This is a genomic window from Salegentibacter sp. UBA1130, assembly GCF_002311535.1.
In the GTDB taxonomy this organism is placed as follows: domain Bacteria; phylum Bacteroidota; class Bacteroidia; order Flavobacteriales; family Flavobacteriaceae; genus Salegentibacter; species Salegentibacter agarivorans.
Map to the genome: position 1 here is coordinate 57,672 of NZ_DCAP01000020.1, position 57,671 is coordinate 115,342.

The 57,671-nt window shown below is 37.6% G+C and carries 52 protein-coding genes, 1 tRNA gene and 1 riboswitch (2 of these 54 cut by a window edge); of the genes, 11 read left to right on the forward strand and 42 right to left on the reverse strand.

Annotated features, from left to right (window positions below; genetic code table 11):
• Both traM and B4F31_RS05695 read left to right on the forward strand, forming a co-directional pair.
• Nucleotides 1-171, forward strand: the end of a protein-coding gene (gene traM / locus B4F31_RS05690; RefSeq protein WP_286760849.1) for a conjugative transposon protein TraM. 783 nt of this gene lie to the left of the window's left edge; the window shows 171 of its 954 coding nt (coding positions 784-954); its start codon lies beyond the left edge, outside the window; it ends in the stop codon at nt 169-171.
• A gap of 11 nt (nt 172-182) precedes the next feature.
• Entirely contained in the window at nt 183-1,016 is an 834-nt protein-coding gene (locus B4F31_RS05695; protein ID WP_286760850.1) for a DUF4138 domain-containing protein, read from the forward strand.
• Between the two features lie 124 nt (nt 1,017-1,140).
• Here the strand turns inward: B4F31_RS05695 and B4F31_RS05700 are convergent, their stop codons facing one another.
• From B4F31_RS05700 to B4F31_RS05740, 9 genes are all read right to left on the reverse strand, one after another.
• Nucleotides 1,141-2,394 (reverse strand): type II toxin-antitoxin system HipA family toxin, encoded by a 1,254-nt coding sequence (locus B4F31_RS05700; protein ID WP_286760851.1) that lies wholly within the window; start codon nt 2,392-2,394, stop codon nt 1,141-1,143.
• Between the two features lie 5 nt (nt 2,395-2,399).
• A complete protein-coding gene (locus tag B4F31_RS05705) occupies nt 2,400-2,699 on the reverse strand; it encodes a helix-turn-helix transcriptional regulator (protein WP_286760852.1) in 300 nt (99 codons plus the stop codon).
• 189 nt (nt 2,700-2,888) lie between these two features.
• Nucleotides 2,889-4,517: a dihydroxyacetone kinase subunit DhaK gene (locus B4F31_RS05710; protein ID WP_093304195.1), complete on the reverse strand. Its 1,629-nt coding sequence runs from the start codon at nt 4,515-4,517 to the stop codon at nt 2,889-2,891.
• A gap of 175 nt (nt 4,518-4,692) precedes the next feature.
• On the reverse strand, nt 4,693-6,276 hold the full coding sequence (locus tag B4F31_RS05715; RefSeq protein WP_286760853.1) for a type IV secretory system conjugative DNA transfer family protein: 1,584 nt from the start codon (nt 6,274-6,276) through the stop codon (nt 4,693-4,695).
• A gap of 9 nt (nt 6,277-6,285) precedes the next feature.
• Entirely contained in the window at nt 6,286-7,314 is a 1,029-nt protein-coding gene (gene mobB, locus B4F31_RS05720; protein WP_286760854.1) for a MobB family relaxase, read from the reverse strand.
• Between the two features lie 17 nt (nt 7,315-7,331).
• Nucleotides 7,332-7,706 (reverse strand): BfmA/BtgA family mobilization protein, encoded by a 375-nt coding sequence (locus B4F31_RS05725; protein ID WP_075324762.1) that lies wholly within the window; start codon nt 7,704-7,706, stop codon nt 7,332-7,334.
• Between the two features lie 711 nt (nt 7,707-8,417).
• Nucleotides 8,418-8,609: a PAS domain-containing protein gene (locus B4F31_RS05730; protein WP_286760855.1), complete on the reverse strand. Its 192-nt coding sequence runs from the start codon at nt 8,607-8,609 to the stop codon at nt 8,418-8,420.
• Between the two features lie 18 nt (nt 8,610-8,627).
• Nucleotides 8,628-8,756, reverse strand: a complete 129-nt coding sequence (locus B4F31_RS05735; RefSeq protein WP_286760856.1) for a hypothetical protein — start codon at nt 8,754-8,756, stop codon at nt 8,628-8,630.
• A 65-nt stretch (nt 8,757-8,821) separates the two neighbouring features.
• On the reverse strand, nt 8,822-9,235 hold the full coding sequence (locus tag B4F31_RS05740) for a response regulator (protein ID WP_286760857.1): 414 nt from the start codon (nt 9,233-9,235) through the stop codon (nt 8,822-8,824).
• Between B4F31_RS05740 and B4F31_RS05745 the strand changes: the two genes are divergently transcribed.
• Entirely contained in the window at nt 9,221-9,721 is a 501-nt protein-coding gene (locus B4F31_RS05745; RefSeq protein ID WP_286760858.1) for an outer membrane beta-barrel protein, read from the forward strand. The two genes, B4F31_RS05740 and B4F31_RS05745, sit on opposite strands and share 15 nt — an antisense overlap.
• A gap of 1,017 nt (nt 9,722-10,738) precedes the next feature.
• Here B4F31_RS05745 and B4F31_RS05750 read toward each other — a convergent pair.
• Both B4F31_RS05750 and B4F31_RS05755 read right to left on the reverse strand, forming a co-directional pair.
• Nucleotides 10,739-10,812: transfer RNA gene (locus B4F31_RS05750), tRNA-Arg, on the reverse strand.
• Nucleotides 10,813-10,857: 45 nt separating this feature from the next.
• A complete protein-coding gene (locus tag B4F31_RS05755) occupies nt 10,858-11,310 on the reverse strand; it encodes a GatB/YqeY domain-containing protein (protein ID WP_286760859.1) in 453 nt (150 codons plus the stop codon).
• Nucleotides 11,311-11,418: 108 nt separating this feature from the next.
• On the opposite strand from B4F31_RS05755, the gene B4F31_RS05760 reads away from it, so the two are divergent.
• Nucleotides 11,419-12,318 carry an alpha/beta hydrolase gene (locus B4F31_RS05760; protein ID WP_286760860.1) on the forward strand — a complete coding sequence of 300 codons (900 nt, stop codon included), beginning with the start codon at nt 11,419-11,421 and terminating at the stop codon, nt 12,316-12,318.
• A gap of 128 nt (nt 12,319-12,446) precedes the next feature.
• On the opposite strand, the gene bglX is transcribed toward B4F31_RS05760, so the two are convergent.
• The 10 genes from bglX to B4F31_RS05810 all read right to left on the reverse strand — a co-directional run bounded on the left by bglX (nt 12,447) and on the right by B4F31_RS05810 (nt 30,566).
• Nucleotides 12,447-14,699, reverse strand: a complete 2,253-nt coding sequence (gene bglX / locus B4F31_RS05765; RefSeq protein WP_286760861.1) for a beta-glucosidase BglX — start codon at nt 14,697-14,699, stop codon at nt 12,447-12,449.
• Nucleotides 14,700-14,757: 58 nt separating this feature from the next.
• Complete coding sequence (locus tag B4F31_RS05770) at nt 14,758-16,563, reverse strand: family 43 glycosylhydrolase (protein ID WP_286760862.1); 1,806 nt, start codon at nt 16,561-16,563, stop codon at nt 14,758-14,760.
• A gap of 7 nt (nt 16,564-16,570) precedes the next feature.
• Nucleotides 16,571-17,374: a prolyl oligopeptidase family serine peptidase gene (locus B4F31_RS05775; protein WP_349675918.1), complete on the reverse strand. Its 804-nt coding sequence runs from the start codon at nt 17,372-17,374 to the stop codon at nt 16,571-16,573.
• Nucleotides 17,375-17,399: 25 nt separating this feature from the next.
• Nucleotides 17,400-18,398: a metallophosphoesterase gene (locus B4F31_RS05780; protein ID WP_286760864.1), complete on the reverse strand. Its 999-nt coding sequence runs from the start codon at nt 18,396-18,398 to the stop codon at nt 17,400-17,402.
• Nucleotides 18,399-18,403: 5 nt separating this feature from the next.
• On the reverse strand, nt 18,404-19,780 hold the full coding sequence (locus tag B4F31_RS05785; RefSeq protein WP_286760865.1) for a glucoamylase family protein: 1,377 nt from the start codon (nt 19,778-19,780) through the stop codon (nt 18,404-18,406).
• Nucleotides 19,781-19,805: 25 nt separating this feature from the next.
• Nucleotides 19,806-21,140 (reverse strand): glucoamylase family protein, encoded by a 1,335-nt coding sequence (locus B4F31_RS05790; RefSeq protein ID WP_286760866.1) that lies wholly within the window; start codon nt 21,138-21,140, stop codon nt 19,806-19,808.
• 138 nt (nt 21,141-21,278) lie between these two features.
• Nucleotides 21,279-22,997: a LamG-like jellyroll fold domain-containing protein gene (locus tag B4F31_RS05795; RefSeq protein ID WP_286760867.1), complete on the reverse strand. Its 1,719-nt coding sequence runs from the start codon at nt 22,995-22,997 to the stop codon at nt 21,279-21,281.
• A 6-nt stretch (nt 22,998-23,003) separates the two neighbouring features.
• The gene (locus B4F31_RS05800; protein WP_286760868.1) at nt 23,004-24,578 is read right to left on the reverse strand and encodes a RagB/SusD family nutrient uptake outer membrane protein; all 1,575 of its coding nucleotides are present in this window, start codon (nt 24,576-24,578) and stop codon (nt 23,004-23,006) included.
• Nucleotides 24,579-24,588: 10 nt separating this feature from the next.
• Nucleotides 24,589-27,591 (reverse strand): SusC/RagA family TonB-linked outer membrane protein, encoded by a 3,003-nt coding sequence (locus B4F31_RS05805; RefSeq protein ID WP_286760869.1) that lies wholly within the window; start codon nt 27,589-27,591, stop codon nt 24,589-24,591.
• Nucleotides 27,592-27,815: 224 nt separating this feature from the next.
• Nucleotides 27,816-30,566 (reverse strand): helix-turn-helix and ligand-binding sensor domain-containing protein, encoded by a 2,751-nt coding sequence (locus B4F31_RS05810; RefSeq protein WP_286760870.1) that lies wholly within the window; start codon nt 30,564-30,566, stop codon nt 27,816-27,818.
• 93 nt (nt 30,567-30,659) lie between these two features.
• On the opposite strand from B4F31_RS05810, the gene B4F31_RS05815 reads away from it, so the two are divergent.
• The 5 genes from B4F31_RS05815 to B4F31_RS05835 all read left to right on the forward strand — a co-directional run bounded on the left by B4F31_RS05815 (nt 30,660) and on the right by B4F31_RS05835 (nt 35,033).
• Complete coding sequence (locus B4F31_RS05815) at nt 30,660-32,342, forward strand: sulfatase family protein (RefSeq protein ID WP_286760871.1); 1,683 nt, start codon at nt 30,660-30,662, stop codon at nt 32,340-32,342.
• Between the two features lie 55 nt (nt 32,343-32,397).
• A complete protein-coding gene (locus B4F31_RS05820) occupies nt 32,398-33,657 on the forward strand; it encodes a putative DNA modification/repair radical SAM protein (protein WP_075324779.1) in 1,260 nt (419 codons plus the stop codon).
• Nucleotides 33,658-34,440, forward strand: coding sequence for a TIGR03915 family putative DNA repair protein (locus B4F31_RS05825; protein ID WP_286760872.1), 783 nt, complete (start codon nt 33,658-33,660; stop codon nt 34,438-34,440).
• 45 nt (nt 34,441-34,485) lie between these two features.
• Nucleotides 34,486-34,722, forward strand: a complete 237-nt coding sequence (locus B4F31_RS05830) for a hypothetical protein (protein ID WP_075324781.1) — start codon at nt 34,486-34,488, stop codon at nt 34,720-34,722.
• A gap of 80 nt (nt 34,723-34,802) precedes the next feature.
• Entirely contained in the window at nt 34,803-35,033 is a 231-nt protein-coding gene (locus B4F31_RS05835; protein WP_286760873.1) for a hypothetical protein, read from the forward strand.
• A 64-nt stretch (nt 35,034-35,097) separates the two neighbouring features.
• On the opposite strand, the gene B4F31_RS05840 is transcribed toward B4F31_RS05835, so the two are convergent.
• The 12 genes from B4F31_RS05840 to B4F31_RS05895 all read right to left on the reverse strand — a co-directional run bounded on the left by B4F31_RS05840 (nt 35,098) and on the right by B4F31_RS05895 (nt 45,936).
• Nucleotides 35,098-36,075 (reverse strand): polyprenyl synthetase family protein, encoded by a 978-nt coding sequence (locus tag B4F31_RS05840; protein WP_079733861.1) that lies wholly within the window; start codon nt 36,073-36,075, stop codon nt 35,098-35,100.
• Nucleotides 36,076-36,156: 81 nt separating this feature from the next.
• Nucleotides 36,157-37,200 (reverse strand): 23S rRNA (adenine(2503)-C(2))-methyltransferase RlmN, encoded by a 1,044-nt coding sequence (rlmN, locus tag B4F31_RS05845; RefSeq protein WP_286760874.1) that lies wholly within the window; start codon nt 37,198-37,200, stop codon nt 36,157-36,159.
• Between the two features lie 200 nt (nt 37,201-37,400).
• On the reverse strand, nt 37,401-38,456 hold the full coding sequence (gene queA / locus B4F31_RS05850; protein WP_177195650.1) for a tRNA preQ1(34) S-adenosylmethionine ribosyltransferase-isomerase QueA: 1,056 nt from the start codon (nt 38,454-38,456) through the stop codon (nt 37,401-37,403).
• Nucleotides 38,457-38,537: 81 nt separating this feature from the next.
• On the reverse strand, nt 38,538-39,767 hold the full coding sequence (gene aroA / locus B4F31_RS05855; protein WP_286760875.1) for a 3-phosphoshikimate 1-carboxyvinyltransferase: 1,230 nt from the start codon (nt 39,765-39,767) through the stop codon (nt 38,538-38,540).
• Nucleotides 39,768-39,779: 12 nt separating this feature from the next.
• Complete coding sequence (locus tag B4F31_RS05860; protein WP_075324786.1) at nt 39,780-40,043, reverse strand: hypothetical protein; 264 nt, start codon at nt 40,041-40,043, stop codon at nt 39,780-39,782.
• The gene (locus tag B4F31_RS05865) at nt 40,043-40,369 is read right to left on the reverse strand and encodes a nucleotide pyrophosphohydrolase (protein WP_075324787.1); all 327 of its coding nucleotides are present in this window, start codon (nt 40,367-40,369) and stop codon (nt 40,043-40,045) included. Before B4F31_RS05865 ends, B4F31_RS05860 begins: the two co-directional genes overlap by 1 nt.
• Before the next feature lie 2 nt (nt 40,370-40,371).
• The gene (dtd, locus tag B4F31_RS05870; protein ID WP_286760876.1) at nt 40,372-40,824 is read right to left on the reverse strand and encodes a D-aminoacyl-tRNA deacylase; all 453 of its coding nucleotides are present in this window, start codon (nt 40,822-40,824) and stop codon (nt 40,372-40,374) included.
• Complete coding sequence (gene rsgA, locus B4F31_RS05875) at nt 40,821-41,771, reverse strand: ribosome small subunit-dependent GTPase A (RefSeq protein WP_075324789.1); 951 nt, start codon at nt 41,769-41,771, stop codon at nt 40,821-40,823. The genes dtd and rsgA overlap by 4 nt, the downstream gene beginning before the upstream one ends.
• Nucleotides 41,772-42,012: 241 nt before the next feature.
• The gene (locus tag B4F31_RS05880; RefSeq protein ID WP_057480513.1) at nt 42,013-43,095 is read right to left on the reverse strand and encodes a bifunctional 3-deoxy-7-phosphoheptulonate synthase/chorismate mutase type II; all 1,083 of its coding nucleotides are present in this window, start codon (nt 43,093-43,095) and stop codon (nt 42,013-42,015) included.
• Between the two features lie 23 nt (nt 43,096-43,118).
• The gene (locus tag B4F31_RS05885; RefSeq protein ID WP_286760877.1) at nt 43,119-43,967 is read right to left on the reverse strand and encodes a prephenate dehydrogenase; all 849 of its coding nucleotides are present in this window, start codon (nt 43,965-43,967) and stop codon (nt 43,119-43,121) included.
• Complete coding sequence (locus tag B4F31_RS05890; protein ID WP_075324790.1) at nt 43,964-45,112, reverse strand: pyridoxal phosphate-dependent aminotransferase; 1,149 nt, start codon at nt 45,110-45,112, stop codon at nt 43,964-43,966. Before B4F31_RS05890 ends, B4F31_RS05885 begins: the two co-directional genes overlap by 4 nt.
• Nucleotides 45,112-45,936, reverse strand: a complete 825-nt coding sequence (locus B4F31_RS05895; RefSeq protein ID WP_075324791.1) for a prephenate dehydratase — start codon at nt 45,934-45,936, stop codon at nt 45,112-45,114. The genes B4F31_RS05890 and B4F31_RS05895 overlap by 1 nt, the downstream gene beginning before the upstream one ends.
• 419 nt (nt 45,937-46,355) lie before the next feature.
• Between B4F31_RS05895 and gldA the strand changes: the two genes are divergently transcribed.
• A complete protein-coding gene (gene gldA / locus B4F31_RS05900; protein WP_075327839.1) occupies nt 46,356-47,282 on the forward strand; it encodes a gliding motility-associated ABC transporter ATP-binding subunit GldA in 927 nt (308 codons plus the stop codon).
• 93 nt (nt 47,283-47,375) lie between these two features.
• Here gldA and B4F31_RS05905 read toward each other — a convergent pair whose 3' ends face one another.
• The 9 genes from B4F31_RS05905 to B4F31_RS05945 all read right to left on the reverse strand — a co-directional run bounded on the left by B4F31_RS05905 (nt 47,376) and on the right by B4F31_RS05945 (nt 57,295).
• Nucleotides 47,376-48,107, reverse strand: a complete 732-nt coding sequence (locus tag B4F31_RS05905; protein ID WP_286760878.1) for a head GIN domain-containing protein — start codon at nt 48,105-48,107, stop codon at nt 47,376-47,378.
• 34 nt (nt 48,108-48,141) lie between these two features.
• The gene (locus tag B4F31_RS05910; RefSeq protein WP_075324792.1) at nt 48,142-48,705 is read right to left on the reverse strand and encodes a hypothetical protein; all 564 of its coding nucleotides are present in this window, start codon (nt 48,703-48,705) and stop codon (nt 48,142-48,144) included.
• A gap of 8 nt (nt 48,706-48,713) precedes the next feature.
• Nucleotides 48,714-49,907, reverse strand: coding sequence for an ImmA/IrrE family metallo-endopeptidase (locus tag B4F31_RS05915; RefSeq protein WP_286760879.1), 1,194 nt, complete (start codon nt 49,905-49,907; stop codon nt 48,714-48,716).
• Between the two features lie 165 nt (nt 49,908-50,072).
• Nucleotides 50,073-51,173, reverse strand: coding sequence for an acyloxyacyl hydrolase (locus B4F31_RS05920; RefSeq protein WP_286760880.1), 1,101 nt, complete (start codon nt 51,171-51,173; stop codon nt 50,073-50,075).
• A 24-nt stretch (nt 51,174-51,197) separates the two neighbouring features.
• Entirely contained in the window at nt 51,198-52,154 is a 957-nt protein-coding gene (gene metF, locus B4F31_RS05925; RefSeq protein WP_286760881.1) for a methylenetetrahydrofolate reductase [NAD(P)H], read from the reverse strand.
• A 107-nt stretch (nt 52,155-52,261) separates the two neighbouring features.
• Complete coding sequence (gene metH, locus B4F31_RS05930; RefSeq protein ID WP_414706122.1) at nt 52,262-54,997, reverse strand: methionine synthase; 2,736 nt, start codon at nt 54,995-54,997, stop codon at nt 52,262-52,264.
• On the reverse strand, nt 54,994-56,010 hold the full coding sequence (locus B4F31_RS05935; RefSeq protein ID WP_286760883.1) for a homocysteine S-methyltransferase family protein: 1,017 nt from the start codon (nt 56,008-56,010) through the stop codon (nt 54,994-54,996). The genes metH and B4F31_RS05935 overlap by 4 nt, the downstream gene beginning before the upstream one ends.
• A gap of 52 nt (nt 56,011-56,062) precedes the next feature.
• Nucleotides 56,063-56,173, reverse strand: a riboswitch (SAM riboswitch).
• Nucleotides 56,174-56,366: 193 nt separating this feature from the next.
• The gene (locus B4F31_RS05940; RefSeq protein WP_286760884.1) at nt 56,367-56,873 is read right to left on the reverse strand and encodes a hypothetical protein; all 507 of its coding nucleotides are present in this window, start codon (nt 56,871-56,873) and stop codon (nt 56,367-56,369) included.
• A complete protein-coding gene (locus tag B4F31_RS05945) occupies nt 56,873-57,295 on the reverse strand; it encodes an OsmC family protein (RefSeq protein WP_075324798.1) in 423 nt (140 codons plus the stop codon). Before B4F31_RS05945 ends, B4F31_RS05940 begins: the two co-directional genes overlap by 1 nt.
• 208 nt (nt 57,296-57,503) lie before the next feature.
• Here B4F31_RS05945 and B4F31_RS05950 point away from each other — a divergent pair, with 208 nt between their 5' ends.
• A protein-coding gene (locus B4F31_RS05950; RefSeq protein ID WP_286760885.1) for a hypothetical protein crosses the window boundary here: on the forward strand, nt 57,504-57,671 show its 5' end (the start). Its footprint extends 540 nt past the window's final position; the window shows 168 of its 708 coding nt (coding positions 1-168); it begins with the start codon at nt 57,504-57,506; its stop codon lies beyond the right edge, outside the window.

A 57,671-nucleotide genomic window follows, 5' to 3' on the forward strand; every position in this document is an offset into this window, starting at 1 on the left:
TTGGATGATATAATCAGTGATATCAATATCCCAAGCGTTCCCCAAGTAAGTGGCATCAGCAAAATATTCCGGCGCAACAACCGAAACGTAAAAGTAACCATCCTTAATAATTACAGATTGATTTTAAAAGCCGATAAACCTGAACCAAAATGGGAAATAGACAACCAATAAAAACAAGCATTATGAAAAATTATACTTTAACCACGGCTGCTCTACTTGCATTTCTTTTCACCTGTGCACAAACAGAGGAAAAGCTGGATACTATTTTTGCCAATGAACTAAAGAATGTTGCTTTATTCTTTCCGAGTCCAATTAGCCAGGGAATTACCGGAAACGACCATTTTGTTTTCACTTACAATAGGGAAAAACAACAGCATTTTGGGCTATTGCAGGCAAGACCCGGAGAAGAAAGTAATTTGCTCGTTATAGATGCAGCTGGCTCGGTTTATTCCTATATTATAAAATATAAAAAAGCACTGAGCAGGTTAAATTATTTTATCGGTAAGTCTGAAAGCATAGGTCCTGAAAAGGCTACTGCTATTGATACAGTAAAATCCGTTAAGTCAGAAAAAGAATTAAGAAATAATAGTCATTATTATCAAAGCTATAGTAGATATTTATTAAGTAAAAAAGAGCGGATTGGCAGGATTAGTAAAAAACAGCAGGGGATCGAGCTAAGCCTTGAGAACATTGGATTTAATAGAAAGGAATTGTATTTCGTAATCTTAATTGAAAACAAATCCAGCCTGGATTATGATTTGAATTACTTAAACCTATCGATCCACACCAGGCAGAAGGGAAAGAAAAAATCTTCACAGCGAATTTTGAAAGAACCTATATTTCAATTTGAAGTCCCGGCTAAAATAAGAAAAGGACGGGCCACCAAATTGGTTTATGTATTCCCGAAATTTTCCTTATCCAGGGATCGAAGGGCCGTATTGGAGCTAAAGGAAAAGGATGGAGAACGTGATTTAAAACTGAAAATATCGCACCGATTTATTAATAATCCTAATTGATAGATAAAGTTTCACTTGTAACAAGAAATGAATACCCATATTATATTTCACATTTTCCTTTATTCGATATGATTTTTTCTCACTTTTAGGTAAATTGGAAATGATAATTTCAATGACTTTTTTATCAGAGATATCTAAAGGCGGGACTCATAATCTCTATTTCCTTATTTGCAATTCCTAGTTTACTTGCCATAGATTTCCAGTCTTTAACCACGGTCAAAACTTCCTTTAGAATTGTTTCCATCCCCTCCTCATCCAATCTGCAAAACTTCCCTATACTTCTTGCCAAATCGAAGTCCAAAGCATTATCCTCCATATCAATATTCAAGGATAGGCCGTCTTTCTCAACGGATGGATTTAAATCATAGGCCGGCGACAATATCCAACCTTTTTCTTTTAATATAAAACCGTGATTCCTTAAATGGTCATCCGTATTTGAAACCGCAATATTAAACACAATTCGCCGCCATAATTGATGTAGGTTGGTTTCTACATCCATACCATAATTTTCAATGAATTCGATAATTTCCAAATAACTGGGTGAATCATCTTTGATTATTTCTTCCGTATTTCCTGTCATAGTCATTGCTGAAGCAAAATGAATGCGATTTCCATTATCCCTATCGAATCGTTTGGTCAAAAAAGTATGATATTGACCAGTTATTTTCTCTATTTTAGATTCTGCCATTTCAATACCTGATGCAAGGGCAAGTTTATAAGCTAAAAATTCCCAGGCAGCCTTATCAATTGTATCTGTCTTTGATGGAAATTTTGCAATCCATAGATTTTGCTGAGCATCTAATATATTGGCCTTTGGACGTGCACCCCCTAATGAAGAACCAGGAGCAATAAGTACAGCAATCCATCTTCTAATAGTATCACTTTGGTCGTCATTCTCTAATTGGTTTACCGCTTCTTGAAGTTCACCAAGTGAGGACCAGGGTGGTGTTGGGTTTTGGTTATCATTATTCAGAAAGGGACCATCAAAATCAGTTTTAAATCGTAACGCTCCCATTCTGCTTTCATCATACACCCCCAGAAGATAATCTATCTCATAGAGTTTCTTTATTTTTTCATCCTTAGCTCGCGCATTCTGGGCTGTTCGCCGTTTCATTAGGGTTTTACCCCAGCTATCCGGCATACTATCTAAAAAGATTCCGAAATTTTCTTTGTTTGGTGGGTATTGCGGTCCGGAATAAAATGCTATATCAGGGTCTAACAATCGGTGCGCATCTGTTTTTAACCAATTCCTGTCATACTCAAAACTAAAAGCCTTTTTACCTTTTGCAAAGTGAGCAAAAAGTATTCCAATCAATGTTGGTTTCTTCAATGCTATCCAGTCTGCAAATACATATATATCAGATTTTTCTCCTGCCATAGCACTTATAATAAATCTAAATCTTGCAATTTTCTTCCGAACTCATCATCTACTGCGAGTTTTAAAAAATCATCTTGCAAATTCAACACTCTAAACACATTAAAATACAATCCTATGGCAACTCCGGGATCCCCTTTTTCAATGCGGTATAGGGTTGCCCTATGGATTCCTGCCCGCTCAGATACTTGCGCTGTAGTAAGTTTTCGTCTCTTTCTGGCAAGCTTTATGTTTTCTCCAATTTGCTCAAATATTTTTCGATGTTTAGGGAGGAGAATAGTTTTTTTTGAAATCATAATGTCGCTCATTTACAACAAATTTATATTTTTTGTTGTTAATGAGCAACATTATAGAGTGAACAATTACATTTTTAGAATATACTCACCTTCTATCTCCCTGCTTTTCGGTAATTTCTGAATAAGGATCATCCCGAATAATCAAAAGAATTTCTTTGTCAATGAAATAAAAAGAAGGATATTAAAAATACCATCGCCAATTTAAAGGGACGCCAATTTTTCAAAAACTATGGCGACAGCTTCTGCTCCGGGATCTGGAATGCCCTTTAAGCTTTCTTCAGACAAATAAGAAGATCTGCCGAATTTTGTACTGCTAATTTCTTTAGTGCTATCTGCTCCCTGACGGGCTTTTTTAGCCACTACATCAATTTTTTTACCGTTTTCCAAAGCGGAAAAGGCAGGCTGTAAAGCGTCTATCATGGTCCGATCCCCCTCTTTGGCTCCTCCGTAGTCTTTCATTTTCTGCAATCCACTCATTAAGGCTTTACCAATATTTGATTCTTCTTTGTAGGAGTTTCCAGCACCTGTAAACATAATAGATAGTAAAACTCCGCTAGAACCTCCAATTTCCCTTGCTAGAATTCTTCCTATAGTAATGAGGAGCTCTGCTGTGTTCGCATAGGGTAATTTATCTGCTACCTCCAGTAATTTTTTACCCGCAGTAGCAAATGTAGATCCTGCATCTCCATCTCCCACTTTTTCATCTATGGCATTCAAATCATTTTCTAAACTAATCAATTCTTCAGCAACGGCTTTTATAGCGTTTTTGAACTGCATATTTTCAGAGGGTTTGAAAGGCATCGTATCAGGTAAATCTGGACTTTCTATAGAAGAATTCCCTCCAAATTTTCTGATAAACCAAGAGACTGGTTCCACCTCTGAAGTTAATGAATCCCTCAATCCTTCATTCAATTTGAGCAATGAAATGGAGAAACCGCTCATGTTGAGAGAGGTCATCAATTGTGAGGGACCGATGATATATTCTACCTGCCTGGCAATTTCTAATTTTTGAAATGAATTGAGGAGTATGTTCATTTCTATTGGGGTTACCCTTCCCAAGTTGTTCATTAGCAAGACAAACTTTTCATTATTTTTTTTTGGGAGGTATTCTTTTAACTTTTCAACAGCTTTAGACATCAAATCATCGGCCTTTTCCATATCAATAGTTTTAACGCCTGGTTCCCCATGAATACCCAGTCCCAGTTCTGCCTCAGAACTAGACAACCTTGAGCTTTCGGGATTTTGAAACTTCTTTCCTTCTTCCAGCGATAATCCTATTGAAAAAATATTATTGGCCACTTTTTGAGCTGTTTTTGCGATCTCATCTAGTGATTTTCCTTTTTCAGCTAAATGCCCAGCTACTTTGTGTACAAATAAAGTTCCAGCCAAACCACGTTGTTCTACTTCTTGCCCCAGGGCAATATCATCACCCACTATAACGGTTTCAACTTTATATCCTAATTCGCGTGCTTGTTCTGCTGCCAGTCCAAAATTTAATCGGTCTCCGGTATAGTTTTTAATAATTAGCAGGCAGCCTTTTTCTCCTGCTGTGGCAATAATTGCTGAGAGTACGGCATCTACCGATGGAGAAGCAAAAATATCACCACATACGGCGGCTGTCAGCATACCTTTCCCCACAAATCCCGCATGAGCTGGTTCATGACCAGAACCTCCGCCTGAAATAACCGCTACTTTATTTTTATCTAACTCTTTTTGGAGAACTACTTTTACTTCTGGAAAATTATCTAATCTGGTAAGATTTGGATCGGTGAGTAAGCCATCTATGCCTTCATTGACTACATCCTGAGCATCATTAATAAAAAATTTCATAGGTTTTTGTTTTTCTAAATATACTGAAAACCGATTTTTGATTTTTTAAAGAAACGTTAAGCTTAGGAACTAAAGCCACAGAAACTTCATTAGCCTTAATATTTATTTTTAGTTTTTAAATCTTTTGCCGAATTTAAATCGACAGATAATTATAGGGTTCATCTAAAATATCCCCTTATTGTCCAAAAATGGATTTTGCCTCTTCATAGATCCTCTTAAAATTAGCTTCTAAATCGGCCTGAGAATATTGCTCCTGTTCCAGGGGGAGGTACCTTGAAATCTTTTGTAATTTAAACTGTAACCTTTTATCTATTCCGTCAGCATAGGTAATAAACTCTCCTTGTTTCAACCTAAAGAAAACATCGGAACGTAATTTGGGAATTTCTTTCTCACCGGTGGTCACCCGTGTATCAAAATTAAGACTGTAACTACTATTGACACTTTTGGTAGGCTTTTTTACGATTTCAAAAAAACGTTCATAGTATTTAGCGGTATCCGGGTCATTTACCTTTCCAAAGAACTGGTAAGACAGATTACTCAATATTGCCCTACTTGCTTTGTCTCCATACATCATATCATTCTGGATCTTGTCTTGCATCACGTAAACGGTAGCGATATTATAGCTTCGCATGGTAGCAGGGATCCGGTGCATATTGAGCAATCGAAGGGTGGGTGCCTCCTCCATCAGCAGGAACGAAGCTTTAGAGTTGCGAACGCTCATTTGTTTGGTAATGGTATGAATAATTGTGGCAATTACCGGGGAATAGGAAGATTCATATTTGGGGTTGTTTACTACTGAAATAACAGCAGGGTTTTCTTCACTATTAATATTGAGGGGAACCTCATCAGCAGATAGGGCCATAAATATGCGGCGGGTGCTGATCCGTTTTAAAGCATTGGCCAGGGTACTTTTTACCCCGGCGGTTTGCCGTTCCGCATCCTTTCCACTGATAAAGGCATCGGCCAGAGCCCGGGAGGTTGTATTGGTCTTTAGAAATTCAATAAGACTATTGGTATCCAGGTATTGGTAAATAGCAATAAGGTGTGGAAGGCTGCAGTATTCCGGGTAGCTTGTTTTTAGCTTCCAGATAAGTCCTCCAATCAGCCCCTCGGCCGCATCATTAAAAAATTTAGAGGTACCAAGGTTACCGGATTCCCGTAGCTCCAGAAGATTTTCTACCAGCACCCGGGAGACCTCGTTGACGCTCTCCTCATTTTCCAAATAACGTGGCGCGATGGGATTGACCCGGTGGATAATGGAATCAAAGGAAACGATCTTAAATGGAATTTCTTTTTCTTTAAAAATCGGGTAAGCCATTTCGGTGAGCTCAAAGTCCTTGTAATCATGAATAATACCGCAAAAACTTTTCTTTTCGAAATGTTTGAGAAAACCATAAACTACACTTTCGGTTTTCCCGCTTCCTGCGGAACCAATTACGGATGCTCCACGTTTGATATTATCCAGTTTAAAATCACCTGAAGTGGTAGCAAAATGAACAGTGTATTGGGGATTTTTAGGTCTGCCCTGGTCCGGGTCGTGCATAAATACGTAGCCTACAATATTGATAAGCATCAGTGGACATCCCAGGATCAAAACCAGAAGAACCAGGCTATAACCACTGGAAAGAAAATATAAAATCAATCCCAATAAAAACAAATTTAGTAAAAAAGCATACCGGGTTATTCGGTATAGCCCGTATCCTACCATACTGCACAGAACCACTATTAAGAGTATGATATAAAGTTTGTCTGGTTCCATAGCAAAAAATTAGATTTCAATAGAACTTGATTTTCGGGCTATATCCACCCCCTTACGAAGCCCCTTAAAAATCTTTAGGGCAAGCTGGGCTTTATTTGTTGGGATACTGGGCACAGAAAATCCCGTTTCCTTCATCATTTTAAAAGCAAGGGCTCTTTCAGAGGAAGAAAGTTGGTTCAGGCTGGCAAAATAAGCTTTGGGATCTTTAATAAACTCTTTCCGCCCTTTATAGGTATGCACGAAGTTACGCTGGTAGCCAAAGGTTTTATCAAAGGTTTTTTCAGCGTTCTCAAAGAATTGATCTCTATTAAAACCTCGTTTAACCAGTTTACCATTCATCGTCACTTCCGAAGCTTTATATTTACTTCCGGGAGAAAGGCTAAACGAATTGGAGGCATCTTTTCGGCTTACGATGATATGGATATGGCTTTGATTACCTGCTTTAGACATCCCCTGGACGATTCGCTTTCCGTTCTGCTGATGTGGAACCTGCTTTTCCAGTTGAGCAATTTGCTCTTTTTTACGGTCTATACGGCCTTGTATTTGACCCCGCTCAATATTTCGGATTTCATTTTTTAAGTTTAAAATTTTGGTAGCATAGGGCTGGTTTTCCTTGACCTGCCAATCGGTCCCTTTATAGGTTCGCTTATGTTCGATTTTTGCATAGTATTTTATATCGTCAATATTTACGGGACGAGCGTTGATTTCCCGGTTAAAGGATCTCACATAATCTTTCATCAATTCCCTGGTATATTTTTTCAGATCGTCACTGTTATTTTGTAATTTATTTAATTCGTATTTCGAAGGACTTACCGTAATCGAGTAAAATTTTGGTTCTGTCTTTTTGAGTTTTGTGGTATTTATATCGATTTCTCTGACCACTTCATTTGCTGGTATTCCATCGTGATATTGATTAAAAAAGTGCTCCATCTTCTCCTCGGTCTTAGCTTCATTTTCTTTCTCGAGGTAACCAACAAAATCAGCAGCACTTTGCGAGTAGTTCTTTCCTAGTTTTTGAGGTGTGATCGTGATATACATAGCTCAAAAAATTAGATTTAGTTTTGAGAATTTGTTTTTTCCCGTAAACCCACTCTTTCCTTTTCTTCCACAAGTTTCTTTTCCAGAATTAAAGGCTTCTTTTGTGGTTCTTCCATTTCAAACAAGGACTGGATCATAACCACCGTTGGTTTGGTTTGGGTCTTTTCTATTTCCCGCATAACAGCCATGACCGCGTTGATTCTTTTTTTCAGGCTGGCTTCAATGGTTCTTCCCGTCGGTCCCAGTCTCTCCTGAGGAGAAATTTCGTTATAGTAGAAAAAGTCGAGCATAGCGCTCATAGTTTCCGTGTGGGATTTGAAGTGTTCTTTGGAAAACTTTTGAAAACGTTGGGCGGTTTTCTTTTTGAGTCTAATGCTAATAAATGATTCCATAATTCGCCGATTTGTCGCAAATATTCCCCTAAAACCACAGGCTTTGAAAGCAATTATCACAAATTGTAGAAATAAAGGATTCAATTATTCCTTTCCTCCCGCACTGCGGGACAAAACCTCATACAATGTGGCTTAAAAGCCATTGCCAAAAGCTGGGAAAAATTTCCAGTTATGTTAGTATTCTGATGTGCAGGGCAATCGGCGAAAGTCAAAAAATGGATGCTCCTACTTAAAATTTAAATGCTGAAGTTCAGCTTTTTAAAGATACATGTTTTTTAGAAATTGAAAAAATAGTACGATAAAAATACTATTTTATTTTTACCTCTATGTTATAATAAAAAAATCAATCGGTGAATTTGATTGGATAGCAGGTCAAAATCTGAATGACCCAATTTCTCAGGAGTAGCTAGGGAGGCTGCTGATCTTCTTTCGTGCTCTCTACCTGTTTTAACAGCGCAATAAGCCCTTTCAGGATATTGTTATTTAGAGGGGATTTAAGGTCGTGCGTGCAGAATAAACAAAATTATCTCGTTCAAGGTTTATTCAACTTGATTCTAAGTGCTTCTTTAGTTCTTTCCCGTTCTTCTAAGATTTCTTTTTGCTCCTGAATATCGATACACATGCCAAATCATTTTAAAATTTTACCATTCTTATCATCTTTTAATGGATAGGCACAGGCTAGGAAACTGGTGTAAGTCCCATCAAAACTTCTCAAGCTATTTCGTAAGGATTGACGCTATCCAGCGAATGTTGCCATATTTCCCAGTCACAATCATAATCGTCTGGATGAAGAACCAGAGACCAGCCTTTATCTTTAGTCTCTTCATAAGTTAAATCGATAAAATCATACCAGCGTTGGTTATAAAGGGTTTGATAACCATCTGGTTTAGTTGCCCAAACCATATAGCGGCATAAGATCTATTACAAATTTAAATTCCGGGCATTTTGCTCTATAGACATTTTTGAGATATTACTCTCAGAATCGGTGATATTATACGCCATTATATAGGTTAAGATTTGGGTACTAGAACTACCAAGTACGTTTCTCATAATTTAACAACAGGTAATTACTCAAAGAAGTAATTTTAAAAGTTTAACTATGAAAATATAAATATTCAACAGGTTGACGAGTTCAATGGGCCGTTTTTAATCTCTTCAAGCTTATTCATTTTTAAAGGTTTGGAAATAAATCCCTTTATGGCTGAATAAATTTCTGCTTCCTCCTTGAAATCTTCAATGGAGGATGAAAGCATATAGATATTAAATTGATTCCTCACACCTTCATTAAATTTTAAAAATTCATCTAGGAATTCCCAACCACTCATAGTAGGCATATTAATATCAAGAAATAGAATAGTTGGCTGCTTCCTGTTTTCTAGTTTATATTCTTGTGCTATAAAACTAAGTGCTTCTTCAGGTACCGAAAAAATTTTGATATTTCCTTCTTTATCAAAACGTTTAATAGTAAACTCACATATCATATTATTGGTAGAATCGTCGTCTACTACCATATAGTGCTGATTATCCATATTCAGAAATATACTATCAATAGTTCAGGTTTTAGCTATGATGAAGTCTTTGGAATGATGGGCCGAAGTGCCGGTAGAGCAGTTTTTGGAGGAGGCGGAGCTTATGATATTAATCCCGATAGGAATGAAGATTTCCTTAACCATCGTATTGGTTTTGAAGCAACAACTTACTGGCCCGAGAATGTAGTTTTTGGTAATGATATTTCTTATAATTACTTCGGAAATGTCTCTCCCGGGTTCGATAATACTTCTCTTCTATGGAATACGAGTTTGGGTTATCAATTTTTAGATGATGATGCTACTATTAAAATAAAGGTTTATGATATGTTGAATCAAAATATTGACACCCGTCGAACTATTGGAGATGATTTTATCCAGGATACCAGTAATCTAATCCTAACTCAGTATGCTATGCTTAGTTTTACTTATAAATTAGATAAATTTGGTGGTGCAAATCCTAATGAGCGAAGAAGAAATAGAAGATAATTATAAGCGTTGAATGTTAAGCCTTAAACGTATAGCCACGTAAGAGAGATATCTATTTTCCATTGTGATTTAAACATTGTTCTTTAAAAAATCTTAATTCTCTTTCTATTCCTTCCTAAATGTTCATAGATAGTTATAGATTCAAATAAACCTAAAGGGTCACTTTAATTAGCAAGAGTGATGATGAATGCCGAACTTGTAAAGGCAGGACAGACCAGAATTATGATCCATACCGTTTACAGGGATGATTACTTAGGGGCTTTGAGACGATTGACTAAACAATCAGATTCAAAAGTTGTTACAAAGAGCACAGCTCTTTTATAGTACCCTAACAGCGCATTCTATAGATGTTATGGAGAACCAACTGGAAAGGAGCAATGCTTTTAAAGAACACGATGAAGCTCAGTTCCTATTCTTACCAAATAGACTATGGATTTTAATCACTTTAATAAGTTTTATTCTTTTTTATACTTTTTGAGAGAGTGACAAATTAAAAAAATTGGCAAAAATGCATACTATTCAGTTGAAATATACATCTTAAGGTTCAGTCCTTCCCCAGGTGTGAGACCTGTGCAGTTTATGCACCTCGTTAACTGTAAGTACTATAACGTCAGCTGATCACTCACAGTAAATCTTGTTCCCACCATAGATTCATACTCTGGTTCGTCTATGTCTATGAAATATCACGCGGTAAGACGTATCACTTTCATTCCATATATCCGCATCATTTACCCCCTGTTTTCCATATAGCTTCCGGACTTTGCTTTGTATGGAAAGCTCATCCAGATCAGATATGCCTTATATAATGTTCGTGTTCCTCGGACTGGAACTTTGCAGCCGGCTTCCTTCAGATTCCACCTCACGGTGGACACCTTACCATTAACTAATGATAGGTGACTACAAACTCTCATAACGGACTTGTACAGACAAGTGATACGACCTTGCGGAGCAGCATTAAAAAAACCGCACGAATCAAAAGATTTGTGCGGTTTTATTGCTAATGATTAATAGCTTAAGTGACCCCGGCAGGATTCAAACCTGCAACCCTCAGAGCCGAAATCTGATGCGCTATTCAGTTGCGCCACGGGGCCTTTTCAAGACCTCCCAGGTTTTGGAAACCTGGGAGGTCTCATTATTTATTTGCTCAATTTACTTTTTACAATTGTTGAAATCGTTTTTCCGTCAGCCTTTCCAGCTAATTCGTTGCTGGCCATTCCCATCACTTTTCCCATATCCTGCATTCCGCTGGCTCCGGTTTTGGCGATAATTTCATCTACTTTAGCTTCAATTTCAGCCTCACTCAACTGTTCAGGTAAAAAAGATTCGATCACTTCGGCCTGTTTTTCTTCGGGCTCGGCCAAATCTGCCCTATTTTGCTCCCTGTAAATTGCAGCGCTTTCCTTTCGTTGCTTTACAAGCTTCTGCAAAATTTTAAGTTCTTCATCCTCAGTCAAACCCTCCTTTGCAGCGCTTTCAGTATTGGCTAATAAAATAGCACTTTTAACCGATCGTAAAGCTTCAAGCTTTTCGCTGTCTTTAGCTTTCATAGCAGCTTTCATCTCTGCCATTACTTTATCCTGTAAACTCATAACTTATAAGTGTCATTTCCGCAGCGAAGATAAAATATTAAAATTAAAATCCCCACTTATTCTCCCTGCAAAATTAAGTATCTTGAGACGCTAAATTATAATTCATTTATGAAAAACCCGATTTTCATCCTCCTGTTCTTGCTAAGTTTTTCAATTTCAGCCCAGCAAAGATTTATAGACGAATCTTTTCAGTTAAAAGAAACTGAAACTAAAACCTACGCAACCAAAAATGGGGAAGCTTTAAAGCTGGACATTTATCAGCCTGAAAATGATACGATGCAGCAAAGACCGCTAATTGTTTTTATGCACGGGGGCGGATTTGCAGGCGGAACCCGAACTAACCCTGGTGAAATAAATTTTGCAGAAAGCGCGGCTAAAAAAGGCTATGTAGCCGTACAGATTTCTTACCGGTTAACCCGAAAAGGACAATCTTTTGGTTGTGATTACGAAGCTTCCGGAAAAATGGAAACCTTTAAAATGGCTGCTGAAGATTTTATGGATGCCGTGAATTTTATGGTTAAAAATAAAGAAGAATTTAATATAAATCCAGCAAAGATAATTGTGGGCGGAAGTAGTGCTGGCGCAGAAGCAGTTTTAAACGCGGTATACAACGAAAAACTTATGCTCGAGGGTTTTTCTAAATACCAAAACTTTGATTTTGCCGGGGTTTTCTCTCTTGCCGGTGCTATTGTAGATGCGCGATATATTACTGAAGAAAACGCTATTCCCGGGGTATTTTTCCACGGTACTGAAGATAATCTTGTGCCTTATGCAAGCGCACCTCATCACTGGTGTGATCGGGACCAACCAGGATATATCATGTTGGACGGCTCCAAGACAATTACTGAAAAACTTAAAAAACTAAATACCTCATACCTACTTTACAGTTTCGAAGGTGGAAAACACGAACACTCCCGAATGCCATTCGAACATCTTCCCAAAGTTTTCCAGTTTTTCAATTCGGTATTTTTAAATGGAGAAAATAAGCAGATTGAAGTATGGAAATAAGAGCACACCGCTTTAGTAAAGAATGATCAAAGAGTTCAATTAAGGCTTATATACAAAAATCCCGCCGAAGCAGGATTAGTAAGCCCCAAGACAGTAGGGTATCTCAGGGTTTTGCATTAATAAAAAATCTACTCCACTACAATAAAAGTTCCCTGAAATTCGTGGTCTGAACTTCCGGCAACAAAAAACTCGAATTCGCCAGGTTCAACTACAAATTCCAAATCTGCATTATAGAATTTCAAATCTTCTACAGTGATTTCAAACCTCACCTCTTTAGATTCTCCTTTCTTTAAACTTATCTTTTTAAAGGCTTTTAATTCTTTCATTGGCGGTGTGATACTTCTCACTTTATCGTGAATATACAACTGCACCACTTCCTCTCCTTCATAATCCCCTGTATTGGTTACTGTAGTAGCAATGGTGATGCTTCCGTCTTTATTTAATTCATCGGCACTTGCAGTAGTCTCCCCGTATTCAAAATTGGTGTACGAAAGTCCGTAACCAAATGGCAATTGCGGAGTATTTTCAACATCTAAATAATTTGACTTGAATTTCTCAAATTCAGAAGCTGATGCTGCCGGTCTACCGGTGGTTTTCATTCGGTAGTAAATTGGAATTTGCCCAACATTTCTTGGCCAGGTAGCAGTTAACTTTCCTGAAGGATTATAATCTCCAAAAAGCACATCGGCTATTGCATTTCCGGCTTCTACACCTGGATGCCAAACCTGCAAGATACTCACCGGCATTTCCATTTCTTCGGAAATCACCAACGGACGGCCACTCATCAATACCAACACTACAGGCTTCCCGGTTTTCACAAGTTCCCTAATCAATTTCTGCTGACTATCAGGAATATTTAAATTGGTACGGCTGGCAGCTTCCCCGCTCATTTCGGTAGCTTCTCCAACTACGGCAACAATTACATCGGCATTTTGAGAAACCTCTAAGGCTTCTTGTATCATTGTTTCAGGAGATTCCTCAGAAATCTCGATACGCGGTCCAAAAACATTTACGTTCTTAGCATAAGTGGTATCGTTACTTATGTTTGCGCCCTTTGCATAAGAAATTTCAGCCTCTGGAGCTACATTTTTAATACCTTCCAAAACAGGAATCGAAAGCTGTGGATCTCCGGTTGGTGCCCAGGTTCCAAGCATATTATTTTTATTATTTGCCAGCGGCCCAACCAATGCAATTTTTGCATTTTTGGCCAATGGAAGTGTGTTTTCATGCTTCTTTAAAAGCACAAAAGAACGTTTTGCTGCTTTCCTGGCTACCGACCTATTTTCTTCGGAAAGAATATCTTTTTCTGGCCTGCTTTCATCTGAATATAAATATGGATCATCTAAAAGACCCAATTTATGTTTTGCTTCCAGAATTCGGCGAGCCGCTTTGGTGATCTGTTCTTCGGAAACTTTGCCTTCTTCCACAGATTTCTTCAGAGTCGTTAAAAATCCTTCTCCAACCATATCCATATCCAGTCCGGCGTTTATGGCCAAAGCCGAAACATCCTGGAGATCCCCCATTCCGTGGGCGATCATTTCATTAACCGAAGTATAATCTGAAACTACAAAACCTTCAAAACCCCAACGCTCACGAAATAAATCTGTAATTAACCATTTATTTCCCGAAGCCGGAACTCCGTGAATATCGTTAAAGGAAGTCATTGCACTGGCAACTCCTGCATCTACCGCAGCTTTATACGGTGGCAAATATTCATTGAACATTTTTATCTTACTCATATCTACCGAATTGTAATCCCGGCCGGCCTCAGAAGCTCCATAAAGCGCTAAATGCTTTACGGTAGCGATCATTGTATTAGGCGCTGTAAAATCATCTCCCTGATAACCCTCAACCATTGCTTTTGCAACCTGGGAACCCAAATAAGGATCTTCCCCGGCACCTTCAGCAATTCGGCCCCAACGCGGATCTCGAGCTATATCTACCATTGGCGAGAAATTCCAGTTTATACCATCGGCCGTAGCTTCTTTAGCCGCAATTTGAGCGGTTTCTTTGATCAAATCCATATCCCAGCTAGAGGAAAGTCCTAGCGGAATAGGGAATGTAGTTTTATAACCGTGAATAACATCAGAACCAATTAACAATGGAATTCCCAAACGTGAATTCTCAACGGCTAATTTTTGTGCCTGTCTTACTTTTTCGGGGCTGGAAACACCAAAAACGCCACCAACATTTCCTTCTTTAATTTTGGTTTCTACGTCTTCACTCACTACAGATCCTGTAGCAACGCCGCCACCGGGAGTAAGCAGGTTAAGCTGGCCAATTTTTTCTTCCAACGTCATCTTCTTTAGTAATTCCTCAACCTCCGGAACTTTTTCCTGGGCATTAAGAAATGATATTCCCATAAAAATTATGAGGCTCATTGATAGATAAATTCTTCTCATTTTCCTATTCTTTAAATTTTATAATTTGGTTTTTCGGTTATTTTGCTTGTAATATTTCAGATCTTTCAGATATGCCATTTTCATTGAATGCTTCAATACTGAAATAATACTCTGTATCACGGTCCAGGCTGCGCATAAAATGTTCATTTTCATCATAAATTAACCAGGAATGGTATAATTTATCTGGAGCGATTCCCCAGCGAATGTTATAACCCTGGGCACCTTTTACCGGCTGCCACTCCAGGGAAATATCTCTCCTGTCTTCCTCTCGAGAAATTTCGAATCCCTTAACCTTCGCAGGCTTTTGGCCTAAACCTTTACCAAAAACCCTAATTTCAGATAAAGCCAAGTTATTCCCCGGAACTTCAATATTATTATAGCGCACGTATTTAGCCCTTACTGGCTGATTAAGCGGAATGTAGGCATTCGGTGTATCTTCAAAACTTTTACTTCTGTCTACAACAGTTTTCCAGTTATTACCATCTTCTGAAACCTCTAAGGTATACCGGTGTCGTAAACCTTCGGTACGGGTATAAATACCAGATTCCTGGTCGTGAAAATTCAGTTGAAACGCATAGATATTTCCGGGCGCCAGCATTTCTATCTCCACCCATTGATTATCGTCATTAGCTTCCGCAACCCAAAAAGATTTCGGACTTTCATCGGTTAATAATTTCGAAATAATTTCACCTTCATTATTCTTTTCCAGTGGCATTTCGGTTATATCAAAATCACCATCTGTGGCAGTGCTTTTTCTAACCTGCATTTGTGAAGAGGAGACGGTTGTTTTTCCTTTATAGGAAAGCAACATCCAGCCATTGTGCAGTCCTGCTTTTGTAGGATGATCTGGACCGTACAAAGGATAATCGCCATAGCTGGTAATGGTGTACATTAAACCTTCGTCATCAAAATAGGTTGGAAACATAGCCAGTCTGCGTTCCCAATGAGAATTAGAAGCCAGGGCCATGGTTGCAAAATGCCAGTATTGTCCGTTGGTTTGTTGCATGGTAATCCCGTGGCCGGCACCATTGGTAAATCCGCCCGGCTTTAAACTCATAGGATTGTTTTTCATGTATTTAAACGGGCCAAGTGGCGTTTCGCCTACATAAGCGGCATCGGCATAAACATTAAACTGGGTCCCCGGAGCTGCATACTGCAAATAGTATTTCCCGTCGTGCTTGGTCATGGAAGCACCTTCCATATATCCTTCTTTTAAGGTTGGATGGTAATTATTTTCGCCAAAGCGTTCCCAGCCGTGTTCTTCTTCTACCAGGTTAATAAGTTCCTTTTCGACCCCGGTTTCAAGAAAACGATCGTCTTTGTCCAGCATTTTAACCTTAAGTGGATGTACATTGGATGAACCCCAATACAAATAGGTTTTCCCGTCATCATCAATAAATAATTCTGAATCCTGGATATTATTGGAAATTGAAGCGGTTGGAGTCCATTTACCACTTTTTGGGTCATCGGTATAAAGAATACTGCCGTAACCTGCGGGATCACCTGCAAAATATACCAGCGAATCATTATAATTAAAAGCAGTTGGTGCGTTGGAACCTTCAAAATACCATTGTTCTGGTTTAATAAATTCCCAGTTTATCAGATCTTTGGAATGCCAGTATCCAAAAGAACGGGTAACAAACATATAATATTCGCCCTGAAATTCAATTACCGCGGGATCGGCACCCGAACGATAGGAAATATTCTTACTGGAATTATAAACCATATAGGTGTAATCAATATCCAGGGGATTGATATAGGTTTCCGGGACTACTTCTTGTGCACTTATAAAAGAACTAATAAGCAAGGCCGTGCCTGTAAGTATGTTTTTGAAAGTTTTCATCTACTAATTATTTTCCATTTTCATTTTCCAGGCTATGCGAGAATAACCAGGGTAATAAATTAGGTTCTGAAAATGCTGAATCCCAGCTGTTATGATTATCGTCTGGATATAAAGAAAGCTTGGCATTGCCACCGTAGTGATTAATAGACCGGGCCATTGCTTCAGAATATTTTGGAAGTACAACATCATCTTTTTTTCCGTGGAAAAGCCAAATATTGAACCCTTCCGGATATTCTTTCGCTATTTCCGGATTAGCACCACCGCAAATAGCGAAGGCTGCTGCAAACATATCAGGCTTTTTATAGATAATCTCGAAAGTTCCCATTCCTCCCATTGAAAGTCCGCCAACGTAAATTCGATCTTTATTGACATAACTCTTTGAAGTCATTTTATCCATAAGCTCCATAACTAATTGTAAAGATTTCGTAGCCGTTTCCTTATTCATAAAATTGAATTGAAGCGGAACGCTATCGCGGTTCACCTCCACCTTTGCCCAGTAATCACCTTTTGGAGCCTGCGGAAAAATAACTATTGCGGGAAATTCTTCCTGTTTTTCCAGAAATAATTTACTGCCATGGGTTAGTTGAGCTTCATTGTCGCTACCTCTTTCGCCTGCACCGTGCAGAAACAAAACCACAGGATATTCCTTTTCTTCAGAAAAATCCTTCGGAAAAAGAATACGGTAATTTAGAGTATCAGAATCATTAATAAAATGTTCTTTTTTAAAAGCTTCATTCTCCTGTGCTTCTACTGAAAATGGCACAATGAGTAAAATCACCAGTAAAACCGCTAAGATGTATAAAAATCTCATTTTCATATTTATTTTTTTTATGCTATTATTTTAATTGAATATTTTCAAAAGTGAAATTTTGCTCTTTCTCTGTCTTAAACTCGTCAAGCCAGGGCGAATAAGTTTTCACTTCAATTATTTGATTTTCGGGATTAACTTTTATAATTCTTAAAAATCCATTTCCACCATTTTCTGAGCCTTCCACCCCTTTTTGATAATTGGCAAGCATCTGGTAAACCTTATTTTCATTTTCACCTTCGCTTACTAAAGTTCCAACGCCCGATTTAAGAATATGCCCTGAAAATACCATTGAAATATTATCGTGCTTTTTAATTAGTTTTTCCCAAAGTTGAGCGCCATTATTTGGAGCTTCTTCGCCGGTATCCTTCCCTATTCCGTAGTTTTCAGGAAGCCACCAATCCTCACTGTCGTGCAGTGTGCTATCCTCGTAAACATAAGCGTGGGTTACAATTATGAAATTATGTTGAGAATATTTTTCTATCATCTCATCTGCCCATTTAATCGTTTTATTCCTGGGGCCAAACTCTAAGGACAATACCATCCAATTTTGATCCCCGATCTTAAACTCACTTAAAAGATTATCAATTTTTCCTTCAGGGAATGAAGCTACAAGATTAGGAATCTCATTTGGTGAAAAGTAGGCATTGGCCATAGCGGTATTCCGGGTATCGGCAAATTTACCGCTGGCACTTCCCATATCGTGATTTCCCAAAGCAAAAGAATAAGGCAGCTTCCCTTCAATTATATTGAATCCTTTTTTAGCAATATCCCATTCTTTCCCATTGTTATTCTGGGTAATGTCTCCCACGTGCAGGGCAAAGGAAAATCTATCTTTATTATTGGCCAACCAACGCATTTGATGCAAATAGATTTCTGGATATTCTTCAACATAAGTCTGGGTATCTGGCAGTACTACAAATTCAAAAGACTTTTGTTGAGCCAGAGAAGACCCTGTAATCATTACTGCTACAAGAATCAGAATAAGACTTCGAATACGGTTAAAATATGTTAGATGGTAATTCATAAAAATTAATCAGAAGTATTAAATCCTAATTTTTCGAGACCATTTTGCACTTCGGGAGCGCCCATAAATAGATCCCAGATCAAACCGGTTCTGTAATTTTCTATCATTACCACTTGTGGACCCTGGTCTATTGCCAAATATTTTGGAGCTACCCAATCCTCACCTTCCAGGCTATAAGCATCGTAAAAACCAGCTGGTCCCCACAGCAATTCATTTTGATCCTCAAAGAAATAACGCATTGCATTCAAAGAAAGTTCTGGAGTATAAGGTATAGAACTAATCGCCGCAGTTGGAGAAACCACTCCCTTGTCATCATCTGGAGAATGGGCGGTATAGCCTATGCCATCATCTTCGTTACGGGTATAACTTGCAGTTAGACCCCAGGAATTTTCATTGTAGGTTTCAGAATCATTCGGGTTTTCCTGGGTGTACTCATAATTGATTTTGGTATGATTTACATTCAAATCCCAGTAATTAGCATAATTATCTTCAAGACCTTTTGGATTCAATCCTAAATAAGAATAATGTGCCCAAAAAAGCGGTCCGGCTTTATCGCCACGGGTGTTATGCTTCAGTATTAATGGAATTCCATAAGCTTCTTTATCACTTACTATATTACCGCTACGAGCCCAGCCATCGTGATAAGCTTTAGCATCAATAGCGTGATCGGGAGAAGAAGCAGCCATTACATAAGTGATCAAACACTCGTTATAACCTTCAATCATAAAGTCCATTTCCCACTGATAATCTGGTGACCAGTGCCAGAAGAGTCCGTTTTTATTGTTGGTATACCATTCCCATTCAATGCCTTTCCAAAGCTCATCATATTTTGCTGCTACAGCCTCTTCTTCTGCGTTTCCATTTTTTAAATATTCACGAACTACAATAAATCCCTGCGCCAAAAATGAAGTTTCCACAAGGTCTCCTCCATTATCTTTATCGCTAAAAGCCTGTACATCGCCTGTTTCACCATTTAACCAGTGTGGCCAAACCCCATGAAATCTTGGAGCATTATCTAAAAAATTAGCAATTTTATCCAAGCGGGCAACTGCGGAATCACGCTGAATCCATTTCCGTTCCATTCCTGAAACTATAGCCATAAGTCCGAACCCAGATCCTCCTGTGGTTACCACGTGCGCATCGTTCTTCGGATAATCACCATCAGGATGATAGCGTTCTCGTGCCATCCCGGAATTTGGCTCGGCGTAATCCCAGAAATATTTAAGGGTTTGCTTTTGAACCGTATCTAATAATGCTTCCCTGGAAAGAGACGTGGTTTCAGTTTTTTCTAATTCCCGTTCCTCTTTATTTGATTCGTTTTTACAACTAAAAAGCACGAAACCGATAAGGAAAAAACTTAGAATTGATTTATAGTTAGTCATTATGTATAATTTTTAATTTTCGGAATTAATAATTAAACTCCAGCTTGTCTAAACCGGCTTGTATTTCTTCATCTTGCATAAAAAGATCCCAAAGTAAACCTGTTCGGTAATTTTCTATCATTGAAATTATCGGACCCTGGTCTATAGCCAGGTAGCCATCTGCTACCCAATTCTTTTCTTCGGAAAAAGCATCATAAAATCCGTAAGGTCCCCACAATTCATCTCCCATTTCTTCATAAAAATAGCGTAGGGCTTTCATAGATTCTTCCGGAGTATATGGGAAAGAAGACAAAGCTGCTGTTGGCGTGATCACTCCTAAATCGTTTGCCGGGCTGTGTGCCGAATAACCTTCATAATTATCGCTGGCCGTAAAACCCCAGCTGTTTTCTCCATAACCTTCATAATTCCGCGGATTATCTATCGCATAATTATAATGAATTAGGCTATGGGCGGTGTTTTGATCCCAGTAATTAGCATATTGATCGCTCAGGTTGCGAGGATCAAGACCTATAAAAGAATAATGGGCAAAGAACAAGGGACCACCGTATGATGGCCCAAGCGGTAGATCAAGTCCGTAATGCTGACGATTATTTACCATAGCGCCATTTGATGCCCAGCCCTGGTGATAAACTTCAGGTTCAATGGAATGAGTGGGTGATGATGCAGCAAGTACATAAACCATAAGTGATTCATTCCACCCCTGAATTTTCAAATCTTTCTGAAAATTATAAATTGGGGACCAGTGCCAATAAAGCACATTTTCTCCCTGGGTGTACCAATCCCATTCTACAGCTTCCCACAGTTCAGTAATTCGTTCTGAAATACTTGTTTCTTCGGAAAAATACTGTCGGTTTATGAGTAAGCCTTGCATAAGGAAAGCAGTTTCTACAAGATCACCACCATCATCCATATCTCCGAAGGGGCGTGTTTGGGCAACATCGTCTAAATACCAATGTGAAAAGGCGCCGTGATATGTAGGAACTTCTTCCAAAAAGTCAAGAATTTTTTCCAGTCTTTGAACTGCTTCAGCTCTGCTTATCCAGCCACGCTCTACAGCTACCGGAAAAGCGGCCAGTCCAAAACCGGAGCCTCCAATGGTAACAATATTTCTTCCTTCATCTCCATAAGCATCATCCTGGGAGCGTTCACGCGCCAACCCGGAATTTGTGCCGGCAAAATCCCAGAAATATTTAAAGGTTTGTTGCTGAACTTTTTCCAAGAGCTCTGAATCACTTAATCTTTCCTCCTCTTCTTCGGGCTCCTGTTCTGGTTGGTAGGGTTCCTGGTAACCAGGTCCATCATCAGAAGAACAGGAAGAAAAAACAAGTATTAATCCTATAAAATATAAGCTTCTAAACATTTTGAATTTTATTAATGAAGGAGCGGAATACATAGATTTGCTAAAAATTTGAGATGCATAGGCCAGTCTTACTAAGCGTAATAGTAGGATGTAAAGATTCCGGCTCTAATTAGAGCCGGAATTATTTCTAAAATTATTCTATTCTTCCATCGCTGCTTCTACCTCCTCAGCAGTCAGCGCTTTGTTATAGAAACGGAGATTATCCATATAACTTCTATCGGCCAGGTGGTTCCATCCTGTAAATCTTGGAGCACCAGACATAATAGAGACAATATCGGTTCCCGTCCAGTCTACTCCGTCAGGAACATCACCAGTATTCACCAGTTCACCATCCAAGTAAATATGGCTTTCAGAATCGGTGATTACAAAAGCAACGTGCACCCATTCTCCTGCAGCAACATCAATCACACCACCATCATTCCAACTATCGGCAGATCCATTTCCAACATTTGCCTTAATACGTTGTTCATCGGCACTGCCTTCTCTAAAGAGACGGAAGCCACTGGTTCTATTATTTTGTGCATCAGGGTTTTCTTCATCTTCAGGTCCTATAACAATAATTCCGGCACGATCTGGATCGGCATTAACTTTATACCAGAAAGTAGTACTAAATTCTTCGCTTAACAGTCCATCTGAAGGTAATTGCAGGTAAGATCCTTCAGCACCGGCATAAGCATTGTTTCCTTCTACACTTTCTTCAGCAAATCCCGGAGAACCAACTTCTAATACTTCACGGTTGGAAACCATATCTCTAAAGTCACCGTTAAAAGGCATATCTAAAGTAATGGAAGAAGCATTGATTAGTTGCTGAATATCTTCCTGGGCTAAGGCAGTATTAAACAATCTAAGCTCATCTATATTACTACCAATATCAGATCTGTGATCCCAGTAGCTAAAAGTTTCTCCACCTGCACCAACAGTAAGTTGTTCTACTCCCGTCCAATCTATAGCTGCAGTCATAGTTCCGGTATTTACTGGCATTCCATTAAAATAAAGCACAGTTTCTGTTGGAGTTACGCTAAAAGCAATATGAACCCATTCATTATTGGTTACCTCTATTATTCCACCGTCATTCCAGCTTTCACCGGTACCGGTTCCAACGTTCATTTTGATGGTTTGCTCTTCAGCTGAACCTTCCCTAAATAGACGGAAACCTTGCTGGCGCTCCTCATTAGCTCCCGCTACAAGAATCCCTGCCCGGTTAGCTTCATCAGTATTAACTTTATACCAAAAGGCACCACTAAATTCGCTCCCAAGGTCTTCTTGGTCCAGTGGCACATCTATGTAAGATTCAGCTACACCTTCGTAGGCTCCTGTTCCCAGGTAAGCATCTCCTGAAATAGCCGGATCTCCTGTTTCACTGGCCATATAAATATTTACCAATTCGGTGAAATCTGCATCAAAAGGCATATAGAAAAACTCTCCAGCATATTTTGGAGTATAAGGAGGTTCTTTACTAAAATTAACTGTTTTACTCGTAGTATTACCAGCAATATCTGTAGCATTAATTGTTAAGGTATGTTCCCCGTTGGTAACATTTTCAAAACTTACTTCCTGGTTTACTATACGATAATCGAGAAACTCGTTAAAAGTTGCAATTTGATCTCCGTTTACCAGAACTTCAATCATTTCTACCTCAATATCATCAACCACCTCAAACCGAATGTTAATTGCAGCTACCGGTTCAGGCACCTGAATTGTAGTCCCTTCGTTAGGATAGTTAATAGTAACCTCGGGCGCACCGGCATCTTCACCCGGATCTACCTGGGTAAGCGGATCTATTCCATCGTACTCACAGGAAGTGAGCAGCAGGATGAATGAAAATATTCCGAAATAATATTTATTGATTTTTTTCATTGTTTTTTAGTTTAAGTCAGACAAAATATCGTTCATCACAGTATTTCTGTCTACTGCTGTGGCCTCAATAGGTAAGGCATCTAATTGCTCCTGCGGATATGGTAAATATTCCTTATCTGCAGTGAAATTTCTACCATCATAACTTAATTCACCATACTTATCGTGACGAATCATATCATAATATCTTATTCCCCATTCCATTGCTAGTTCAGCGAATTTTTCATCTAAAACCTGTTCGTGAGTAACCCCGCTTAAAGACGGCATACCGGCACGATTTCTCACTATATTCACTGCTTCATCAGCAGAAATGCTGGAACCGCTTGCGCCTAAAGTTATAGCCTCAGCATACATTAGTAGCACTTCGGCATAACGAATTACGATCATATTTTTTCCAGCACTATATTGATTTCTTCCATCGGTAAGCTGAATGGAAGGAAGATAATGTTTCCCACTGGCGAATTTTGCACGAGCATAATCGTTAATAATATCTCCAGAAGGAGTAGTATTAGTAACAAATCCTGGTACTTCAACCCCATTTTCTTCGAGCTCTGCAATACCTCTATCGGTAAACAAAACACTTGTTTCCAACCTGGTTTCTTCCCCCCGGTCTATCATGAATTCTATCCATTTATCACTTGGTTCGTAGAATCCCCATCCACTCTGAGCGTTTTCACGAGCGGGTGTCCAGTTTTGCGGACCAAAAGGTGCAAAAAGATGATATAATTCACCTCCTGCTTCAGTTCCATAATCTGAATATTGTATTTCAAGCAAGCTCTCATTACTTAGTTCTCCAGGTTTTTTAAAGAGTTGGTAGAAATCTGAATAAAGAGAAAATTTCCCTGAGCTAATAATAGCTCCCGCAGCATCGGCAACTTCCTGGTAATTCTCTAATTCCTGATGCGCAAGTGCTTTAAGAGCATAAGCTGTATATCGCGTAACACCACCCTGGATATCTGTACGTTCGTTTGGACGTGCATCGGGTAGGTTTTCTATAGCCATATCCATTTCATCTGAAATAAATTGCATTACCTCTGCTTTTGATGAAACTCCCTGTTCCAGTTCTTCTTCGGGCTGATTGGAAGTAATAATAAACACCTCTTCCCAGGTTCTGGCCAGGTTAAAATGAAGATAGGCTCTCAACACTTTTATTTCAGCAATATATTGATCGGCCCTATCTATATCCTCGGCATCAGCAAACTCTTTGAAGCTTTCAATTTGGAGAATAGCACTGTTCATATTAACAATATCGTTGTAATGAACATTCCATAGCGAATTGTACATCCAATAATCTTTATTGTACTCAAACCTATCGGTATCTGCAAAGGGTTGCTGGTCCCCCAAGCCACCTGCATTAACATCGTCACCTCTTACCCCTAACAAAAGTGGCTCTTCCCAACCACGGGTTGCAAATTCGTAATAAGCACCAATTAGCGGCTGTACCATATTACTGGCATCGGTAACATCAAGATCACCGGTATCTAATTGTCCCTGCCGCTCCTCGAGCTTCTCGGTACAGGAACTAACGCCAAAGCCTAAAATGAGACACAGGAGGAAAATTTTTGTGAAACTATATCTTTTCATAATCATTTTTTTAGAATTTTAAATTAACACCCATAGTGTAAATGGCTGGAACCGGGTATGTTTGTCTATCTACCCCGTCTGATACTTCAGGATTAAAACCATTATAGCTAAAGAATGAAAATGGTTTTTCTGCAGTAAAATATATCCTGGTGTCCGGTAAACCTTCTGCTTCAATATTATAAGCTACCTGAATATTTTGAATTCGGAAGAAATCTCCATCTTCTACCCAGAAATCACTTAAACGTTGGTTCCAGGCCTTACGTAGTCCTGCTGAAGAAGGATAGGTATTACTTGTTCCTTCCCCGTGCCACCTGTTAACAGCAAGATCGGCATCAATATTTGTATCCTGGGTGAAAATAATTTCACCACGTTTTCTATTTAATATCTTATTCCCGGCCTGCCCGTAAAAGTCCATTGAAAAATCAAAGGCTTTATAGCTTACGCCAATATTACCACCAAAGGTATATTTAGGTAAAAAAGATCCCAGGATTACCCTGTCGGAATCATCTATAACTCCATCGCCATTTTGATCTCTATAAATTAAATCTCCTGGAACAAGGTTGTTTTCTACAGCAACAGGATCGGCATCTATTTCCTGTTGATTTTGGTATACCCCAATTCTTTCATATCCATAAAAGCCAAGTAATGGGCCACCAATAGTTGTTCGCTGCCTAAATTCAGCTGAACCGGAATCAATATAACCTCTTTCATCTTCAATTTCAAGAGTTTCGTTCTTTAGCGTAGTGAAATTTGCACCTATTCTAAAGCTAAAATCTTCAGAAACCTGTTGACTCCAGTTTGCTACAAGTTCAAGCCCTTCGTTTCTTATTACTCCAGAGTTTCTATCTATACTTCTATTCACAATTGGAATAAAAACAGGAAGAATTGCATCGTGGGTATCACGTATATAATAGTCGGCATCAAGAGACAACCTTCTATCAAATGCTTCGAGATTTAACCCGAAGTTATATTCTTCAATAACCTCCCAGGTATTATTGGAAAATACACTGGTAGAAGTTAATCCTGTTCTGGGCTGATCGCCTATTGGAGCGGTTACCACTTCAATGGTATTAGAACCTGCACTGGCTGCTACATTATCATTACCTAATTTACCCCAACTGGCTCTTAATTTAAAGAAATCTATAAGATCATTATCTACAAGGAATTCTTCTTCAGACACTACCCAACCTAAACCAACGGAAGGGAAATAGCCCCAGGGGTCTAAGGTAAATTTTGAAGATCCATCGGCTCTAAACGTACCATAAAAAATGTATTTATCTTTAAATGTATAGGCTACCCTACCAAAGTATGAAAGCCCGTAAAATCTTCTACCAATTTCTTCTACATTATTAGCAAAAGAATCAGGATCAGCAAAATCCAGGTACCAGCTTGTTTCAAGACCAATTCCCGATATATCAAAACCGGTAGCTTCAAATTCGTTCCTGGCTTCATCTCTAAACGATGTACCGGCCATTAAAGTTAAATCGTGATCCCCAAAAGTATCTTCATAAGTCAATACATTATCCCAGTATTGATTAGAGAAATTATTATTTTCTCTTTTAATACTAGAACGTCTTTCATAATTATTTCCCAGTGTATAAGGAAGATTCACTTCACGTATTTCTAAACTGGAATAATCATGACTATAGGTAGTTTTAATATCTAATTTATCTTCTATTAATTCATACTGTAAAAAGGCAGAAGTAAGTTGTTTTCTTATTTTTTGCCTATTCTCGTTATAAGCAAGATCCTGAAATGGGTTTTGCGTACTTCTATACCCAAGAAGTTGAGCATTAGAGTAACGAGTAGGTCCGGCTTCTGTATTTGTTTCATCAATTACCGGCATTGTAGGCACTGCAAAATAAGCCCTAAACCAGGCTCCGTTCTCTGGATCATGTTTGGTCGCGTTACTAAAAATAGAATTTACTCCCATTTTTAACCGATCGGTTAAATCTATATCTACTTTAGCACGAATATTAAAACGTTCATAATCATTTTTCATATCAAGAATACCTTCCTGCCCGGTATAGTTGGCTCCAACCGCATAAACCACACTTTCTCCTCCACCTGAAGCAGAAATACTATGGTTTTGAATTAAACCTTCTCTAAGGATTTCCTTATACCAATCGGTATTCACTGCAGGCACGTTAGGATTAATTCGGCTACGACCATAACGCTGAATTGCATTTTCAATAAATTGAGCATCTGGCGCAGACCCAGATTCTCTTGCCATAGTAGCAAATTGCTCTGTATTGGCAAGTTTTACAACATTTTGTGCACGTTGAAAACCGGTATAACCATCATACTCAAATTGTGGTTTCTGGTTTTTTCTACCAGATTTTGTTTCGATAATCACAACCCCGTTTGCCGCTCTAACTCCATATATAGCAGAAGATGAGGCATCTTTTAAAACGTTTATAGACTTAATGTCTTTTGTGTTTAGGAAATCAATATTATCATATAAAACATCATCTACTACATATAGTACATTAGTTCCTTCCCCAAAGGTGCCCAGTCCTCTAATTCTTACTGTAGGAGAATCACCGGGTGAACCCGAGTTAACAATTTGCACCCCGGAAACTTTTCCCTGTAAAGATTGCATAACGTTAGAAGTAGGTGTTTTTTCAATCTCCTCAGCAGATACCGTACTAATAGAACCCGTTAAATCCCTTTTCTCCTGGGTACCATAACCAATTACTACAACTTCTTCAAGTTGATCAGTATCCTCTTCCAATGCTATGTTGTATTGATTATTTTCTCCCACCGTAAATTCCTGCGGCATAAAACCAAGGAACGTTACTCTTACGGCATCACCAACTTCAACATTGTCGAGACTAAAATTCCCATCAAAGTCGGTTACATCAAAAATCTCTTTGTCAATAACCTTTACTTCGGCTCCCGGTAAAGGCATTTCATTTTGGTCTGTTATTATCCCGGTAATGGATTTGGTTTCCTGGGCAAATCCAAAACTGGATAATAAGACCATACAAATGGCAAATAATTTTAATTTCATACGGTTGAATTTTTACTGAATTTTAACAGAAAGATACAACCAAGCTTAGTTTTTACGCAAACGATATAGTACACTACCGCTACATCAAAAAAATTAAGGTTATATTTTGTTGATTTACAGTTATTTAATTACTTTTTGAAGTAAATTTTTAACATTGTTTTAAATCGATGATGTAGTAATGATGTATTCTTTTTATGTTAATTTTAGAGGCTTAAATTAAGTACTTAGAAATTTTTTATAAGAAAATTTGTCAAATTCTCCTTTTTATCCAGGTCCATTTTCTTCCGAAGGCGATAACGATGTACTTCTACACCGCGTACCGAAATACCCATTAATGGAGCAATTTCTTTTGAGGTAAGATTCATTTTAAGATAAGAGCAAAGCTTTAAATCTTTGCTGGTAAGATGAGGGTAACTATCCAGAATATCTTTAAAAAAATCCTGGTGCAATTCATTAAAATTAGTTTCAAATACCTGCCATTCATCCTTATTTTTAATAGCACGGTTTATCTTATTTAATATATGCTTCATTTTAAATTGATTGGGAAAATTACTTTTATCTTTATTCAATTCATTTTGAATTTCCATCAACATTTCATTTTTCTTTGCCGCCACCATAGTAGTATTAGCCAACTCTTTTCTTTTTAAGTTTATTTGATTCTTTAATCTTTCTTTTTCAAGATTATTGAGACGTTCCTGGTGTTCCTTTTCAAATTTTTCTTCTAAAACTCGTTGGTGTTTTCTAAGTTTCAGCTGGTTATACCAATACACCAAAACCACCAAAGAAAGAATAATAAGCATATAAACCAGTTTCATTAAGTTAGATAGATACCACGGGGGCTGAATACTAAAATTAAAACTGTTCTTTTTTGCTATTTTAGCTTGCGGACCTACGGCCAGAAGTTGTAACTCATAATCGCCATGATTAAGGTTTTGCAGATTTATCACTCCATTTTTAACTTCCCCGCTTAGCGTATCTTCTCCCCTTAAACGATACCGTAATCCCATAGCTTCAGAAACCGGAAAAGAAGTATATATATTTAGGTCCCTTGAACTTTTATAAGGAATCTCAATATTATTTTCCAGAGAATGGCGGCCATTAATATTAAGAAAACCCTTAACTGTAGGCGTGCTAATATGAACATCATCTAAATTTTTTACATATCTGGCCAGGTCTAATCTTGCGAAACCATCATTTAAGGCAATATAGTAGAGCGAATCTCCATTTTTTAATATTTCCTCATAATTCTTTACCAGCCTGTTATTGAGGTTTCCGGGAGCAATTACAATATTTTCATCATCAAAATTGGTTAATTTAAGCGAATTGTTTTCGGTATGGCTAAACCAATATGAACCTTCATCTTTCAGTAACATTTTATGTTTTCTAAAAGCCTGTAATTCTTCAAAAACAAATAATGAATCTTTAAAAGAATTGTATTTAAACCATTGGTCGCCATTAAAAACAGCTATTTGATTATTAATTACAAAAACATTTGTATTAATACTGTTGCCGCAGTCGGGGATTTTGATTTTATCTATAAACTGAGTTTCCTTGTAGTTATTTTTTAATCCTACCCTGTAAAGACCTTCGTAAGGGTGTGCTGCCCAAAGGCTGGTTTCATTTTCAAAAACAACATTTTTAACCGGAAAATTTAAACTGTCTAGATTATAGATGCTGTCATCTTTTCTGCTAAAATTTCGAATTCCGGTATAACTGCTAATTAAATATTCATTTCTGCTGTAGGGTACCGCACTAATTTTAAAACTTCCTGTAGAAGTTTCTACAGGCATCAGTCTATCCTGAATTAAGTAATAAGTGCCCGTATTATGGTTTACATATAATGTATCGTTCAGGATCTCGAGGTTCCAGGTATGGCCCTCTGCACCTTTAATAATTTCAAGCTGATTATTATTAAAAGTATAAACGCCGGTATTACTGGCCAGGAACATTTTATCATTATAAAAAACAAGATCATAAACTGCTCCTAATTCGCCGGTATCATCGGTGTAAAACTCTACTGGAGAGTCAATTTCTATCCGGTCTATTCCGTTATCCAGGCCTAACCAAATATTACCATGTTTCTCTACAAAGCCCAGGACGGTATTATTCTGAAGTCCGCTATTTCGGTTAAAAATAGTGTAAGATTGCGTTGCTTCATCATAGTTTATTATTCCGTTCTTAACAGTACCTAAAAGTATTCTTTGGTTATCTAAGGTCATGATGTGATTAAGTTCAGAACTTTCCAACTCATTCATCAATTTAGTATCCTTCAACAATTTGCAGCCAGTGGCGTTATACTTAAATAGCTTCTCCCTGGTTCCAATAATGAGGTTTTCTCCCTGGATTGCCATATCTACGATTACTTCATCATTTAAAATTTCCTGATTTGGAAGCTTTTGTAATTCGTTATTCTCATCTAAAAAATGTATCCCTTTCTTTCTCACCGCGAACAGGAGCTTATCTCTATAAACCAACATCTTATTACTTACAATATTCTGAATAGGTTTTATAGTCTTATTATCATATTTATAAATTGCTCCAAAAGATCGAAAATAGATATCACCGTTAAACTCCAGGATTTCCCAAAATTCTTCACTTTGCATTGCGTATTTTCCAAGCTTTGGGATAAGGGAAGTATAGAACAATTCTCCCGTATCATCCTTCTTCCAATATCCAAATTCCTTATAAGATCCCGTAAAGATTTTATCCTCATAAACAAAAACCGAACGAATAATACTACCATTGGGCAAAGAAGACAATTCCCAGGTTTGACCATCAAAACTTAGTAGGCCCTGATTATTCGCCGCGTAAATCACACCTTCTTCGTCTACATCAATATCCCAGTTCTGGCTGGCCGCTTCATACGTTGTAGAAGAATAATTATGTATGGGAGGCGTAAGCTGTTGTGAAAGCAAGCTATAGCACTGAAAACCAAATAATAAAATAAATAATATTTTCAGTTGAAAAAACTTCATAAAATCCAATTGAGCAGTTCTTGTATAGGTCTAATTTAAAACAAAATTACATACTTTTTGTACATTAGTTCTTCCTCACCAAAATCTTCCTTTATGTTTTCTAACAAAATTTCCCTTCTATTTTTCAGCTTTTTTCTACTAAGTATTTCTTTGATTTCCTGTAAGAACAATAATTCAGAAAAAGAAGAAGACAAAAAATTTGAAACAAAACGACCCAATATAGTTTTTATAATGACCGATGATCATGCTGCACAGGCGATTAGTGCATACGGTCATCCCGTTAGTAAATTAGCTCCTACGCCTAATATTGATAGAATTGCCCAAAATGGCGTAAAATTTAATAATAACTTTTGCACTAATTCCATTTGCGGGCCCAGCCGCGCTGTAATCTTAACAGGAAAACATAGCCACGAAAACGGATTTAGAATGAATGGGGAAGTGTTTGATGGTTCCCAACCTACCCTACCAAAATTCCTAAAAGAAGTGGGCTATCAAACCGCCCTGGTAGGAAAATGGCATCTTCATGGTTTACCTGAAGGTTTTGACCACTGGAATATACTTGTAGATCAGGGAAATTATTATAATCCAGATTTCATTAAAGGAAAAGATACGACCAGGATTGAAGGTTATGCTACCGATATTATTACCGAAATGGGCCTGGACTGGTTAAAAAATAACCGTGCAAAAGACAAACCCTTTATGCTTATGGTGCAACATAAGGCTCCCCACAGAAACTGGATGCCTGCTTTAAGGCATTTAAATAAATATGATTTTATTGAATTCCCTTTACCCGATAGTTATTTTTCAGATCACAAGGGCCAGGTAGCCGCACAACAACAGCTGCAAACCATTTATGAAGATATGTACGAAGGTCACGATCTAAAAATGAGTGTAGAGAAAGGTAGCGATTCTTTAAGGCATAATCCCTGGAAAACAGATTTTGGCAGAATGACGAAAGAACAACGCGATACCTGGAATGCAGCTTACCGACCTAAAAATGATGCTTTTCACGAAGCTAATTTGACCGGGAAAGAATTAGCAAAATGGAAAGGCCAGCGTTATTTAAGAGATTATCTTGCCACTGTTGCTTCGGTAGACGAAGGGGTTGGGGAAATCTTAGATTATCTTGAAGAATCGGGTTTAGATGAAAATACCCTAATTGTTTATACCACAGACCAGGGCTTTTATTTAGGTGAAAAAGGATTTTTTGACAAGCGGTTTATGTACGAAGAATCTTTGGCGATGCCTATGTTAATGCAACTTCCAGGCGAAATTGAAGCAGGAAGCGAAATAAATGCGCTAACGCAAAACCTGGATTTTGCGCCAACTTTTCTCGATTTTGCGAATGCAGAAATTCCCCAAGATATGCAGGGAAAATCTTTACGCACTTTAATGAATAATTCAGTTTCAGATAAAGATTTTAGGAATGCAATTTATTATCATTATTACGATTTCCCGGCCTTTCATATGGTGAAAAGACACTACGGTATTAGAACCAATCGCTTTAAATTAATACATTTTTATGATGATATAGATGAATGGGAATTATACGACCTCAAAGAAGATCCAACAGAAATGACCAACCTATATAACCATCCAGATTATGCCGAAGTTAGGGAAGAAATGCACCAAAGCCTGGATTCCCTTCAGCAAAAATATAATGTTACCGAGGAAGAATTTAATACAACTCCAGAAGAACAGGTAGAACGGGCTTATCGTAATTTCGCGAAACTGGCGGGGGAAGATCCTGAAAATTATCCGGATTTTAAAAATTAGTATTTATTCCAATTTATCGGATTTTTTCCTATTTTTGACTTAAACTTCGAATAGTATGATGTTCGACCGAATTAAGGAAAAATTGGAAATTCTGGCTGATGCCGCAAAATACGATGTTTCCTGTTCCAGTAGTGGCAGTAAGCGCTCAAATAAAAATAAAGGCCTTGGAAATTCTGACGGAATGGGAATTTGCCATTCCTATACCGAAGATGGTCGTTGCGTGTCTCTGCTTAAAATTTTGCTTACCAATCATTGTATTTTTGATTGCGCTTATTGTGTAACCCGCCGCAGTAACGATATTAAACGAGCAGCTTTTAAAGTTCAGGAAGTGGTAGATCTCACCATCAATTTTTACAGGCGTAATTATATTGAAGGATTATTTCTTAGTTCAGGAATTTTTAAAGATGCCGATTTTACGATGGAACGTCTAATCCAGGTGGCAAAAAAACTTCGACTGGAAGAAAATTTTAACGGCTATATTCATTTAAAATCAATTCCTGGAGCCAGCGACGAGCTTATGCACGAAGCCGGACTTTACGCTGATAGGTTAAGTGTAAATATTGAAATTCCAACAGTGTCGGGATTAAAAAAACTTGCTCCCGAAAAAGATCACGCCGATTTTATAAAACCTATGGAAAAGGTGAAGAATGAAATTATTCAATATAATTCTGAGAAAAAATTAATTAAAAGCACACCAAAATATGCCCCGGCCGGCCAGAGCACACAAATGATTGTGGGAGCCACGGGAGAAAGTGACCGGGAGATTATGCTTTCGGCAAATCATTATTATAAGAATTATAATATGAAGCGGGTCTATTATTCCGGTTATGTGCCAATTAGAAACGATCCGCGGTTACCTTCGCTTGGCTCGCAAGTACCAATGCTTAGGGAAAATCGGCTCTATCAAACCGATTGGCTAATGCGTTTTTACGGGTTTGAAGTAAACGAATTATTAAACCCGCAGTTTCCAAATTTAGATGTAGAAGTAGATCCAAAATTAAGCTGGGCTTTAAGAAATCCGCAGCATTTCCCGGTAGATATTAATCGGGCTGAAAAAGAAACTTTGTTGAGAATTCCAGGAGTTGGTTTAAAATCGGTAAGCAAGATTTTAAACGCAAGAAAATACCGAAAATTGAACTATGATCATTTAAAGGCAATTGGCGTTGCCCTTAACCGGGCGAAATATTTTATAATTTGTGATTCCCGCGGTTGGGAAACAAAAGATCTGGGTTCAGCAAAAATCAAATCGCTTATTCTTCGAAATTCGGTTGGGAAATTCAGGAAAGAATATAGCAGCCAGTTAAGTTTGTTTTAAATGAATTCTACAACTTCATTAAGTTACGATGGTAGTTTGAATGGATTACTTACCTGCATATTCCTTAATTATGAGGAAAAATTGCAGGTAGTGGCAATACATCCTCCCGGGATAGCCAGTGAAGAATTATTTAGCAACCACCTTGAAGTAATAACTGAAAAACCAAAGGCTGAAAGGGTTTGGAAAGCTTTTAAAAAAATTGCAACAGCTCGCGGTGTAAAAAACATATATTTCGCTTATTTAAGTGAAGAACCGGGAATTGAATTAGAAATTTTAAAATATTTTCAGCATACATTTCAGCGTAAAGAGAGTATAGACGGGGATTTCGCCAATTCGCAAGTGCTTAAAATTGCGCAAACGGCTAAAAAGGTAAGCCGGGAAAAACACCGTATGGAAGCTTTTGTAAGATTTCAACTTACAAAAGACAGTATCTATTTTGCAACGATTGAACCCGATTTTAATGTGCTTCCGGTTATAAAGCATCATTTTACCTCCCGCTATAGCGACCAGGAATGGATAATTTATGACTTGAAACGTAAATTCGGTCTCTATTATAATCTAACTACCACCAATATTATCAATATTGATTTTGCTAAAAATTCGGGTTCTTCAGAAGAAAATGATTATTTCTTTGATTCCCACGAACAGGATTTTCAGAAATTATGGAAGAATTATTTTGAAGCCACTACCATCAAATCCCGCATAAACATTAGGCTTCATCACCAACACGTCCCCAAAAGATATTGGAAATATTTGATTGAAAAGAATCCCTTGCACAATTAAAAAATAGTTTAAATTTGTTCCTTCAACTAATTAACATATTCTAAAATGAAAAAATTATTTTTACTTTTTGCTGTTGCAACAATGTCACTTTCTATCTACTCTTGTAGAGAAACTACTGAAGAAAACACAGAAGACGCTATAGAGTCTGCTGGTGAAGACATCGAAAACGCTGCTGATGAAGCAGGAAACGAGATGGAAGAAGCTGGTAACGAAATAGAAGCTGAAGCTAATGAAGCTGAGCAAGAAATGGAAGAAGAAATGAACGAAGACGATAACATGTAATCGTTTCTTTCTAAGAAATTCTAAAGCCACTTTTGTAATAGAAAGTGGCTTTTTTTAGTTTAAACCAAAATCAAATTTCAATGAAAAAGTTAGTTTTATTATTAATTAGCATTTTTACGCTTAGTTTATATTCCTGCCGTGAAACTACCCAGGAAAAAACAGAAGATGCCGTAGAAGCAATAGGCAAAGACATTGAAGACAATGTGAATAAAGCCGGAGAAAAAGTGAAAGAAGGCGCCAAAAAAGTTGAAGAAAGTGCAGAAAAAGTAGAAAGAGAAATAGATGAAGAAATTCACGAAGACGATAACTAATCTATAATTTCTCTAAGAACTATTTAAGGCTGTTTCGTTACTTCATTAAACCTAACGAACAGCCTTATTTTTTACGCTCTATCACGTAATTTACCATGAGTTCCAGCGATTCGCGATAAGGTGATGACGGGTAATCTTCCAGGATTAATAAAGCTTCCCGTTGAAATTCTTCCATACGCTTTACTGCGTAATCAAGACCGTTTTTGTCTTTTACAAACTGGATTACTTCTTTTACCCGCTTCTTATCTTTATTGTGATTTTTAACCGAATTAATCACCCAATCCTTCTCTTTTTTAGTCGAATTATTAAGGGCGTAAATTAAAGGCAAAGTCATTTTTTGTTCTTTAATATCAATTCCTGTGGGTTTACCAATTTGCTCATCGCCATAATCAAAAAGGTCATCTTTAATCTGAAATGCCATCCCTATTAATTCGCCAAATCGTCTCATTTTAGCAATCGCATCAGAATCTGGTTTCACCGAGGCCGCTCCCAAACTGCAACAAGCAGCAATAAGAGTAGCGGTTTTTTGTCGAATAATATCGTAATAAACAGCTTCAGTAATATCTAAACGCCTGGCTTTTTCTATTTGAAGCAATTCACCTTCACTCATTTCCCGAACCGCGACTGAAATAATTTTAAGCAGGTCAAAATCATTATTATCTATAGAAAGTAGTAAACCTTTAGAAAGTAAATAATCGCCTACTAAAACGGCAATCTTGTTCTTCCATAATGCATTTATGCTGAAGAATCCACGGCGGCGATTAGAATCGTCTACCACATCATCGTGAACCAAAGTAGCGGTATGAATAAGCTCTATTACCGATGCACCGCGATAAGTACGCTCGTTCACGCTCCCGTCCGAAACCATTTTGGCAACCAGGAAAACAAACATAGGTCGCATCTGCTTTCCTTTGCGGTTAACAATATAATGCGTTATCCTATTGAGCAGTGCAACTTTGGAGGACATTGATTCCAGGAACTTTTTTTCAAAAAGCTCCATCTCTTTCTCAACCGGAAGTTTTATTTGGGAAATTACTTTCATTAAGCCACCAAAGATAATTATTTATAGAGAATATTCATCAGTGGTTTTTCTTTCAAAGATTAAGTAATTTTAAAGCGTAAATTAAGCCGATTTATTAGCTAATTGACCACAGGCAGCATCTATATCTTTTCCGCGGGAGCGCCTTACAGTTACCGTAATCCCATTGCTTTCTAGAATTTGCTGGTACATATCTGTAGCCCGGGAAGAAGCCTGTTGAAAATTACCATCGTCTATAGGATTGTATTCAATTAAATTCACCTTGCACGGCACATATTGACAGAAGCGCAGCAAGGCTTCGGCATCTTTTCGAGTGTCGTTAATATCTTTCCAAACAATGTATTCGTAAGTAATTCGGCTTTTAGTTTTAGAATACCAATATTCTAAAGCTTCCCGAAGATCTTTTAAAGGAAAGGTTTCATTAAAAGGCATTATTTGGGTTCGCACTTCATCTATAGCAGAGTGAAGGGAAACAGCGAGCTTAATCTTCGCTTCATCGTCAGCCAGTTTTTTAATCATTTTTGGAACGCCCGAGGTAGAAATAGTAATTCGCTTTGGGGACATTCCTAAACCTTCGGGGGAAGTGATCTTTTCTACCGCCTTCATTACATTATTGTAGTTCATAAGCGGCTCACCCATTCCCATAAAAACAATATTGCTCAGCGGCCTGTCAAAATACAAACGACTTTCATTATCTATAGCAACCACCTGATCGTAAATTTCATCAGGATTAAGGTTTCGCATTCTTTTTAACTTTGCGGTAGCACAAAACTGGCAATCTAAGCTGCAGCCTACTTGCGAAGAAACGCAGGCCGTGGTTCGGCTAGCTGTAGGAATTAAAACCGATTCTACCGTAAGTTGATCGTGTAATTTTACGGCATTTTTAATGGTACCGTCACTGCTGCGCTGCATTTGATCTACACGAATATGGTTAATCACAAAATTCTCGTCCAGCATTTCGCGGGTAGCCTTAGAGATATTGGTCATCGCCTCAAAACTGTGCGCACCTTTATTCCAAAGCCATTCATATACCTGGCTTCCGCGGAAAGATTTATCGCCATTGGCTACAAAAAATTCCTGCAGTTGTGCTTTGGTAAGTGCCCGTATGTCTTTCTTCTTGTTTTTCACGCTGCAAAAGTACTAAGAATTAAAGGATTTTTAAGTTAAGCTGAAGCTAAGTGTTTTAAATGGTGATGATAAGAAAAATTTGAAGTTAAAAAACTACTTAAAGACGTACACGAAAAATATCCTTTTTTCTAAAAAATAAAAGAGCCACGAATTCACTAATATTAATGAATTCGTGGCTTAAGATTATATCAAATTAAAAACTAGATAATCAACATGGCGTCTCCATAAGTATAGAAACGGTATTTCTCTTTTACCGCCTCTTCGTAAGCTCGCTTCATAAAATCGTGACCGGCAAAAGCCGAGATCATCATAAGCAGCGTAGATTTTGGAGTATGGAAATTAGTAATCATACAGTTCGCTATACTAAAATCGTAAGGAGGAAAGATAAATTTATTGGTCCATCCACCAAACTCATTCAAAGTATGGTTTGAAGAAACCGAGCTTTCCAGAACACGCATTACCGTAGTACCCACAGCACAAACCCGCCTGTTTTCCAGTTTTGCTTTGTTAATGGTTTGTGTAGCTTTCTTTTCAATAAAAGCTTCTTCACTATCCATTTTATGTTTGCTAAGATCTTCTACCTCAACCGGACTAAACGTTCCCAAACCTACGTGTAATGTAACTTCAGCAAAATCTACTCCTTTAATTTCCAAACGCTTTAAAAGGTGTTTAGAAAAATGAAGCCCGGCAGTTGGTGCTGCTACAGCCCCTTCTTCTTTTGCATAGATAGTTTGGTAACGCTCCTGATCTTCAGGTTCAACATTACGCTTAATATATTTTGGAAGTGGAGTTTCTCCCAATTCCTTTAATTTTTTTCTGAAATCTTCGTAAGAACCATCGTAAAGAAAACGAAGTGTTCTTCCACGGGAAGTAGTGTTGTCTATAACCTCAGCAACTAAACTTTCGTCATCTCCAAAATAAAGTTTATTCCCGATTCTAATTTTTCTCGCAGGATCTACAAGAACATCCCAAAGTTTGGTTTCAGGATTTAATTCCCTTAAAAGAAAAACTTCGATTCTCGCACCGGTTTTTTCTTTATTACCATATAAACGTGCCGGAAATACTTTGGTATTGTTCAATACCATAACATCTTCAGGCTCGAAATAATCTAGAATATCTTTAAATTGTTTATGTTCAATTGTTTGTTCTTTCCTGTTTAGAACCATTAGCCTGGCTTCGTCCCTGTTTTCTGAAGGGTACTCTGCCAGAAGTTCATCCGGAAGTTCAAAATTGAAGTGTGAAAGTTTCATTCCCATAATTGCATTTTTAGAAGCGGCAAATATACAATCTCAAGATAGGGGTTGTCAAGTATTTAAGGATTTATTTGAAAAAAGCTTTTAAACTGAAGTTTTTTCAATCTTAAAACCGAGTTTTTCAAAATCTTCCCAAAACCCGGGATAGGATTTTGAAACCACTTCAGCATCTTCAATTTCAAAAGGAATTTTAAGCCCTAAAGGCGCAAAAGCCATTGCCATACGATGATCGTTATAGGTACCTACTGAAACATTTTGAGAGAAATTTTGCTTCGGAAGAAGTTCTAAACTGTTGTTGGTCACTTTTACCTGACTGCCAAATTTTTCAATTTCGGTTTTTAGAGCTACCAGCCTATCGGTTTCTTTAATTTTTAGTGTATGTAAACCGGTAAGGTGGCAGGATACATTTAAGGCCAAACAGGTTACTGCAATTGTTTGGGCGATATCTGGCGAATTTTGAAGGTTTTCTTCAATATGTTTTGGTTTAGTACCAGGACGTTTTTCTAAAATAATATGATCATTTTCAAACCTGGTGGTTACACCAAATTGCTTATAAATTTTAGCCAGGCAGGAATCTCCCTGTAAACTGGTTTTTCTATAAGTGCTTAATTTTAAATCGGCAGAATCGCTAATCGCAGCTAAACTATAATAATATGAAGCTGAACTCCAATCTGATTCAACAGCCAGAGTCTGCTTTTCTACATCCTGAGTAGGTTCAATTTTAATCGTTTTTCCTTGAAAAACCCCTTTAATTCCTGCACGTTGCAAGATTTCTAATGTCATTTTAATATAAGGGCTAGAAGTAATTTCACCTTCCAAATTTATTTCGAGACCGTTGGGAAGTGAAGGTGCAATAAGCATTAAGGCCGAAATATACTGACTACTAATATTAGCCTGTAAAGAAACACGATTTGCGGTAAGTTTTTTTCCTTTAATCCTAATTGGAGGGTAGCCATCGTTGTTTTCATAAGAAATATCGGCTCCCATTTGTTTTAGTGCATCTACGAGGAGTTTAACAGGGCGCTCGGTCATTCTTTTACTTCCGGTTAAAACTACTTCCCTACCTTCCAGACTTGAAAAATAAGCGGTTAGAAATCTCATTGCCGTACCCGCGTGATGAATGTCAACTAATTCATCTTCAGATTTTAAAGCTTTTCGCAAATAATGGGTATCGTCACTATTAGAAAGATTACTAATCTTTAAGTTTGGATATAAAGCCTGTAAAATTAGTAAACGGTTAGATTCACTTTTAGAACCGGTAACTTTTATAGTGCCGCTAAGGTGCTTCTTTGTATTTGAAATTTCTAAGTTCATTAATTGCTTATATTAATTTTCAGCATCCTTCTTTCTTTTTGCCCTGAATTGCCCAAACGAAATGATGAATCCATAAACAAAAGCTGCAAGAAATTGGCCCACAATAAAGCGAAATAACTTCCCATCTTCTGTACGTTCAGTGAAATAGGCTTCAAAATGAAATCCGCCGTATTCAAACAGCATACTTACAATATCATACACAATTAGAAAGCCCAGGCCGAGGAATAAAACCGATTTCCAGAAGGCTTTTTGCGAAATCATCTCTTTGAATTTCATTATTTTAACTTTTCGTTGTTATGATGCCTGTCGTGATCTCTTTTAGTTTTTAAATCCAGTTTTTTATCAAAAGCTTCCTGGAGATCAACCCCGGTTTGATTGGCAAGACAAAGCACTACAAAAATTACATCTGCCAGCTCTTCTCCTAAATCTTTATCTTTATCAGATTCTTTTTCACTTTGCTCACCATAACGGCGTGCAATAATTCGGGCAACTTCACCTACTTCTTCGGTAAGTTGCGCCATATTAGTAAGCTCGTTAAAATACCGAACTCCGTGTTCATTTATCCAATCGTCTACCGCTTTTTGCGCGTTTTCTATGTTCATTTTTATTCCCTTTGTTTAGAATCTACAATTATTGTCACTGGCCCATCATTAATTAGTTCCACCTTCATATCTGCGCCAAATTCTCCGGTTCCCACTGGTTTTCCTAAAGTTTCTTCAAATTTTTCAATAAATTTTTCATAGAGTGGAACCGCAACATCAGGTTTGGCAGCTTTTATAAAACTGGGTCTGTTCCCTTTTTTGGTAGAAGCATGTAAGGTAAACTGACTTACTATAATGGCATCACCGCCTACATCTAACAAAGACAGATTCATCGCGTTATTATCATCGCTAAAAATGCGCATTTTCACTATTTTATTGCAAAGCCAGTCAATATCTTCCTGCGAGTCTTCATTTTCTATTCCTAATAAAATCAATAAACCGGTGCGCATTACCGCATTAATTTCGTGGTTTATTTGTACGGAGGCTTTAGAAACCCGCTGTAAAACTACTCTCATTTCTTTGGATAAATATCTGTTCTGTAATTGTCTTCTTCTCCTTCCAAAATCTGTAAATAACTTTTATAACGGCTCCAGGCAATTTCACCTTCTTCCAGGGCGTCTTTTACAGCGCATTTTGGTTCCTCCAGGTGTAAACAATTATGAAATTTACAATCTTGTTTTATTCTGAAAAATTCAGGAAAATAGTCACCCAATTCTTCACGCTCAATTTCTACCACCCCAAAACCTTTAATTCCCGGGGTATCAATAATTCTTGCATCAAAAGAAAGGTCAAACATTTCAGCAAAAGTAGTAGTATGCTGCCCCTGTTTATGCTGTTCAGAAATCCGGGAAGTTTTTAAATTTAAACCGGGTTCTATGGCATTAATTAAAGTTGATTTTCCAGTACCGCTATGGCCGGCAAACATACTGGTTTTACCCAGCATCATCTCCTTAACTTTATCTACATTTTTTCCGGTAGTGGCTGAAATTCCTATACAATCGTAACCTGCATTTCTATACATGGCCGCCAGGTATTTCACCTCTACCAATTCATCTTCATTATAGCTATCAACTTTATTGAAAAGCAAAACCGCTTTTACGTGGTAAGCTTCCGCAGTAACTAAAAAACGATCTATAAAAGTGGTAAGTGTAGGAGGATTATTAAGCGTAACCAGTAAAAAAACCTGGTCTATATTGGAGGCAATGATATGGGTTTGCTTAGAAAGATTAACCGATTTTCGAATAATATAATTCTCCCGCTTTTCAATCTTTTTGATCACTCCTTGCTCTGCACCTTCCTTATCTTCAATATCAAATTCTACCTTATCGCCAACGGCCACAGGATTGGTACTTTTAATACCTTTAATCCTGAATTTCCCTTTAATTCGGCAGTCATAAAACGTTCCCGCTTCACTTTTCACCTGATACCAGCTTCCGGTAGATTTATAAACGGTTCCTTTCATTCACATTATGATTTTTAAGTGGCTGTTTGAAAGTTTTCTTAAACCGTCATCCTGAACTCGTTTCAGGATCTAAGTTGTTAACCTATTAGAAGCTGAAACAAGTTCAGCTTGACGGAAACAATCCCGAAGTCTCGGGACAGGATGACGTCCTTTAATTTTTTTCAAACAACCACTTTGCTAAAATAGCAAATGCAACATTCACTACTTGCCTTTAAACCAAAAATCATGGAAAACAAGATTCTTAAGCTTTCATAATTTTCTCCTGGTGGTTAATAGATTCCTGGTGAACCGCTTTAAATAAACGCAGAATAAATTCTTCGCTTAATCCGTGTTGCTCTCCTTCCAAAACCATATTCCCAAGAATTTCATTCCATCTTTTGGTTTGTAAAACCGAAACGTTCTGTGCTTTTTTCACCTGGCCAATTTCATCAGAAATTTTCATTCTTTTTGAAAGCAGCTCGATCAATTGATTATCGGCTACATCAATTTTAGCTCTTAAAGTGCTTAATTTATTCTGAAATTCTTCACTTTCTGAAACCTCTTTTCTAATTTTCAAATCTTTCATAATCTGAACAAGTGTTGCGGGGGTGATTTGCTGTGCAGCGTCACTCCAGGCATCATCGGGAGTGTGGTGGGTCTCAACCATAAGTCCGTCGTAATTCAGGTCTAAAGCAGTCTGGCAAAGATCAAAAATAATGTCTCTACGTCCTGCAATATGTGACGGATCTAAAATTAAAGGAAGATCTGGAAATTTATTCTGAAGCTCAATAGCGATCTGCCATTCAGGGTTATTTCTGTACTTGGTTTTTTCGTAAGCAGAAAATCCACGGTGAATTACTCCTAAATTTTTGATATCGGCAGTATGAAATCTTTCCACAGCTCCCAACCAAAGTGAAAGATCTGGATTTACCGGGTTTTTCACCAATACAGTTTTATCGGTGCCCTTAAGAGCATCAGCGATATCCTGAACAATAAACGGTGAAACCGTTGTTCTGGCGCCAATCCAAAGAATATCCACATCGTTTTCTAAAGCAAGGTCTACGTGGTGTGCATTCGCAACTTCAGTAGTGGTTAGCATTCCGGTTTCTTCTTTGGCCTTTTTTAACCATTTTAAACCTAGCGCTCCAACTCCTTCAAAATTTCCCGGTCTGGTTCTGGGTTTCCAAATTCCGGCACGTAAAACCGTGGCATCGGTATCTTTTAACTGGTGAGCGATCTTTAAAACCTGTTCTTCGGTTTCAGCGCTGCAAGGCCCTGCGATTACTAGCGGATGATCTAATCCGAAATCGTCAAGCCACTTTCTTTGTTCTTTGTTGTTTTCCATAATTTAAAATTTAATCCTGATTTTTAATTTATTCCGTTTAAAATTGATTTAATATGATTGGTGCGTTGCATTTCATTATAAACTTCCTGGAAATCATCATTTTCCAGCAAGTCTTTAAAATGCGTAAGGTTATTAATATATTCAGTTAAAGTTTCCAGCACATTCTCCTTATTTTCCCTGAATATTGGCGACCACATTGCCGGCGAACTTTTGGCAAGTCTTACCGTAGAAGCAAATCCACTGCCCGCCAAATCAAAAATATCACGCTCGTTACGTTCTTTTTCCAAAACCGTTTTTCCAAGCATAAATGAACTTATATGTGATAGATGCGAGACGTAGGCAATATGCCTGTCGTGCGAAACCGGATCCATATATCGAATTCGCATTCCCAGTTTCTGAAAGATGTTTAGCGCTCTTTCCTGAAGTTTAAAAGCTGTTTTTTCAACTTCACAAATTATATTTGTTTTATTCCTATACAGGTTAGAAATTGCCGCTTCAGGCCCGGAAAACTCGGTTCCTGCAATAGGGTGAGCCGCTAAAAAATTTCTACGGTTTTGATGATTAGCGATCTCTTTACAAAGCCCCGATTTTGTAGACCCGGCATCAAAAACCAGCGTATTCTCAATCACCAGGTCTAAAACTTCTGTCACCACTTTATTTGCAACATCTACGGGAACTGCCACCAAAACAACATCAGCGTGCTGAACATCTTCAATATGAGCCAAGTGATCTATAATACCGAGTTCCTTCGCTTTTTTTAAATTCTTTTCATCAGCATCGCTTCCGTAGATTTCAGCTTCGGGAAAAGCCGATTTAATATCAAGTGCAAAAGATCCGCCTATAAGTCCTATTCCTATTATTTGAACTTTCATGATGTAACTCTTTTTATAGCTCGTTGAATATTCTCTTCCGTAGCGCAAAGTGAAAATCTTATATAACCTTCGCCATTACTTCCAAAAATAAAACCCGGCGCGGTAAAAATGTGATATTTATTCAGTAGAAAATCTACAAAAGCTTCTGCGTTTGTTCCCTTCGGAACCTTGGCCCAAACGAACATTCCGGTTTGGTCTTTTTCAGGTTTACACTGCAAAGCTTCAGCTAATTTCAATACTTTTTCTTTTCTGCTTTGATAAACCTCATTTTGGGCAGAAAACCATTCTCCGTTTAAGCGCAATGCCGCTGCAGCACCCGCCTGAAGCGGATAGAACATTCCGCTATCCATATTGGTTTTTACTTTTAAAACCGTATTTAGGTTTTTTTCGCTTCCGCAGAGCATTCCTATTCGCCAGCCGGCCATATTAAAGCTTTTGCTTAAAGAGTTCAGTTCTAAAACTATGTCTTTAGCTCCTTCAGCCTTTAAAATACTTTTTGGGTTATCGTTCAGGATAAAACTGTACGGATTATCATTGACAATTAAGATGTTGTTTTCCTTTCCAAACTTTACCAAATCAGCAAAAAGCTTTTCATTCGCAGAAGCTCCGGTTGGCATATGCGGATAATTAACCCACATAAGTTTTACTTTGCTCAAATCTTTTTGGATCAATTCTTCCAAATTCGGCAACCAGTTTCCTTCAGCATTTAGATCGTAATAAACTGCTTTGGCGCCTACAAGTTCAGTAACCGAAGAATAAGTTGGATATCCGGGATTTGGAATTAATACCTCATCGCCTTCATTTAAAAAAGCCATAGAAATATGGGTGATTCCCTCTTTACTTCCCATAAGCGGAAGGATCTCAGTTTCAGCATCCAGGGAAACCTGGTAATGATTTTGGTAAAATTCAGCAATGGCATTTCTAAAATCTGGCGTGCCTTTATACGGCTGATATTGGTGAGCACCGGTATTTACCAAAGCTGAGTTTAAAGCTGAGATAACCTGTTGCGGTGGCGCCAAATCTGGGCTACCAATACCAAGATTAATAATATCTTTTCCGGCAGCTGCCATTGCACGCACTTCCTTCAATTTTGTAGAAAAATAGTACTCTTTTACGTTGCTCAACCTTTTTGCCTGCTCTATCATTACAAACTGTTTTTGTAGGTTCCTAAAATTGTTAATCGCTCGGTCATTACTTCTAGAATATCCATCGCTTTCTGGAATTCGGAATAATCTTCAAAAGTCACATCGATAAAAAATGAATATTTCCACGGAAATTCTATAATGGGCATACTCTGTATTTTGGTCATATCCAGATTGAAATCCCGTAAAATATTCAATACTGAAACCAGGCTACCACGCCTACTTTCCAATTCAAATTTTAAAGAAGCTTTATCTATTTTATCGCCATTTGGCTCTTTTTTCTTAGTACTGATAATCAAAAAACGAGTCGCATTGCTTTTCTTGGTATGAATACTTTCTGCAAGAATTTCCAGTCCGAATAGTTGTGCCGCTGCTTTACTCGCTACCGCCGCAACTTTTGTACTTCCTTTTTCTGAAATTCTTCGCGCTACTTCGGCCGTATCACTGTCTTCAATTAACTTAATATGTGGGTGTTTTTTAAAGAATTCCTTGCACTGCAAAAGTGCCATAGGGTGCGAATAGACCTTTTTAATATTCTCTATTTTTTGTCCCGGCATAGCCATAAAATTCATATCTATCGGGATATAATGCTCGCCAACCACTTTTAGATTATTCTCATCTATAAGTGCATAATTCGGCAAAATTGATCCGGCGATAGAGTTTTCTATAGCCATCACCCCTTCGGTAGCATCACCGTTTAAAAGGCTTTTAGTAAGTTCAGCAAAAGACATGCACTCTAAAACCTCAACCTCCTGGTGGTAATATTCCTGGGCCACCAAATGGTGAAATGAGCCTTGCACTCCCTGAATTGCGATAATTTTATCCATTAATTTCTAATTAATCTCGATTATCGAGTAAAAAAAAAGTCCCGATGTTTATCGGGACTTTTTTATATAATTTCTTACTTAATTACATAGCATTCCCGTTCCTATCTCTGAAATAGAAATAAAAAAAGTAAAATGCGTTCCAGCTAATTAAGTGATTCATTGTTTCGTTGTTATGGGGCTAAATTAGAATATTATTACCTAAACAAAAACCATTTTTTAGATTTTTTTAAGCTTTCATAAGCTTTTTACAGACTTTATTTTTTTTATAAAGATTCATCGAAAGATTTATAATAGCTTTCAAAATAATCACTTAGTAATTCCGAAATTCCTAACGAGATGACTTTTCTGAAACCCTTTATATCTAAATTTGAACTATTATTGGCGCGTTAAAAATCCTTACTTTTGAAAAAATGCTTGCTATGTCTATTTATGTTGAAGGAATTTCAAAGTTTTATGGTGAACAAAAAGCGCTGGACTCCGTTTCTTTTAAGCTGAACAAAGGAGAGATTGTTGGCTTTTTGGGGCCAAACGGCGCCGGAAAATCCACTTTAATGAAAATCCTTACCGGTTATTTAACTGCTTCGGAAGGAAAAGCGGAAGTAAACGGAATTTCCCTTGAAGACGATTTACATAAAATTCAACAGCAAATTGGGTATTTGCCAGAACACAATCCATTATATACTGAAATGTACGTTCGGGAATATTTGGAATTTAATTCCAGGATCTTTAAAACCGATAAATCCCGAATTGAGCAAGTAATAGAACTCACAGGGCTAAAACCCGAAGCCAATAAAAAAATAGAGCAGCTTTCTAAAGGTTATCGCCAACGTGTTGGTCTTGCCACTGCCCTGCTGCACGATCCCCAGGTTTTGATTTTAGACGAACCTACCACTGGATTGGACCCAAATCAATTGGTGGAAATCAGGAACCTTATTAAAAATATTGGAAAGGAAAAATCTGGAAAAACCATATTTCTTTCTACTCATATTATGCAGGAAGTTGAAGCCGTTTGTGACCGTGTGATTATTATTAATAAAGGAAAGGTAGTTGCCGATAAAAATTTAAAAGATTTAAGGGAAGAAAATGAACAGGTTATTTTAGTGGAATTCGATTACAGGGTGGAGCAAGTGGCCATTCAGAAAATTCCAAACCTAATTTCAGCTAAAAATGTAGGCGGATTTGCCTATGAACTCACGTTCGACACCAAAAAAGATATGCGCCCCGCAGTATTCGATTTCGCCCACGATAATGGATTAAAAACTTTACAGCTAAATCAAAAAACAAAGAATTTAGAAAGCCTGTTCGCGGAACTCACAGCCCCCCAGGCCCCCAAAGGGGGAGTTTAGTTTGTTCTTACCTGCAAAGATTTCTTTTAAAGTTTGAAGTATTTATTTTTCAGGGAATCATTTCCGAAGCGCTGAGAGTTCCCCCTTCGGGGGTTAGGGGGCTTCAAATATTAGTCGGCCGGTGTAGTGTTCTTCAATATCGACCTCTGGTGGCCGGTTTTTTGAAATTATATCTCCAAAACCAAAAATATCACCTTTTAAAGACTGCAGCGGATTGATAATTAATTTGTTGGTTCCTCGATGCAAAATATCGTAATGCTGAACGATCAGCTCTTCGGCTTCCAGCCTGCCGTCACCATTTGCAAAAAACAGATTTACATTTTCGGCGTTTCCGGTTAGGAAATAATTAGAAATATTGTCGTTGGTAATTCTTAGGTTTTCAACTTCAAGATCAAGGATAAAATCTCCATTGGTATGAATATCGGGATCTCGTTCCTGGTTAAAAGACCGCAACCAAAGTTCAGGAAAGTCAAGCGTTCCTAAGCTTTCAATCGCGCTGTCACTGCTATTCTGTAACCAGTTTAAAGTTGGTGTAGTCACATAGATTTTTGTGATCTCGTAATCACGAAAAAGATTACAGGAATTTTCATTTCTCAGTTCAAGTCGGTTATCTACAACTTCAGCATAAACATTTTCTTTAAGGTTCTCCCCGGTTACGATCTCCACTTTATATTCATCGCCCTGTTCAATAAACAATTTTACACGTTCATAAACGATAATTTCTTCAAATGCATCAACGCTAAATTCTTCAGAAATAATTTCTCCGGAAGTCTTTACACAAGTCGGCGCTTCTTCAGAATCACATCCTAAAAAGACAAAAATCAATATCGCTATTCCTAAAACCTGCTTGATGCAATTTTTAATCAAGATCCTGATCCTTTTCACTTAAGTTATACATGGATTTTGCTATACTAAGAGAAGTTTTATCGTATTTTTCATGGCCATAACCATGTCTTTCGTTTAGTTCATAAAATTCTCTGTAAAGATCAAATGGATTCTGAGATTCAGACACCCATTGAACGATAACATCCAGGATTTCATTCATAACAGGTTGAAATGTCATACGCCCATCTGACTTTCTAATACCATTATTATCTGATTTCTTTTTACCCAGATTTAAAAAGATATTTTTTTCGTCATAAATAATATCTCTTGCTTCTTTAAATTCTTGACCCTTAGGCAAAAAGTCCATCAAAAGTCTTCTTATACCTCTGTAATAAATATTATACTTTTCCTCAGGATCTTCAAACTCTTTACCAATAAGTTCCCTCAATTCATCTACTTCCTCAAGATTACCTTTTTCAGTATTTATAGATAACTGTTTACCGACTTTTTCGTTCGCCCTTTGCAGTAATTCCATTCGCTCAATATCCGCTTCGGATAACTTATCTTTTTTCCTTTTTTTGTTATTCTCTTTAGCCATGCTATCCTTTATTTAATTTCTAATATATTTTTAATTCTTTCGCTTGCTACTTTTATACTATCATCATTCCAAGCGATTGGATTTAACTTACCCACTGCATTTTTATAATTTGGATAAAACTCGCGAAACGCTCCGTGATAACTTTTACCGTATAGCTTATTCATGTACCAAGTAAAGAATGTGTACACTAATGACTCATGAATTTCATTTTCATTTGCAAATTTTGAAACTAAAAAAGGGTTATTAATGTACTTTTTGATATACTTGAATTTATCTACAGATAAAAAGTAATCTCTTGCAAAAGAGTCTGCCTTTTCCTCTATAAGAAATAAATCATCGTCTCCTGTTAGATGAAAACTATTCTTCTCAATCAGATCAAAATCAAATAAAACGTGATGCAGTTCATGCATAAGTGTAAACCAGATTGTTGAATATTTTTTATTAAAATCTGTAATTACTACGCAAGGTTTACCGTTTATTATAAATGTCCCACCTCTAACTTGTGTGGTAGAGAAGTAATCTTGAAAGATTACCGTAATTCCAATGTTATATAAAGCTTTACACACAGTAAATAACCCATTCTGAACATCTTGTGAGTAAGGTTTTAATTTTATTATCAAATCTTTTAATTTCCCCCTGTCATATTCATTAGGATTATCAATGATTTTAAAGGTTTGATAAGCTGACTTTACCCAGAAATCTTTCATTTTATCCGAAAAATTTCTTTTAGTTTGGCTGTATAGAGGTTCTTCTAACTGCTGCTCATATTCTTGAATAGACTCGTATCCGAAAAATTCTAAAACTTTTCGTATAAGTTCATCCGTTCCATAATCAGATTCAAAAAAGCCTAATTTCGTTAACATTTTAACATCAAAATTCTTCAACAAGAAAGTGGTCTTTCTGGCGTTATCAATCGAGGTTATATTCTCTTCATTTTGATTTTTTAAAACCGCTTGAACGAATCGATTAATTTCAATATTTAAAAACTCAGCAAGTTTAATAACATGAATTAAATTAGGTTGTTTCGCAGTACCTGAGATAATCTGTTCAAAAACATCCTTATCAATTTTCAGCAGTTTTAGTGCTTTTGTTTTACTTATATTATACTCATTTAATTTCTGCTCAAATTCCCCTCTGACATCAAGGTCTTCGCTGTCAGAGAAAATTGACTTCAATAGATTATCTAAACTTGACTCATTCATAAAAAATAGAATTTACCCTGTAAATATATGTCATATAATTCATATAATAGATAAAAAAGGGTAATTACCCTCAAAAAATATTTAAAAGAAATTATTATTCCACAAGCTTCTAAGGATACAATTCCGCTTGCCCCAAACTACAAACTTCCGCTCAAGCTTGTTTACTCATAAACGATAGCCAATTGAAAATTCTACGGCTTCGGCATTCGCATAATGAGAGCGAACGGTAAGCGATGCCCAAAGATCTTCGGTGATTTTTCTTTGCAAACCAATCCTGTTATATAATTGATCTACAAAATGCTCGTAGGGATAATACGCATAATACCCCAAATGCGTGATTACCGATAATTTATTGAAGTTTAATTGGTGCCCAACAAAAACCCCTACTCTTTTAGAGTCCTCTTCCCCGGTGGTATTTCCGGAAGGAAAAGCTACCGACTGGTAATAAATTCGTTCTTCCATAGCTTTGGAAAAGAAAACTTCAGTTCCTGCCTGCAGAGTACTTTTATGATTAAGCACCTTATCGGCATAACCTGAAAAGGTTAAAAATGGATATTGTTTAGAACCAATAATCCCCATAGTATTTACGCCACTTCGGAACACAAAATTAAAATGAATGGGTTCTGTATATTTTTCTCTTGGCCCTTTTGGAATATAATTGGGCAGATTTTGATGATCTAAAGCATAATTTACTCCCAGGTTAAAGGTGATGGTATTTGTACTGGCATTCGGCGATTTAAAATCGGCGTTGGAATAATGAATCAAAGAAAGCCCGGCCTGTAGTCCCAAACCTTCAAAAATGTTTTCTTTTTTGTAATTCGCCATTAAGTAAGTAGAACTTAGCAAGCGCGAACCGTAGGCATTATTCTTATAATTATCATCTGGATGATATGGATTGGAAGCATACGCCAGGCCCTGCCCTATTCTAAACATTAAATTTCTTTTAAAAAGGTAGAAATTCATATGCGCATAGAGTCCGTAATTTTCACCTAAACTGGGATTTTTCATATCCTGATAGGTAAAAGAAGCGCCAACATCGGGATAATTATAGCGCTTTTCCCAATCTTCAAATCCGAAACTTTTTTTATTAAAACCAAGAATTAAACCTGTTGGATGCCCGGTAATTAAATGGGCAATATCAGGATTATGTTCGGCAATGGTTCCGTAGAAATAACTGGCATCAAAAGAATAATAGTTCTTCCCGAACTCCTGGGCAGAACTATTAAAAATGCTGAAAAGAAAAATAAGGGCGGTAATTTTCTTCATTACCCGCAAATGTAGCCTAATATTTTAAAAAACCGCTTTCGCAATTTTTTGAATATTAGTACTTTTTCCCATTGAATAATAATGCAAAACAGGAACGCCGGCAGCTTTCAGTTCCTTAGATTGTGATATGGCCCATTCAATACCAACTTTCCTTACCTCTTTATTATCTTTACAGGCTTCTACATTTTTAATTAAATCCTCGGGTATATCTATGCTGAAAACCTGTGGTAATAATTGCAAATGCCTCTTAACGGCTATGGGTTTAATACCGGGAATAATGGGAACAGTAATTCCTGCTTCCCTTGCCTGTTCTACAAAATCAAAGTAAGCTTTATTATTAAAAAACATTTGTGTAACCACATAATCTGCGCCTGCATTAATTTTCTCCTTAAGGCGTTTTAGATCTGTTTGTAAAGAAGGAGCTTCCAGGTGTTTCTCAGGATAACCGGCCACGCCAATACAAAAATCGGCATTGTTATTAGATTCAATAACTTCGTTTAAATATTTTCCTTCTCCCAAATCTTTAATTTGGGTTACCAGTTCACTGGCAAAACAATTCCCCCCGTGGGTTGGTTCAAAATAGCGTTGGTGTTTCATAGCATCCCCGCGAAGTGCCATTACATTTTCAATCCCCAAATAGTGACAGTCTACCAGTAAATACTCGGTTTCTTCACGGGTAAACCCTCCACAGAGCACATGCGGAATGGTGTCTACATTATATTTTTGCTTTATTGCAGCACAAATACCAACCGTACCCGGGCGCATACGAGTAATCTTTCTTTCCAGTAAACCATCATCTTTTTTAATGTAAACGTGTTCTTCCCGCGAGGTAGTTACATCTATAAACGGCGGATTAAATTCCATTAGTGGATCTATATTATTATAAAGATCCTGTATACTTCTTCCTTTTTGCGGCGGAACAATTTCAAAAGAAAACAATGTTTCTCCTTTTGCCCGGTTTATATGTTCTGTTACTTTCATAAATACTTCCCAGTTCTTTATCCAATAGGAAAATATTGGTTGGATTATTAATTAATCTAAATTTATTTTTTCCGATTCCTTCCCTTTGGGGAGGCTAGCAAGAGCTCTTAATCTGCAATATTTGGATTAAGCCATTTTTCGGCCTTTTTCAGCGGAATTCCTTTTCTTTCAGCAAAATCTTTCACCTGGTCATCTTTAATTTTTCCCAGGCCAAAATAACGCGCTTCGGGATTGGCAAAATAATATCCGCTTACACTCGCAGCCGGCCACATCGCTAAACTTTCGGTAAGTTCAACTCCAATTCGTTCCTTTACCTTTAAAATTTCCCAAATACTTATTTTCTCTAAATGATCTGGGCAGGCAGGATAACCCGGAGCCGGGCGAATTCCTTTATAAGTTTCTTTTATTAATTCCTGGTTGCTTAAATTCTCTTCGGGCGCGTAGCCCCAGTCTTCCCGTCTTATTTTTTTGTGTAAATATTCAGCAAAAGCTTCTGCGAGACGATCGGCAAGGGCTTTTATCATTATTGAATTATAATCGTCAAAATCTTCCTCAAACTTTTTAGCTAATTCTGCAGTACCAAAACCTGTAGTCACACAAAAACAACCTATATAATCCTGGATTCCGCTTTCCTTTGGCGCAATAAAGTCGGAAAGTGCAAAATTTGGCTTTCCGCCGTGTTTTTTTAATTGCTGCCGAAGCGTTCTGAAAAGCATCTTTTTTTCTTCGGAATTTTCTTCATATTCCACTTCAATATCATCATCATTAACCGTATTCGCCGGAAATAATCCGTAGACAGCTTTCGCTTTTAGTAACTTTTCATCCAGAATTCTTTTCAGTAAAACTTTTGCATCTTTGAACAAAGAAGTTGCCTGTTCCCCCACCACTTTATCGGTTAAAATATCCGGATAACGCCCGTGGAGATCCCAGCTTCTAAAAAATGGGCTCCAGTCTATAAAAGCTTCCAGTTCCTTTAAATCGAAATTATCTATTTGCTGAATTCCCGATTTGTTCGGTTTTGTAATTTGAGTGGTTTTCCAGTCTATGGAATACTTATTTTTTCGCGCCTCTTCAATTGAAAGAAAAGATTTCACTTTACTTCTTTTCTTAAAATTAAGCCTGAATTTATCATATTCGGCTTTAAGATCGCTCATATATTTAGTGCGCGTTTCTTCCTTTAAAAGATCGCCAATTACCGTGACTGCACGCGATGCATCGTTCACATGAGCCACCGCATTTTTATACTGCGGGTCTATTTTTACCGCCGTATGCGCTTTTGAAGTTGTGGCGCCACCAATAAGTAAAGGCACGTCAAAATTCTGGCGTTCCATTTCCTTGGCTAAAAAAACCATTTCGTCTAAAGAAGGTGTTATTAATCCGCTGAGACCAATGGCATCAACACCTTCAGCTTTTGCAGTTTCTATAATTTTTTCCGGAGGCACCATTACGCCCAGGTCAATAATTTCGTAATTATTACAGCCCAAAACCACACTTACAATATTCTTCCCAATATCGTGCACATCTCCTTTAACCGTAGCCATAAGAACTTTTCCAGCCGAGGAGCGCTTACTGGACTTATCTGCTTCAATATAAGGAAGAAGGTAGGCCACTGCTTTCTTCATTACCCTGGCCGATTTTACTACCTGCGGAAGAAACATTTTTCCGCTTCCAAAGAGATCGCCTACCACATTCATTCCAATCATTAAATGACCTTCAATTACTTCAATAGGTTTGTCAGCTTCCTGGCGGGCCTGTTCTATATCCTCTAAAATATAAGCGTCAATTCCTTTAACCAAAGCGTGGGTAATCCTGTCCTGAAGCGGATTTTCCCTCCAGGAAAGGTCTACTTTGCTTGCCTTTTTAGAACCCACTACGGTTTCAGCAAATTCAAGCAAGCGCTCTGTGGCATCTTCTCTTCTGTCAAGAATTACATCTTCTACGTGTTCTAAAAGATCTTTGGGAATATTATCATACACTTCCAGAAGTGCGGGGTTTACGATCCCGATATTCATTCCCGCTTTAATCGCATAATATAAAAACACCGAATGCATCGCTTCCCGCACCGGATTATTTCCGCGGAAAGAAAATGAAACATTACTCACACCACCACTAATACTGCAATGCGGAAGATTTTCTTTTACCCAACGGGTTCCTTCAATAAAATCTATGGCATTGCGTTTATGCTCGTCCATCCCCGTACCTACCGGGAAAATATTCAGGTCAAAAATGATGTCTTCTGGTGGTAGTTTTACTGTATTAACCAGGATATCATAAGAACGCTTTGCTATTTCAATTCTACGTTCAAAATTATCGGCCTGCCCAACTTCGTCAAAAGCCATAACGATTACCGCAGCACCGTAACGCTTTATTTTTTTAGCGTGTTCTATAAATTCTGCTTCGCCTTCTTTAAGGCTTATAGAATTCACAACACATTTCCCCTGCACCACCTGTAAACCGGCTTCTATAATTTCCCATTTAGAACTATCTATCATGATGGGTACACGGGCAATATCGGGCTCGGCAACAATAAGGTTAAGGAATTTTACCATCGCCTCTTTGCCTTCAATAAGACCATCGTCCATATTAATATCGATGATCTGGGCACCACCGTCTACCTGATCTCTTGCTACTTCCAGGGCTTCCTCAAAATTCTCCTCTTTAATTAGGCGAAGGAATTTTTTGGAACCGGCTACATTAGTCCTTTCCCCAACATTTACAAAATTGCTATCGGGGGTAATTATAAGCGGTTCGAGACCAGATAATTTTAAAGGCCTAATCTCTTGTTGTTCTTTTTCCGGGGAAATTTCTTCCTGTATATTTTCTTGATTCACTGTTTCTATCATAACGCGGTGGAAAATTCAGGTTTCACTATTTTTCTTGGATTATAATCTTTGGCAATTTCAGCAATAGCGCTAATATGCTCTGGTGTGGTACCACAGCAACCACCAAGAATATTCACCAAACCCTTTTCTAAATATTCCCTAATCTGTCTTGCCATTTCTTCAGCATCCTGGTCGTATTCTCCAAAAGCATTTGGCAACCCTGCATTAGGATAAGCTGACACACCACAACTTGCAAAACGGTTTAAAACCTCGAGGTGCGGTGTTAGTTGTTTAGCACCCAAAGCACAGTTAAAACCAACACTTAACAGGGGAATATGCGATACCGAAATAAGAAAAGCTTCCGCGGTTTGCCCCGAAAGCGTTCTCCCGGAAGCATCGGTAATCGTTCCACTTACCATTATGGGAATATCTAGCTGTAATTCTTCTTTAAGTTCATCAATGGCAAAAAGCGCGGCTTTAGCGTTTAGGGTATCAAAAACAGTTTCTACCAGAAGAATATCCACGCCGCCTTTTATTAAAGCGCTGGCTTGTTGCTTATAAGCTACCCGCAATTCTTCAAAGGAAATTGCACGAAATCCGGGATCGTTAACATCGGGGCTCATACTGGCGGTTTTATTGGTGGGCCCAATCGCGCCGGCCACAAACCGAGGTTTTTCCGGATTTTCTTCAGTCATTTTTACGGCGACTTCTTTGGCAATCCTGGCCGACTCATAATTGAGCTCATCTACCAGTTCTTCCATTTTATAATCGGCCATAGCGATGGTGGTTGCAGAAAAGGTGTTGGTTTCTACAATATCGGCACCGGCTTCAAAATATTTGCGGTGTATTGTTGCGATTGCTTCAGGCTGGGTAATGGATAACAGGTCGTTATTTCCCTGTACGGAAACCGGCCAATCTGCAAAACGTTTTCCACGGAAGTCTTCTTCAGAAAATTTATAATCCTGAAGCATCGTGCCCATGGCACCGTCTAAAATGAGTATATTTTTTTGAAGTTGTTCTTCTAATTTTGACATATAATTTTATCTAAAATCACTATCAAAAAAAGAAGCGGGAAAGAATTCTTTCTTGTTATCTATCTGCGCCAAAGAAGCGAAGTAGAATGTAGCACCTTCTCCCATTACAGGAGGGTTGCCAAGGTTTCAACGGGTCTATTCCCTCAACCTTTCTTGATAACGATGTTATAAACAATGAACTTGAACCAGCAAATATACGGCACAGCCATTTAAATGCAAGGGCTAAGAGTAATTTTTATGGATAATGTATTTTATATGATTTACTGAATTATATTTTTAATAAAACAAAAAAAAGAAGGGAGAAAAATTAAAGATTACTTCCAAATACTGCTTTAATTTCCAAAGTTTCTATTGACTTAAAAAGCCGAATTACCAAACTTCTTAATTTCAATAGAATCAGTGGTATTTAATTGGTTTAGAAAATATTTCAGCTCTTCTTTCTTCTGTTTATTCTGAAGAATTATTTCGTAATTATATTTTTCACCTGAAAGCGTAGTAAAATAAATATGATTTTTATTTCCGTATAAAGTATACTTCCAGAAACTGGCGTAACCTCCATATTTAAATCCAATTTCCCGTAAATCGGAAATTAAAAATTCCTTTTTGGAATTGGCTAAATCTATTTTAACCCTGGTTTCATCTATCTCCATATCTCCAAGATATTTGGGTTTAACAAACGACTGACTTAAAGCTCCGAACATTCCCAGCATAAAAGCAAAACTACCGGTAAGCCGAAGCCACTTTTCCTCTACCTCGAAAATCGATGTGAGCGCACTACCTCCCAGAAGGAGAATAATAAAAACAATCCTTAAAAACACCGAAGGCTTCCAGGTTTTAACTATCCTGGTTTCAAAAGAGTTCATTAATTGATAAGCTCGCCATTTAAAGTGATCGCATAATTGATTTCAGCTGCTTTTTCCAGCATTTTAGAAACCGAACAATATTTTTCCATAGAAAGATCTACGGCACGTTTGGCTTTCGCCGCAGGCACATCTCCTTTTAAAAGAAAATTAAGCTGAATTTTCTTAAAAACATTAGGCACTGCGCCATCTTCTCTAAAGCCTTCAACTTCCACCTGGAGATCTTCCAGTTCCAGATGTTGCTTTTTTAGAATCATTACGATATCAATACTGCTACAACCGGCAATGGCTCGCAGTAATAAATCCATTGGGCTGGCTCCCTTTGGTTCGGCATCGGTTTTATTATCTAAATGAACAATGTCTCCACGCTCGTTTACGGTTTCAAAATGATAATCTTTATTAAGTCTTTTAAGGTTGATCTTCATAATAAATCTTGTTTTAAACAAATTTAGCTAAAGCTTATTAAAAAACCTCAAAGTTCTAAAGCTTATACCGGGTTAGGGTTTTCCGTAAACGATATTAACAAATTTTTAATAGATTTACAGGGAAGCTTGGAAATGAATCTGATTTTATCCTAGTAATTTACGTGTGATTGTAAAAATAGGAATACAAGGATTTGACAACAATTTATTAATGAAATATTCTGTAAATCATAGTGAAATTAAAGAAGGATCTGAATCACTCGTTAAAGCTTTAATCAGGCTATATGAGGTTAATAGATTATTTGATCAATATAAGCATTTAAACACTGAAAAAGTTGAAATGGTCATCTACAAAACTGCAACATATGGATGGTATGTA

What these genes read in the sequence shown, in the direction of transcription:
- B4F31_RS05695 (WP_286760850.1), top strand. Translation starts at nt 183, where the DNA reads ATGAAAAATTATACTTTAACCACGGCTGCTCTACTTGCATTTCTTTTC.
- B4F31_RS05700 (WP_286760851.1), bottom strand. Translation starts at nt 2,394, where the DNA reads ATGGCAGGAGAAAAATCTGATATATATGTATTTGCAGACTGGATAGCA.
- B4F31_RS05705 (WP_286760852.1), bottom strand. Translation starts at nt 2,699, where the DNA reads ATGAGCGACATTATGATTTCAAAAAAAACTATTCTCCTCCCTAAACAT.
- B4F31_RS05710 (WP_093304195.1), bottom strand. Translation starts at nt 4,517, where the DNA reads ATGAAATTTTTTATTAATGATGCTCAGGATGTAGTCAATGAAGGCATA.
- B4F31_RS05715 (WP_286760853.1), bottom strand. Translation starts at nt 6,276, where the DNA reads ATGGAACCAGACAAACTTTATATCATACTCTTAATAGTGGTTCTGTGC.
- mobB (WP_286760854.1), bottom strand. Translation starts at nt 7,314, where the DNA reads ATGTATATCACGATCACACCTCAAAAACTAGGAAAGAACTACTCGCAA.
- B4F31_RS05725 (WP_075324762.1), bottom strand. Translation starts at nt 7,706, where the DNA reads ATGGAATCATTTATTAGCATTAGACTCAAAAAGAAAACCGCCCAACGT.
- B4F31_RS05730 (WP_286760855.1), bottom strand. Translation starts at nt 8,609, where the DNA reads ATGGTTTGGGCAACTAAACCAGATGGTTATCAAACCCTTTATAACCAA.
- B4F31_RS05735 (WP_286760856.1), bottom strand. Translation starts at nt 8,756, where the DNA reads ATGAGAAACGTACTTGGTAGTTCTAGTACCCAAATCTTAACCTATATA.
- B4F31_RS05740 (WP_286760857.1), bottom strand. Translation starts at nt 9,235, where the DNA reads ATGGATAATCAGCACTATATGGTAGTAGACGACGATTCTACCAATAAT.
- B4F31_RS05755 (WP_286760859.1), bottom strand. Translation starts at nt 11,310, where the DNA reads ATGAGTTTACAGGATAAAGTAATGGCAGAGATGAAAGCTGCTATGAAA.
- B4F31_RS05760 (WP_286760860.1), top strand. Translation starts at nt 11,419, where the DNA reads ATGAAAAACCCGATTTTCATCCTCCTGTTCTTGCTAAGTTTTTCAATT.
- bglX (WP_286760861.1), bottom strand. Translation starts at nt 14,699, where the DNA reads ATGAGCCTCATAATTTTTATGGGAATATCATTTCTTAATGCCCAGGAA.
- B4F31_RS05770 (WP_286760862.1), bottom strand. Translation starts at nt 16,563, where the DNA reads ATGAAAACTTTCAAAAACATACTTACAGGCACGGCCTTGCTTATTAGT.
- B4F31_RS05775 (WP_349675918.1), bottom strand. Translation starts at nt 17,374, where the DNA reads ATGAGATTTTTATACATCTTAGCGGTTTTACTGGTGATTTTACTCATT.
- B4F31_RS05780 (WP_286760864.1), bottom strand. Translation starts at nt 18,398, where the DNA reads ATGAATTACCATCTAACATATTTTAACCGTATTCGAAGTCTTATTCTG.
- B4F31_RS05785 (WP_286760865.1), bottom strand. Translation starts at nt 19,780, where the DNA reads ATGACTAACTATAAATCAATTCTAAGTTTTTTCCTTATCGGTTTCGTG.
- B4F31_RS05790 (WP_286760866.1), bottom strand. Translation starts at nt 21,140, where the DNA reads ATGTTTAGAAGCTTATATTTTATAGGATTAATACTTGTTTTTTCTTCC.
- B4F31_RS05795 (WP_286760867.1), bottom strand. Translation starts at nt 22,997, where the DNA reads ATGAAAAAAATCAATAAATATTATTTCGGAATATTTTCATTCATCCTG.
- B4F31_RS05800 (WP_286760868.1), bottom strand. Translation starts at nt 24,578, where the DNA reads ATGAAAAGATATAGTTTCACAAAAATTTTCCTCCTGTGTCTCATTTTA.
- B4F31_RS05805 (WP_286760869.1), bottom strand. Translation starts at nt 27,591, where the DNA reads ATGAAATTAAAATTATTTGCCATTTGTATGGTCTTATTATCCAGTTTT.
- B4F31_RS05810 (WP_286760870.1), bottom strand. Translation starts at nt 30,566, where the DNA reads ATGAAGTTTTTTCAACTGAAAATATTATTTATTTTATTATTTGGTTTT.
- B4F31_RS05815 (WP_286760871.1), top strand. Translation starts at nt 30,660, where the DNA reads ATGTTTTCTAACAAAATTTCCCTTCTATTTTTCAGCTTTTTTCTACTA.
- B4F31_RS05820 (WP_075324779.1), top strand. Translation starts at nt 32,398, where the DNA reads ATGATGTTCGACCGAATTAAGGAAAAATTGGAAATTCTGGCTGATGCC.
- B4F31_RS05825 (WP_286760872.1), top strand. Translation starts at nt 33,658, where the DNA reads ATGAATTCTACAACTTCATTAAGTTACGATGGTAGTTTGAATGGATTA.
- B4F31_RS05830 (WP_075324781.1), top strand. Translation starts at nt 34,486, where the DNA reads ATGAAAAAATTATTTTTACTTTTTGCTGTTGCAACAATGTCACTTTCT.
- B4F31_RS05835 (WP_286760873.1), top strand. Translation starts at nt 34,803, where the DNA reads ATGAAAAAGTTAGTTTTATTATTAATTAGCATTTTTACGCTTAGTTTA.
- B4F31_RS05840 (WP_079733861.1), bottom strand. Translation starts at nt 36,075, where the DNA reads ATGAAAGTAATTTCCCAAATAAAACTTCCGGTTGAGAAAGAGATGGAG.
- queA (WP_177195650.1), bottom strand. Translation starts at nt 38,456, where the DNA reads ATGGGAATGAAACTTTCACACTTCAATTTTGAACTTCCGGATGAACTT.
- aroA (WP_286760875.1), bottom strand. Translation starts at nt 39,767, where the DNA reads ATGAACTTAGAAATTTCAAATACAAAGAAGCACCTTAGCGGCACTATA.
- B4F31_RS05860 (WP_075324786.1), bottom strand. Translation starts at nt 40,043, where the DNA reads ATGAAATTCAAAGAGATGATTTCGCAAAAAGCCTTCTGGAAATCGGTT.
- B4F31_RS05865 (WP_075324787.1), bottom strand. Translation starts at nt 40,369, where the DNA reads ATGAACATAGAAAACGCGCAAAAAGCGGTAGACGATTGGATAAATGAA.
- dtd (WP_286760876.1), bottom strand. Translation starts at nt 40,824, where the DNA reads ATGAGAGTAGTTTTACAGCGGGTTTCTAAAGCCTCCGTACAAATAAAC.
- rsgA (WP_075324789.1), bottom strand. Translation starts at nt 41,771, where the DNA reads ATGAAAGGAACCGTTTATAAATCTACCGGAAGCTGGTATCAGGTGAAA.
- B4F31_RS05880 (WP_057480513.1), bottom strand. Translation starts at nt 43,095, where the DNA reads ATGGAAAACAACAAAGAACAAAGAAAGTGGCTTGACGATTTCGGATTA.
- B4F31_RS05885 (WP_286760877.1), bottom strand. Translation starts at nt 43,967, where the DNA reads ATGAAAGTTCAAATAATAGGAATAGGACTTATAGGCGGATCTTTTGCA.
- B4F31_RS05890 (WP_075324790.1), bottom strand. Translation starts at nt 45,112, where the DNA reads ATGATAGAGCAGGCAAAAAGGTTGAGCAACGTAAAAGAGTACTATTTT.
- B4F31_RS05895 (WP_075324791.1), bottom strand. Translation starts at nt 45,936, where the DNA reads ATGGATAAAATTATCGCAATTCAGGGAGTGCAAGGCTCATTTCACCAT.
- gldA (WP_075327839.1), top strand. Translation starts at nt 46,356, where the DNA reads ATGTCTATTTATGTTGAAGGAATTTCAAAGTTTTATGGTGAACAAAAA.
- B4F31_RS05910 (WP_075324792.1), bottom strand. Translation starts at nt 48,705, where the DNA reads ATGGCTAAAGAGAATAACAAAAAAAGGAAAAAAGATAAGTTATCCGAA.
- B4F31_RS05915 (WP_286760879.1), bottom strand. Translation starts at nt 49,907, where the DNA reads ATGAATGAGTCAAGTTTAGATAATCTATTGAAGTCAATTTTCTCTGAC.
- B4F31_RS05920 (WP_286760880.1), bottom strand. Translation starts at nt 51,173, where the DNA reads ATGAAGAAAATTACCGCCCTTATTTTTCTTTTCAGCATTTTTAATAGT.
- metF (WP_286760881.1), bottom strand. Translation starts at nt 52,154, where the DNA reads ATGAAAGTAACAGAACATATAAACCGGGCAAAAGGAGAAACATTGTTT.
- metH (WP_414706122.1), bottom strand. Translation starts at nt 54,997, where the DNA reads ATGATAGAAACAGTGAATCAAGAAAATATACAGGAAGAAATTTCCCCG.
- B4F31_RS05935 (WP_286760883.1), bottom strand. Translation starts at nt 56,010, where the DNA reads ATGTCAAAATTAGAAGAACAACTTCAAAAAAATATACTCATTTTAGAC.
- B4F31_RS05940 (WP_286760884.1), bottom strand. Translation starts at nt 56,873, where the DNA reads ATGAACTCTTTTGAAACCAGGATAGTTAAAACCTGGAAGCCTTCGGTG.
- B4F31_RS05945 (WP_075324798.1), bottom strand. Translation starts at nt 57,295, where the DNA reads ATGAAGATCAACCTTAAAAGACTTAATAAAGATTATCATTTTGAAACC.